At 46.9% G+C, this 57,671-nt stretch carries 52 protein-coding genes, 1 pseudogene and 1 other annotated feature (2 of these 54 cut by a window edge); of the genes and pseudogenes, 28 read left to right on the top strand and 25 right to left on the bottom strand.

Translation table 11 applies throughout. The features are described from left to right. The 10 genes from mraY to htpG form a co-directional block, all read left to right on the top strand. Positions 1 to 79, top strand: the end of a protein-coding gene (gene mraY, locus P9B68_RS03735) for a phospho-N-acetylmuramoyl-pentapeptide-transferase (protein ID WP_135660559.1). The gene continues 929 nt to the left of window position 1, outside the view; 79 of the gene's 1,008 nt are visible here — the last part of the coding sequence; the start codon falls outside the window, past its left edge; the stop codon is at positions 77 to 79. Positions 80 to 345: 266 nt separating this feature from the next. Next, a complete protein-coding gene (ftsW, locus tag P9B68_RS03740) occupies positions 346 to 1,443 on the top strand; it encodes a putative lipid II flippase FtsW (protein WP_167875224.1) in 1,098 nt (365 codons plus the stop codon). A gap of 61 nt (positions 1,444 to 1,504) precedes the next feature. Further along, positions 1,505 to 2,626, top strand: coding sequence for an undecaprenyldiphospho-muramoylpentapeptide beta-N-acetylglucosaminyltransferase (gene murG, locus P9B68_RS03745; RefSeq protein WP_135660555.1), 1,122 nt, complete (start codon positions 1,505 to 1,507; stop codon positions 2,624 to 2,626). A gap of 64 nt (positions 2,627 to 2,690) precedes the next feature. Further along, positions 2,691 to 3,944: a UDP-N-acetylglucosamine 1-carboxyvinyltransferase gene (gene murA, locus P9B68_RS03750; protein WP_277668474.1), complete on the top strand. Its 1,254-nt coding sequence runs from the start codon at positions 2,691 to 2,693 to the stop codon at positions 3,942 to 3,944. 45 nt (positions 3,945 to 3,989) lie between these two features. Next, a complete protein-coding gene (locus P9B68_RS03755) occupies positions 3,990 to 4,946 on the top strand; it encodes a cell division protein FtsQ/DivIB (RefSeq protein ID WP_135660551.1) in 957 nt (318 codons plus the stop codon). Between the two features lie 174 nt (positions 4,947 to 5,120). Then, positions 5,121 to 6,215, top strand: a complete 1,095-nt coding sequence (gene ftsZ, locus P9B68_RS03760; RefSeq protein ID WP_135660549.1) for a cell division protein FtsZ — start codon at positions 5,121 to 5,123, stop codon at positions 6,213 to 6,215. A gap of 308 nt (positions 6,216 to 6,523) precedes the next feature. Continuing rightward, the gene (locus tag P9B68_RS03765; protein WP_277668475.1) at positions 6,524 to 7,447 is read left to right on the top strand and encodes a magnesium transporter CorA family protein; all 924 of its coding nucleotides are present in this window, start codon (positions 6,524 to 6,526) and stop codon (positions 7,445 to 7,447) included. An 83-nt stretch (positions 7,448 to 7,530) separates the two neighbouring features. Next, positions 7,531 to 8,064 carry a FumA C-terminus/TtdB family hydratase beta subunit gene (locus tag P9B68_RS03770; RefSeq protein ID WP_135659869.1) on the top strand — a complete coding sequence of 178 codons (534 nt, stop codon included), beginning with the start codon at positions 7,531 to 7,533 and terminating at the stop codon, positions 8,062 to 8,064. Further along, entirely contained in the window at positions 8,065 to 9,249 is a 1,185-nt protein-coding gene (locus P9B68_RS03775; RefSeq protein WP_277668477.1) for a cation diffusion facilitator family transporter, read from the top strand. A gap of 226 nt (positions 9,250 to 9,475) precedes the next feature. Next, on the top strand, positions 9,476 to 11,365 hold the full coding sequence (gene htpG / locus P9B68_RS03780; RefSeq protein WP_135659865.1) for a molecular chaperone HtpG: 1,890 nt from the start codon (positions 9,476 to 9,478) through the stop codon (positions 11,363 to 11,365). Between the two features lie 99 nt (positions 11,366 to 11,464). On the opposite strand, the gene P9B68_RS03785 is transcribed toward htpG, so the two are convergent. Genes P9B68_RS03785 through P9B68_RS03795 form a run of 3 tightly spaced genes read right to left on the bottom strand, consistent with a single transcriptional unit; the run spans position 11,465 to position 16,193 of the window. After that, positions 11,465 to 14,050: a transglutaminase TgpA family protein gene (locus tag P9B68_RS03785; RefSeq protein WP_277668478.1), complete on the bottom strand. Its 2,586-nt coding sequence runs from the start codon at positions 14,048 to 14,050 to the stop codon at positions 11,465 to 11,467. 16 nt (positions 14,051 to 14,066) lie between these two features. Beyond that, positions 14,067 to 15,248, bottom strand: coding sequence for a DUF58 domain-containing protein (locus P9B68_RS03790; protein ID WP_135659862.1), 1,182 nt, complete (start codon positions 15,246 to 15,248; stop codon positions 14,067 to 14,069). A gap of 9 nt (positions 15,249 to 15,257) precedes the next feature. After that, positions 15,258 to 16,193, bottom strand: a complete 936-nt coding sequence (locus tag P9B68_RS03795) for an AAA family ATPase (RefSeq protein WP_135659860.1) — start codon at positions 16,191 to 16,193, stop codon at positions 15,258 to 15,260. A 173-nt stretch (positions 16,194 to 16,366) separates the two neighbouring features. Here P9B68_RS03795 and P9B68_RS03800 point away from each other — a divergent pair, with 173 nt between their 5' ends. Continuing rightward, positions 16,367 to 17,086: an NAD-dependent protein deacylase gene (locus tag P9B68_RS03800; protein WP_135659858.1), complete on the top strand. Its 720-nt coding sequence runs from the start codon at positions 16,367 to 16,369 to the stop codon at positions 17,084 to 17,086. A gap of 33 nt (positions 17,087 to 17,119) precedes the next feature. Here P9B68_RS03800 and P9B68_RS03805 read toward each other — a convergent pair whose 3' ends face one another. The 8 genes from P9B68_RS03805 to P9B68_RS03840 form a co-directional block, all read right to left on the bottom strand. After that, entirely contained in the window at positions 17,120 to 17,584 is a 465-nt protein-coding gene (locus P9B68_RS03805; RefSeq protein ID WP_135659856.1) for a DUF4358 domain-containing protein, read from the bottom strand. Between the two features lie 12 nt (positions 17,585 to 17,596). Beyond that, positions 17,597 to 18,442 (bottom strand): GDSL-type esterase/lipase family protein, encoded by an 846-nt coding sequence (locus tag P9B68_RS03810; protein ID WP_277668479.1) that lies wholly within the window; start codon positions 18,440 to 18,442, stop codon positions 17,597 to 17,599. A 183-nt stretch (positions 18,443 to 18,625) separates the two neighbouring features. Then, positions 18,626 to 18,949, bottom strand: coding sequence for a DUF1540 domain-containing protein (locus P9B68_RS03815; RefSeq protein WP_135659852.1), 324 nt, complete (start codon positions 18,947 to 18,949; stop codon positions 18,626 to 18,628). A 50-nt stretch (positions 18,950 to 18,999) separates the two neighbouring features. Continuing rightward, positions 19,000 to 19,638 carry an ECF transporter S component gene (locus P9B68_RS03820; RefSeq protein WP_135659851.1) on the bottom strand — a complete coding sequence of 213 codons (639 nt, stop codon included), beginning with the start codon at positions 19,636 to 19,638 and terminating at the stop codon, positions 19,000 to 19,002. 112 nt (positions 19,639 to 19,750) lie between these two features. After that, positions 19,751 to 21,115 carry an MATE family efflux transporter gene (locus P9B68_RS03825; protein ID WP_243113002.1) on the bottom strand — a complete coding sequence of 455 codons (1,365 nt, stop codon included), beginning with the start codon at positions 21,113 to 21,115 and terminating at the stop codon, positions 19,751 to 19,753. A gap of 20 nt (positions 21,116 to 21,135) precedes the next feature. Further along, positions 21,136 to 21,762, bottom strand: coding sequence for a cytidylate kinase-like family protein (locus P9B68_RS03830; protein WP_135659849.1), 627 nt, complete (start codon positions 21,760 to 21,762; stop codon positions 21,136 to 21,138). Between the two features lie 19 nt (positions 21,763 to 21,781). Then, entirely contained in the window at positions 21,782 to 22,696 is a 915-nt protein-coding gene (locus P9B68_RS03835) for an OmpA/MotB family protein (protein ID WP_135659847.1), read from the bottom strand. Between the two features lie 15 nt (positions 22,697 to 22,711). Then, positions 22,712 to 23,515, bottom strand: coding sequence for a motility protein A (locus tag P9B68_RS03840; protein WP_135659845.1), 804 nt, complete (start codon positions 23,513 to 23,515; stop codon positions 22,712 to 22,714). A 258-nt stretch (positions 23,516 to 23,773) separates the two neighbouring features. Then, positions 23,774 to 24,027 (top strand) — a binding site (T-box leader). 140 nt (positions 24,028 to 24,167) lie between these two features. On the opposite strand from P9B68_RS03840, the gene P9B68_RS03845 reads away from it, so the two are divergent. From P9B68_RS03845 to P9B68_RS03865, 5 genes are all read left to right on the top strand, one after another. Continuing rightward, positions 24,168 to 25,178 carry an ABC transporter substrate-binding protein gene (locus P9B68_RS03845; RefSeq protein WP_243113001.1) on the top strand — a complete coding sequence of 337 codons (1,011 nt, stop codon included), beginning with the start codon at positions 24,168 to 24,170 and terminating at the stop codon, positions 25,176 to 25,178. Between the two features lie 21 nt (positions 25,179 to 25,199). Beyond that, entirely contained in the window at positions 25,200 to 26,117 is a 918-nt protein-coding gene (locus P9B68_RS03850; protein ID WP_135659841.1) for an ABC transporter permease, read from the top strand. Continuing rightward, on the top strand, positions 26,095 to 26,904 hold the full coding sequence (locus tag P9B68_RS03855) for an ABC transporter ATP-binding protein (protein WP_135659839.1): 810 nt from the start codon (positions 26,095 to 26,097) through the stop codon (positions 26,902 to 26,904). The genes P9B68_RS03850 and P9B68_RS03855 overlap by 23 nt, the downstream gene beginning before the upstream one ends. Before the next feature lie 446 nt (positions 26,905 to 27,350). Beyond that, on the top strand, positions 27,351 to 28,844 hold the full coding sequence (locus P9B68_RS03860; protein WP_277668480.1) for a DUF1538 domain-containing protein: 1,494 nt from the start codon (positions 27,351 to 27,353) through the stop codon (positions 28,842 to 28,844). 16 nt (positions 28,845 to 28,860) lie between these two features. Beyond that, a complete protein-coding gene (locus P9B68_RS03865) occupies positions 28,861 to 29,568 on the top strand; it encodes a P-II family nitrogen regulator (protein WP_243113000.1) in 708 nt (235 codons plus the stop codon). A 171-nt stretch (positions 29,569 to 29,739) separates the two neighbouring features. On the opposite strand, the gene P9B68_RS03870 is transcribed toward P9B68_RS03865, so the two are convergent. Continuing rightward, positions 29,740 to 30,171 (bottom strand): RrF2 family transcriptional regulator, encoded by a 432-nt coding sequence (locus P9B68_RS03870; RefSeq protein ID WP_277668481.1) that lies wholly within the window; start codon positions 30,169 to 30,171, stop codon positions 29,740 to 29,742. After that, positions 30,155 to 30,604, bottom strand: a complete 450-nt coding sequence (locus P9B68_RS03875) for an RrF2 family transcriptional regulator (RefSeq protein ID WP_135659833.1) — start codon at positions 30,602 to 30,604, stop codon at positions 30,155 to 30,157. The genes P9B68_RS03870 and P9B68_RS03875 overlap by 17 nt, the downstream gene beginning before the upstream one ends. Positions 30,605 to 30,880: 276 nt before the next feature. On the opposite strand from P9B68_RS03875, the gene cysK reads away from it, so the two are divergent. The 6 genes and pseudogenes from cysK to P9B68_RS03905 form a co-directional block, all read left to right on the top strand. After that, on the top strand, positions 30,881 to 31,807 hold the full coding sequence (gene cysK, locus P9B68_RS03880; RefSeq protein ID WP_462675519.1) for a cysteine synthase A: 927 nt from the start codon (positions 30,881 to 30,883) through the stop codon (positions 31,805 to 31,807). A gap of 366 nt (positions 31,808 to 32,173) precedes the next feature. Continuing rightward, positions 32,174 to 32,866, top strand: a complete 693-nt coding sequence (locus tag P9B68_RS03885; RefSeq protein WP_135659831.1) for a response regulator transcription factor — start codon at positions 32,174 to 32,176, stop codon at positions 32,864 to 32,866. Next, complete coding sequence (locus tag P9B68_RS03890) at positions 32,844 to 34,289, top strand: sensor histidine kinase (protein ID WP_243112999.1); 1,446 nt, start codon at positions 32,844 to 32,846, stop codon at positions 34,287 to 34,289. The genes P9B68_RS03885 and P9B68_RS03890 overlap by 23 nt, the downstream gene beginning before the upstream one ends. Before the next feature lie 60 nt (positions 34,290 to 34,349). Further along, a complete protein-coding gene (locus P9B68_RS03895; RefSeq protein ID WP_277668482.1) occupies positions 34,350 to 35,306 on the top strand; it encodes an NAD(P)H-dependent glycerol-3-phosphate dehydrogenase in 957 nt (318 codons plus the stop codon). Positions 35,307 to 35,414: 108 nt separating this feature from the next. Then, positions 35,415 to 36,254 (top strand): Mrp/NBP35 family ATP-binding protein, encoded by an 840-nt coding sequence (locus P9B68_RS03900; protein WP_135659827.1) that lies wholly within the window; start codon positions 35,415 to 35,417, stop codon positions 36,252 to 36,254. Positions 36,255 to 36,758: 504 nt separating this feature from the next. Further along, positions 36,759 to 37,135, top strand: a pseudogene (locus P9B68_RS03905) (ATP-binding cassette domain-containing protein); the annotation flags it as partial. Positions 37,136 to 37,235: 100 nt separating this feature from the next. On the opposite strand, the gene P9B68_RS03910 reads toward P9B68_RS03905, so the two are convergent. From P9B68_RS03910 to P9B68_RS03930, 5 genes are all read right to left on the bottom strand, one after another. Next, complete coding sequence (locus tag P9B68_RS03910; protein WP_135659825.1) at positions 37,236 to 38,225, bottom strand: inorganic phosphate transporter; 990 nt, start codon at positions 38,223 to 38,225, stop codon at positions 37,236 to 37,238. A gap of 266 nt (positions 38,226 to 38,491) precedes the next feature. After that, on the bottom strand, positions 38,492 to 39,178 hold the full coding sequence (gene sigK / locus P9B68_RS03915; protein ID WP_135659823.1) for an RNA polymerase sporulation sigma factor SigK: 687 nt from the start codon (positions 39,176 to 39,178) through the stop codon (positions 38,492 to 38,494). 138 nt (positions 39,179 to 39,316) lie between these two features. Then, positions 39,317 to 41,449, bottom strand: a complete 2,133-nt coding sequence (locus P9B68_RS03920; protein ID WP_277668483.1) for a coiled-coil domain-containing protein — start codon at positions 41,447 to 41,449, stop codon at positions 39,317 to 39,319. A 19-nt stretch (positions 41,450 to 41,468) separates the two neighbouring features. Then, complete coding sequence (locus P9B68_RS03925; protein ID WP_277668484.1) at positions 41,469 to 43,649, bottom strand: efflux RND transporter permease subunit; 2,181 nt, start codon at positions 43,647 to 43,649, stop codon at positions 41,469 to 41,471. Positions 43,650 to 43,722: 73 nt separating this feature from the next. Next, the gene (locus P9B68_RS03930) at positions 43,723 to 44,319 is read right to left on the bottom strand and encodes a TetR/AcrR family transcriptional regulator (protein WP_135659817.1); all 597 of its coding nucleotides are present in this window, start codon (positions 44,317 to 44,319) and stop codon (positions 43,723 to 43,725) included. A 588-nt stretch (positions 44,320 to 44,907) separates the two neighbouring features. Here P9B68_RS03930 and P9B68_RS03935 point away from each other — a divergent pair. Next, the gene (locus P9B68_RS03935) at positions 44,908 to 45,378 is read left to right on the top strand and encodes a hypothetical protein (protein WP_277668485.1); all 471 of its coding nucleotides are present in this window, start codon (positions 44,908 to 44,910) and stop codon (positions 45,376 to 45,378) included. An 87-nt stretch (positions 45,379 to 45,465) separates the two neighbouring features. Here P9B68_RS03935 and P9B68_RS03940 read toward each other — a convergent pair whose 3' ends face one another. Together P9B68_RS03940 and P9B68_RS03945 are read right to left on the bottom strand one after the other, a co-directional pair. After that, positions 45,466 to 46,368 carry a CFI-box-CTERM domain-containing protein gene (locus tag P9B68_RS03940; RefSeq protein WP_135659813.1) on the bottom strand — a complete coding sequence of 301 codons (903 nt, stop codon included), beginning with the start codon at positions 46,366 to 46,368 and terminating at the stop codon, positions 45,466 to 45,468. A 12-nt stretch (positions 46,369 to 46,380) separates the two neighbouring features. Then, positions 46,381 to 46,758, bottom strand: a complete 378-nt coding sequence (locus P9B68_RS03945) for a metal-dependent transcriptional regulator (protein ID WP_135659811.1) — start codon at positions 46,756 to 46,758, stop codon at positions 46,381 to 46,383. A gap of 169 nt (positions 46,759 to 46,927) precedes the next feature. Here P9B68_RS03945 and P9B68_RS03950 point away from each other — a divergent pair, with 169 nt between their 5' ends. Together P9B68_RS03950 and P9B68_RS03955 are read left to right on the top strand one after the other, a co-directional pair. Beyond that, positions 46,928 to 48,526 (top strand): ABC-F family ATP-binding cassette domain-containing protein, encoded by a 1,599-nt coding sequence (locus P9B68_RS03950; RefSeq protein WP_277668486.1) that lies wholly within the window; start codon positions 46,928 to 46,930, stop codon positions 48,524 to 48,526. Positions 48,527 to 48,558: 32 nt separating this feature from the next. After that, the gene (locus tag P9B68_RS03955) at positions 48,559 to 49,425 is read left to right on the top strand and encodes a MurR/RpiR family transcriptional regulator (RefSeq protein ID WP_277668487.1); all 867 of its coding nucleotides are present in this window, start codon (positions 48,559 to 48,561) and stop codon (positions 49,423 to 49,425) included. Positions 49,426 to 49,777: 352 nt separating this feature from the next. Here P9B68_RS03955 and P9B68_RS03960 read toward each other — a convergent pair whose 3' ends face one another. Continuing rightward, on the bottom strand, positions 49,778 to 51,154 hold the full coding sequence (locus tag P9B68_RS03960) for a citrate/2-methylcitrate synthase (protein WP_277668488.1): 1,377 nt from the start codon (positions 51,152 to 51,154) through the stop codon (positions 49,778 to 49,780). A gap of 41 nt (positions 51,155 to 51,195) precedes the next feature. Then, positions 51,196 to 51,597: a MarR family winged helix-turn-helix transcriptional regulator gene (locus P9B68_RS03965; protein ID WP_277668489.1), complete on the bottom strand. Its 402-nt coding sequence runs from the start codon at positions 51,595 to 51,597 to the stop codon at positions 51,196 to 51,198. Positions 51,598 to 52,040: 443 nt separating this feature from the next. Between P9B68_RS03965 and P9B68_RS03970 the strand changes: the two genes are divergently transcribed. Continuing rightward, on the top strand, positions 52,041 to 53,831 hold the full coding sequence (locus tag P9B68_RS03970) for an aminopeptidase P family protein (protein ID WP_277668490.1): 1,791 nt from the start codon (positions 52,041 to 52,043) through the stop codon (positions 53,829 to 53,831). 119 nt (positions 53,832 to 53,950) lie between these two features. Here the strand turns inward: P9B68_RS03970 and P9B68_RS03975 are convergent, their stop codons facing one another. The 3 genes from P9B68_RS03975 to P9B68_RS03985 all read right to left on the bottom strand — a co-directional run bounded on the left by P9B68_RS03975 (position 53,951) and on the right by P9B68_RS03985 (position 56,417). Next, entirely contained in the window at positions 53,951 to 54,715 is a 765-nt protein-coding gene (locus P9B68_RS03975) for an amino acid ABC transporter ATP-binding protein (RefSeq protein ID WP_135659801.1), read from the bottom strand. 12 nt (positions 54,716 to 54,727) lie between these two features. Then, complete coding sequence (locus P9B68_RS03980) at positions 54,728 to 55,369, bottom strand: amino acid ABC transporter permease (protein WP_135659799.1); 642 nt, start codon at positions 55,367 to 55,369, stop codon at positions 54,728 to 54,730. Positions 55,370 to 55,562: 193 nt separating this feature from the next. Then, positions 55,563 to 56,417 carry an amino acid ABC transporter substrate-binding protein gene (locus tag P9B68_RS03985; protein WP_277668491.1) on the bottom strand — a complete coding sequence of 285 codons (855 nt, stop codon included), beginning with the start codon at positions 56,415 to 56,417 and terminating at the stop codon, positions 55,563 to 55,565. Positions 56,418 to 56,718: 301 nt separating this feature from the next. Between P9B68_RS03985 and P9B68_RS03990 the strand changes: the two genes are divergently transcribed. Both P9B68_RS03990 and pstC read left to right on the top strand, forming a co-directional pair. Further along, positions 56,719 to 57,594, top strand: coding sequence for a phosphate ABC transporter substrate-binding protein PstS family protein (locus P9B68_RS03990; protein WP_277668492.1), 876 nt, complete (start codon positions 56,719 to 56,721; stop codon positions 57,592 to 57,594). Between the two features lie 17 nt (positions 57,595 to 57,611). Further along, positions 57,612 to 57,671: the 5' portion of a phosphate ABC transporter permease subunit PstC gene (pstC, locus tag P9B68_RS03995; RefSeq protein ID WP_207669566.1), read on the top strand. It continues 1,278 nt past the right edge of the window; 60 of the gene's 1,338 nt are visible here — the first part of the coding sequence; the start codon lies at positions 57,612 to 57,614; its stop codon lies beyond the right edge, outside the window.

Consider the following 57,671-nt stretch of genomic DNA (forward strand, 5'->3'; position numbering starts at 1 on the left):
CAAAATCTGCAGGGTGTTCGCGCTGGTGACGGTCGTGTTTGGCATTTGTTCCGCATTACTTGTTTATTACGGGTTTTAAGCTTGAATATTTCCACAATATATGCGAAGGATATCCATAGAAAGAGCGCTATATTGTTGCTGCTTCCATTTTTTTATGACAAATTTTTCGCATCCATATGTTTAAATTCGTTTTGACAATTACCCTGATGCACTGAAAGGGGGACAAAAATGGCAGGAAGAAAAACAAAAAACGATACGGCCCCCCGTGTTACAAAGCAAGATGAATCGAAAACAAAGGGAATCCGGAAAAAGTTCAAGGTCTTTTCCGTGCGTTCCGGATTAGATATGCCTTTTCTGTTTTTGGTATTAACCCTGTTGATTATCGGTTTGATTATGCTTTTTTCAGCGAGCTTTGCAAATGCGCTTTACCGCCACGGCAGCAGCTATTTCTTTATCAGCCGCCAAGCGTTCTTCGCGGTCATCGGTGTTGCGGCTATGATTGCGATTTCCTATTTCGATTACCATCATTTGCATAAATTTGCGATTCCCATACTCTTGTTTTCCTATATGATGCTCGTGCTCGTGCTGTTCATGAGACCGATCAGCGGTGTGCACCGTTGGATCAGCCTTGGGCCGCTTGGCCAGTTTCAGCCCTCGGAGCTTGCCAAATTTGCGTTAATCCTGGTGTTCGCCCATTTGATTTCCCTGAACTTTAAACGGATGGATACCTTTCGGTACGGTGTTTTGCCGTACATACTCATTTTGGGTTCCATGACAGGGCTGATGGTGCTCGAGCCGCATGTTTCGGCGACTGTTATTTGTGTTATGCTTGCGGCTGTAATGCTCTTTATCGGCGGGGTGCGGCTTCGCTGGTTCGGTCTTGCCTTTGGCGGGGCGGGAGCGGCGGTTGCTTATCTTGTTCTGTTTACAAAAAAATTCAGCTATGCCAATGACCGTATTGTTGCCTGGCTTGACCCGTTTTCCAATGCGAGCAGGGCGATTATGGAAGACACCTGGCAAACCCGCCAGTCGCTTTACGCCATCGGTTCCGGTGGCCTGCTCGGCCTTGGGCTGGGGCAGTCCAGACAAAAGTATCTTTACCTTCCAGAGCCGCAGAACGATTTTATTTTTGCTATTGTCTGTGAGGAACTGGGCTTTATTGGCGCGCTGATTATCATTATCCTGTTTGCAATGCTTGTCTGGCGCGGAATCAATATTTCGCTAAAGGCAAAGGATAAGTTTGGCATGCTTCTTGGAATCGGCTTGGTTGTACAGGTCGGATTGCAGGTTGTTTTAAACATCGCCGTTGTGACAAATACAATTCCGAATACCGGGATCAGCTTGCCGTTTTTCAGTTACGGGGGTACCTCGCTGGTTCTGCTGTTGGCGGAGATGGGTATAGTGCTTTCCATCTCGCGAACGTCGGCGATCGAAAAAACTTAGCTTCGTTGAAGGGTTTTCAAAATAGCCAAGACCTGGCAGCGGAGGCAAAAGGGGATTTATTATGAGAATTTTATTTGCAGGCGGCGGCACCGCAGGGCATATCAACCCGGCGCTCGCCATCGCGGGCTATGTGTGCGAAAAGGAACCGGATGCACAAATCCTTTTCATCGGGGCAAAGGGCGGTATGGAGGAACGTTTGATTCCCGCCGCGGGCTTCTATTTTAAAAGCATTACCATCTCCGGTTTTCAGCGCAAGCTCAGCCTGAAAAACGTGAAAAGAAATATCGGGACGATTGTCCATATTGTTACTTCCAGCATAGAAGCACGTAAAATGATCCGTGACTTTCAGCCGGATATCTGCATAGGTACTGGCGGCTATGTGGCCGGTCCGGTTCTCCGCGAAGCAATGAAGATGAAGATACCGGCGCTTATCCATGAACAAAACGCCTATCCGGGCATTACCAATAAAATGCTTTCCAAGAATGCGGATAAAACTATGCTCGCCGTTGCGGACGCACAGAAATTCCTTGCCCCTTCAGCGAAATGCGTGTTAACTGGGAATCCGGTGCGCCAGGCGGTTATCCGCGCGGACCGTGAAGCGTGCCGCAAAGCGCTTGGTCTGGACGACCGGCCGCTGATCCTTTCTTTCGGCGGAAGTCAGGGCGCGCGCAAAATCAACGAGGCGATGGCCGAACTGCTGGTGAAAAGCGCCAAAACCGGCCGTTTCCAGCATATTCACGGGTACGGCCAGTGGGGAGGTTGGTTCCCTGATTTGCTGAAGGAGAAAGGCGTGAACCTTTCGGAACGTCCCAATATAGATGTTCGGGAATATATTCATAATATGCCGGAATGCCTTGCCGCAGCCGACTTGGTTATCTGCCGCGCAGGTGCGATTACGCTGAGCGAATTGCAGGCACAGGGAAAGGCTTCGATCTTGATTCCGTCGCCAAATGTTGCGGAAAATCATCAGTATCACAACGCAATGGCAATGGTTGACCGCCATGCGGCGGTAATCCTTGAGGAAAAAGACCTTTCCGGAGCGGCTCTTTGCAAATTGGTCGATGAGCTGTTCGAAAATCCGGACACGATTCGGTCGCTTGGAAAAAACGCCCGCGCAATGGCAATTCTGGATGCCAATCAGCGGATTTATAAAATTATCAAAGAGGTGCTGGCAGGGAACTGACAAAGCAATCACCGCAATGCCAGAAGCCGCATAGTATGGCATTAGACTATGTGGGGGTGTTGCTATGTCAGAACTTTTTATACAGGGACCAAACAAACTCTCAGGGGAAATTTGTATTCACGGTGCAAAAAATAGCACATTACCGCTTATGGCGGCCTCATTGCTCTGTGACAACGAGTGCATACTACATAATTGTCCTGTTTTGTCGGATGTAGACACATCTTTGAAAATTTTGCGCTATCTGGGGTGCAGGGTACAGCGTTTGGGGAACGATGTCGCGATTGATCCCTCGAGCGCGGATCAATGTAAAATCCCGGATAGCCTGATGCGTGAAATGCGATCTTCGATTATTTTTTTGGGTGCGATTGTTAGCCGCATGGGTAAAGCTGAGCTTTCTTTCCCAGGTGGCTGTGAACTGGGGCCGCGGCCGATCGACCTCCATCTTTTGGCTCTAAGGAAGATGGGCGTCATAATTGAGGAGGATCACGGGTGTCTGAAATGCAGCGCGCCGGACGGCGTAAAGGGCACCTGTATCAATCTTTCTTTCCCGAGTGTAGGCGCAACGGAAAATATTATGATCGCAGCCAGCTGCGCAAAGGGAACAACCATCATTACCAATGCGGCGCGTGAGCCTGAAATTTGGGATTTAGCCGATTTCCTCAATTCGTGCGGTGCGAAAATTTATGGGGCGGGCGAAAGCACCGTTGTTATAGAAGGCGTAAAATCCTTGAGTGGCTGCGAACATAGAGTGATTCCGGACCGTATCGCTGCGTCCACTTTTTTAGCCGCCGCCGCAATAACTGGCAGCACGCTTACGGTTTCCCAAATCATACCGGAACACATCGCTCCGGTCATTCCGATCCTGGAGGAATGCGGCTGTCATTTTGACATATCGAAAAGCAGCATGAAAATTACCGCGCCGAAACGGCTCGGAAGAGTCAAGAGCGTTCGCACGATGCCCTATCCTGGTTTTCCAACCGATGCGCAGGCACCAGTTATGGCGATGACCACGCTTTCGGACGGAACAAGCGTTTTTATAGAGACAATTTTTGAAAGCCGATATAAACATGTTGGCGAGTTGCTGCGCCTTGGGGCAAACATTAAGGTCGAGGGACGCGTGGCGATTGTGGAAGGAGTCAGCCGCCTTTCCGGAGCACCGGTGGAGGCTGCCGATCTGCGCGGGGGAGCCGCTCTTGTTGTTGCGGGGCTTGCGGCGCAGGGAGTAACACAGATTAGTGGTTTAAAGCATCTTGACCGTGGATATGAAAGTTTGGAAAAGAGTCTGGCTTCGCTGGGAGCAGATATTAAAAGAATCTAGGCGATATTTATTGGGAAAGGCCTAACCCGTTACCGGAGGTTTTAAATGAGCAGGAAGCGAAACAGCAGGAGGGATCTGACGCCGCGTGTATATGATAAAAAGAGCGGTGAATATCGCCCCGTGGCGGATTTGCGGGAACAAGATCCAGCAGTACGTAACAAATATGCCACACCACAGCGCCGGTCACAGCTGCGCAGGCGCCGGAGACGCCGATTCCTTCTGGTTTTCTATATTCTGCTTTTTTTAACGGTTACCGTGGGGGCTGTGGTGATTTCCTTGACCGTCCTGTTTAAAATAGATGCCATTGAAGTCACGGGTACTTCGCGTTATTCAGCGAATGCGATTGTTGAGGCGGCAGGAATAAAAAAAGGCGAGAACCTTTTTCTTGCCAATACGGAAGGGGCAAGCGCCGCAATACAGCAAAAGTTGCCCTATATCGGAACCGCAAAGGTTTCCCGGGGTCTGCCTGCGAAAATCTATATTAAGGTTGCCGAAGTGCCGGTATCCGGTGTGTTGGAGAACAAGGGAAAATACATTGTGATTGGAACAAACGGAAAAGTCCTTGAGATCGCCAATCGGATGCCGGCCAACTTCCCAGTCATTAAGGGTCTGTCGCTGGCAAAGGCGGAAACAGGGAAAATGATCGTCTACAAGGACAGCGCGCAGCAGGATATATTTAAGGATCTGACGGCGGCGATTACAAACAACAAATTAGACAAAATTACGGAAATTGACCTGAGCAATCCATCAAAGATTCAAATCCTCTATGATTCCCGTATTTTGATGAATCTGGGACTGCCGTCTGATTTTGATTATAAAATCCGTTTTGCAAAAACAATTCTTGACGAGGGGAAAATTAAAGAGAATGAGTACGGAACCCTGAACCTTTCCGTTGCTGCGGAAGATAATAAAAGCTTCTTTGATCCGTCCCATGCGATTTCTTCAGCGCCGTCCAGACAGAGCCCTTCTTCAGCGTCTTCTAGTACAAGCTCTGCCCAATAGCCCGGTATTTGCATGCGAACATATAATTCCGGATTATAATATAGTAATAAGATAGAATTTTATTGAAATTCAATGCAATACGTGATAAATTATTAGTATATAGTTTAAAATTATAATTTTCATGGACGTAAATCATTCATGAATTTTAGACGTATAGTAAAGGGGATGCAGCACATGGCTATCGAAATAGAAAATGACTTTGACAACATCGTGCAAATTAAAGTAATTGGTGTAGGCGGGGGTGGCGGAAACGCAATCGACCGCATGGTCACCATGGGCGTGAAGGGCGTTGAGTTTATTAGTGTAAATACCGATAAACAGGCACTTTATCGTTCCAAGGCTACGCAGAAAATACAGATTGGTGAAAAGGTAACCCATGGCAAGGGTGCCGGTTCGAAGCCGGAAATGGGTCAGAAAGCAGCGGACGAAAGCCGCGAGGCTATCGCAGCCGCCATCCGGGGCAGCGACATGGTGTTCATCACAGCGGGAATGGGCGGCGGCACGGGTACCGGTGCGGCGCCGATTGTTGCTTCCATTGCGCGCGACATGGGTGTACTTACAGTTGGCATTGTCACAAAGCCGTTTGATTTTGAAGGCCGCCGCCGTATGGAACAGGCTGAAAGCGGCATTGCCGCTTTGCGCGAACATGTGGATTCCCTTGTTGTCATCCCGAATGAACGACTGAAGCTGGTAAGTGAACAGCGCATCACCCTTCTTAACGCGTTTTCCATAGCCGACGATGTTCTGCGCCAGGGCGTTCAGAGTATTTCCGATCTGATTAAGCTTCCCGGTTTGGTCAACCTGGATTTTGCGGACGTAACTGCCGTTATGAAGGACGCCGGGTATGCCCATATGGGTGTCGGCAGGGCTTCCGGCAAGGATAAGGCGGAAACAGCTGCCAACATGGCAATTTCCAGCCCGCTTCTTGAAACCGCAATCAACGGTGCAAAGGGTGTCATTATCAACATTACATCATCGCCGGATATCGGTCTTGATGAAATCGAAACCGCTTCCTCCATGATCGCCGAGCAGGCGCATCAGGATGCGAATATCATTTGGGGTGCTGCGTTCGATGAGAACATGGATGACGAAATGAGCGTCACGGTGATCGCGACCGGTTTCTCAACAGCCAACGATACCTCATCTTTAAACGGGGACAAGTCCCAGGAAAGCGTTAAACGCGAGGGCCCTGTAAAAGATACGTCAAAGGAAAGCTCGATTGACGACGAGGACTTTACTGATATCATGTCTATATTCAACCGGAAATAACATATATAATTCTTAAATCAAAGGCGAATACGTTTTGTGTATCCGCCTTTTTTTTGAATACCCACAAAAACTTTTTAAGACGGTGAAGTTCGAATATAAATCCTCTAATTCGTCCAAATATTGCCTTAAACTCCATTTTAGCGCGAATTTATAGAAATATTGCTCAAAATACCCTCCATACTCTTGTAATCTCGTTATTTTGTGTTATAATAACGTTTGGGCAAATTTGAATTATATTGGGGGTGGCATTGTGAAACCTGACCCTTTCAGTCGACGATATCAAAAACATAATAAAGGAGACGAGCGCAATGCTATCCTATTACAAGACGATCGACGGCCATATTACGCCGATTCCTTCCTGTGAACCTGGATGCTGGATTAACTGCGTGGCGCCGGACGATGCGGAGGTTAACAGCCTTATTTCGGATTTCAATATTGAACCGGATTTCTTTCGGGCTGCAATGGACGAAGAAGAATCTTCGCACATTGACCGCGAAGACAGCAGCACATTGATTATTATTGATATTCCGGTTATTGAGAAATCTGGAAAAAACATCACCTATTCGACGATGCCTGTGGGCATTATTATTACGGAGAAAAACGTTATTACCGTTTCTACAAAGGAAAACCCGGTGATTAGTGAGTTTTCCGAGGATGTTGTCAAGGATGTTCAGACTAATATGAAAACCCGCTTCATCCTTCATATCATGCTTCGCGTAGCGACGCGTTATCTACAGTACTTGAAGCAGATTGACAAGATCAGCAGTTTTATTGAAAAAGAGCTTCGGAAATCCATGAAGAATTCCGAGCTGATTCAGCTTTTGGATATTGAAAAATCCCTGGTGTATTTTTCTTCCTCTTTAAAGGCGAACGAAATAACAATTGAGAAGATTATGCGCGGTCGCGTTGTAAAGCTTTACGAAGAAGATCAGGATTTGATTGAAGACGTTCTGATTGAGGTTAAACAGGCGATTGAAATGTCCAGCATTTATCTGAACATTTTGTCCGGCACGATGGATGCGTTTGCTTCGATTATATCAAATAATTTAAATATTGTAATGAAAGCACTTGCTTCTATTACGCTGATGATTTCCATACCGACCGTTATATCCGGTATGTATGGAATGAATGTAAATGGGATGCCGGTTGCAAACTTCTGGTTTCCAGTAAGTCTTTCCGTCATCTGCATGGTGATTTCTTATTTTATTTTGAGAAAGAAAAAAATGTTTTGATTAAGTAGCCAATATAAGGTATAATGGATGAAAATGTCGTAGGGAACTGTAAAACAGTTCCCTACTCTGATTGTGAGGTTAGTATGCAGAGAATACGAATTCATACGAGTGAGATTGCCGAGGCGGCAAAAACACTGCGGGCTGGTGATAAAATTCTGTTGAGCGGAACAGTATATACCGCTCGTGACGCGGCTCACAAACGCATTTTTGCTATGCTCGACAATGGTGAAAAGCTACCATTTGTATTGAAGAATGCCACCGTTTATTACGCAGGGCCGACTCCGACTCCGCCGAATCTGCCGATCGGCGCGTGCGGACCGACTACATCCTCCCGAATGGACGTATTTGCCCCCCGCCTACTGGATTTGGGACTGAAATGTATGATCGGCAAGGGGGGGCGTTCCCCAGAGGTGGTTGACGCCATCAAACGGAATAGTGCGGTTTATCTTTGTGCAATCGGCGGAGCAGGCGCACTCGCGGCAAAATGCGTCCGTTCCTTAAAAATTCTTGCCTTTCCAGATTTAGGCTGTGAATCCGTAAAAGAACTGCAAATTGAGGATTTTCCTTTATTTACGACGATCGATTGCTGCGGAGGAAGCCTGTTTGAGGTGGAGTAATTGTTTGATTTTTTAATCAGAACATTTGTTAAGGATTACAAGAACAAGGATGATGAGAAGGTAAGGGAGTGCTACGGTAAATTTTCCGGTGCGGTTGGCATTGCGACGAATGTTTTGCTGTTTGTCATTAAGATAATTGCTGGCGTTGTATTTCACAGCATTGCAATTACTGCGGATGCAATCAATAACCTTTCCGATTCGGGTTCTGCTGTTGTTACGCTGGTTGGTTTTAAGTTGGCCGGGAAGCCGGCAGATGAAGAACATCCTTACGGTCACGCTCGCATCGAGTATTTATCCGGATTAATCGTATCATTTGTGATACTGATTGTCGGTTTCCAGTTGATTCAAAACTCGATTGACAAGATTTTGAACCCACAGGAAGCTGATTTCAACATGCTGACCTTTGGCGTGCTGATTCTTTCCATACTGATTAAAATTTGGCAGTGCCTGTTTTATAAGAAAGTGGGGAAGATAATTGGGTCCTCTACGATCTCCGCTACGGCTGCAGACAGCTTGAACGACGTTTTTGCAACGTCTGCGGTGCTTCTCGGCCTACTGATCACGTATTTTACCGGATTCAATCTGGATGGCTACCTGGGTGTGATTGTTGCTGTTTTCATTATGGTTACCGGTGTGCGGCTGATCGTCGAAACAAGCAATCCGCTTTTGGGAATGGCTCCTTCGGAAGAACTGGTTGATGAAATATACGAGAAAATCATGAGCTACGACGGAATATTGGGAATTCACGACCTTCATGTGCATAATTACGGGCCTAATCGCCGTTTTGCTTCCGTTCACTGCGAAGTTGCTGCGGAGCAGGATATTATGGTGAGCCATGATATTATTGATAATATTGAGCGGGATTTTCTGGCGGACAACGGGATTCATCTTGTCATCCATCTTGACCCGATTGTTACCAGTGACGAGCGGACAAACAAACTTAAGGAACAGGTAAAAGCTTTGATTCGGAACATTTCGCCGCAAATCGGAATGCATGATTTCCGCGTTGTATGGGGTCCCACGCACGCAAACCTGATTTTTGACATTAACGTATCCTTTGATTTCCCAATGAGCGATGCCCAACTGATGCAACGCATTTCAGATGAGGTTTCCAAGTTGGATCCAAGCTATTACGTTGTGTTAACGGTGGACCATGATTATGTTCCAATGGAAAAAATCCGCTGAATCCTTTGCATTGTTTGTTAGAGCAATTTCTGCATAAAAGACCGGACGGAACCCGTACCGGCAAAATACGAATGGTTAAGGAAGCGCCTATATCCCTTGGCGCTTCCTTTTGTACGATACAAAAAATTAACATTCGAGGACTTGAAATTTTCTGGGGCATGTATTAAAATTACTTTAGCACTTAAAAGATTAGAGTGCTAAAATTCACATGTAGAGGGTTGTAGATATGGCGATGAAACAATTTAAAGCAGAATCCAAACGTCTTTTGGATTTAATGATTAATTCGATTTACACACATCGCGAAATATTTCTCCGCGAATTAATTTCGAATGCGAGCGACGCAATCGATAAGCTTTATTACAGAACGCTCAGCGACGGCGACACCGGCCTGAACCGCGACGATTTCTGCATTAATATTGTGCCGGATAAGGAAAACCGCACACTTACGATTTCTGATAACGGCTGCGGTATGACGAAGGAAGAGCTGGAAAACAACCTCGGCACCATCGCAAAAAGCGGCTCCCTGAATTTCAAACAGGAAATCGAGCAGAAGGAAGATATTGAAATCATTGGCCAGTTCGGCGTCGGTTTTTATTCCGCGTTTATGGTTAGTGAAAAGGTTACGGTGCTGAGCAAAGCCTTTGGCAGCGAAGAGGCTTTCAAATGGGAGAGCACCGGAACGGAGGGGTACACCATTGAACCCTGCGAGAAGGAAGACCGCGGTACAACCATTATTTTGAAATTAAAGCCAAATACCGAAGATAATAATTACGATGAATTCCTAGAAACCTACACGCTTCGGAATCTTGTGAAAAAATATTCGGACTATATCCGCTACCCGATTAAAATGGATGTTGAAAAAACCCGCTTGAAGGAAGGAACCAAGGACGAGTACGAAACCTATACCGAAAATGAAACGCTCAACAGTATGGTTCCGATCTGGCGGAAAAATAAGAACGAAATAAAGGAAGAGGAATACAACGAATTCTATAAAAGTAAATTCATGGATTACACAGACCCCATAAAGGTCATCCATTCCAGCACCGAGGGTACCGCAACTTACAACGCCCTGCTTTTCATCCCCGCCAGAGCGCCGATGAATTTTTACACAAAGGATTATGAAAAGGGTTTGCAGCTTTTCTCCAACGGCGTTCTGATTATGGATAAATGCGCGGATTTGCTTCCGGATTATTTCAGCTTTGTACGCGGCCTGGTGGATTCGCAGGATCTGTCGCTGAATATCTCGCGTGAAATGCTCCAGCACGACCGCCAGCTAAAGATTATTGCCGGCCGCCTTGAAAAGAAGATCAAATCCGAGCTGGAAAACATGCTTGCCAATGAACGGGAAAAATACGAGAAGTTCTTTAAAAACTTCGGTTTGCAGCTGAAATACGGCGTTTATCAGGATTTCGGATTGCATAAGGAAGTTTTGCAGGATTTGCTGTTGTTCTATTCTTCCAGCGAGAAGAAGCTTGTAACCTTGAAAGAATACGTTTCACGCATGAAAGAGGGGCAGAAGTACATTTACTATGCATGCGGCGAAACGGTAGAGCGTGTGGACAGGCTCCCGCAGACAGAGGCGGTTAAGGATAAAGGCTACGAAATTCTGTACCTGACCGACGGCGTTGACGAATTTTCTATCCGCATGCTGATGAAGTACGACGACAAGGAATTCAAGTCCGTTTCCGCGGACGACCTGGGACTGGAAACCGAAGAGGAAAAGCAGGCCGCCGCAAAGCAGGTGGAAGAAAACAAGGACATGCTGAACTTCATGAAGGATGCCTTGGATGGGAAAGTTAAGCAGGTTATTCTGTCGCAGAAACTGAAAACCCACCCGGTTTGCCTGTCGACCGACGGAGCGATTTCCATTGAGATGGAAAAGGTGCTCAATGCCATACCTTCTTCGAATGAAAAGGTAACCGCGCAGCGCGTTTTGGAGATCAACGCCAACCATCCGATTTTCAAAAAGCTCTGTTCGCTCTATGAGAACGACAAGGATACTTTAAAGGAATACGCGTCCCTTCTGTATACGCAGGCCTTGCTGATTGAAGGCGTCACGATTGACGATCCGGTGGAATTCTCCAATCAGGTCTGCAACCTGATGACAAAAGATTAAACCCATATTCTTGGGAATCCCCAAAGCCACATACATGAACAAAACCTCCTGTTGTAGATACAGCAGGAGGTTTTGTTGTGCCGCAAATAATATGGATGTTTATAGAAGGTTATAAATATACTTAAACAAAATCTGCTTCCATTTCGGCAGGCTTCTGTAATTTTCCAAAGCGAGACGATGCGCAAACTCCGTCATGGCTTTTAATTCTTCTTTGGTAACGCCGTTCCGGCTGAACTTTGCTTTCTGAGCAAGATCGTTTATTTCCTCGCTGATTTCCCCGCCGAATTGTGTTAACTGCGTCAGATACGTATAAACGCTGATTGCGGCCTGGCGGAAATCCGGCTGTGCAAAGCATTCTTCCCGCTGGCTTAATATATATTTGCGTTTGAGGATTGTGAATGCAAGCAGAGCGAGAAGAATCGCTGCCCCAATCAAAATCTGGAACCGGGCGGCTTTGGTATCCGAAACCGCCTTTGCGCCGGCCTTCGGTGAAGAATTCGGCGAAGAGGACACGGTGCTGTTCGGGGCTTTGCTTTCCGCCTGCCCTCCCGGCTTGCTTGCCGCTTTGCCCTGGGTGGGGCTGCTGCTTTCAGAGACGCTTTGCTCAGGGAGCTGGTTGACGGGATTGTTTTCCTGCGTCAGATTCCTTTCCACCCTGAAGCCGGGAGTAACCTCCAGGGGTTGCCAGCCAAGCCCGGGATAATATATTTCCACCCAGGCGTGCGCGCGGCTGTCCGGAATATTCGCCCAGCCGTCCGCTAAGGCATTTTTATAGTCCTGGGGAGTAACAATATAGCCTTCCGCGTAACGAGCCGGTACACCCATTGTACGCAGCATAACGGCTGCCGCTGTGGCGAAATGCACGCAGTAGCCTCGGCGGCTTTTCGTCAGAAAGTATTCCGTAAAGTCCTCTCCCTTGGGTATCTTGCCGGGATTCAGGGTATAATAGCAGTTTTTGCTCAAATAATCCTTTACGGCATTCGCCATGCTTTCTACGTCGGAGCCGGAATTGGAATCGGATTGCAGGGCCGTCCGGTTTTTTAAAGTACCCATCAAACCTTCCTGTTTTAACAGCTTCTGCACTTTTTCCCGGGTGCTTTGGGGAAGCTGGGTGTACTTATCATAGAGAAACAGGCGGTACGCCTGTTCTGTTTCCATATAGCTCCTGCTTTTAATATCCATTTCCTGCAGAATATTTTCAGGAATGGTGGTTTTGTAATAGGATTCCACATTCCCGGTATTCAGGTCATTATATTTCTCCTGGCTTTCAAAAAAGCGCATCACATGGTTCGGAATGTTGTACCCCTCCGTGGAGGGAAACATGCGTTTTGTGATCAGGCTGTAGACCAGTCCGCTGATATTGGAAGAGACTTCGCCCGGTCCCAGTCCGTATGCATAGAAAGTATATTCGGAGGTGCCGAAGAGAGAATCCGAGCGGATAAATTCATCGTTTACAAAATGCACGCCGGTAATGGCTTCCGGTGTTGTGGAAAGGTTATAAGGCGCGTAAATGCACTGCTTTGACGCACTCACGCTGCGGATCCGTATTCCGAAGGGATTCAAAAGGGGGTTATCCTGCTGGTGCAGAAGGGATGTAAACCAATAGAGCATGTTCTGGACGTTCCGACCGCCGAGCTGCCGGTTTATGGCGGCGTACTCGGAATCGGGGAGCTTTTCCCAGCGCGATCCGGTAAAAACACTTCCCGCAAAGCTTTTTAAGTAAAGGGGGTACTGTTTGTCCGATTTGATTTGCAAGGCGGTTTTTCCGGTAAACTGGATATTGCCCGCATGGTTTAAATCGACATGATTTGTATTTCCCGCTAGCGCCCTGCTGCCGTTCATCAGCGGGCTGTCCGCCGCCGTTTCAATCAGCTTTGCACGCATTTTATCCAGCTGCGGCGGACGCTGGAAGCTTTGCATGGGGAAAAGGGAGAGGATCAGCGCAAAGCACAGAAGAAGCGCAGGGATGGAAATCAATCCGCTTCTTGCGGCGGTAGCGCCGCTCTTGCACATATACCCGCTTTTGATTTTCAGGAATCCCTTCTTTTTTTCCGCCGGAAGCCGGGTTAAGAGCATTGCAGTCCAACAAGCAAACAAAGAAAGAACCGCTGTAAAGTTTGGCGTAATCAGAAACGCAAGCGCGGAAAACAGGAAGGGAGAGGTTACGAGGAAAGTGAAACACAGGCTTTTTTGTTTAATAACCGCATTGCACACAAGGCCGGTGACAATGAACAGGACAAACACCAGAAACAGCGTACAGGTTTCCGGATACAGATCTTTTTTTACGCTTACCAGATAAATGGGAAAATCCAAATCTGTACGGCTTGCGTAGGTTTTCATTATTTGATTGGTTGTTATTACGAATCCCTGCGCCATTCCCGCCCGGAAATACCAAGCCGCGGCAGCGTAAAGGATGACCAATAGGAAATGAATGTAAATGCGTGCCCGTTTCAGCGAGTAGGACACGGTAAAGACCACAGCGAACAGAAGGGCGTACAGGTTCACCGTCAGGGGTAGGACAGGTAGTGAAAAAGCGGAGATAAAGCACCATGCGGCGCCCAAAACGCCCAGAAGGACTACGGTAAAGGAAAACGCCGCGTTTTCAGCGGCAGATGGTTTCTGCTCCATCAAACTCGGGGCGGCGATTTCCATGCCGGAGTTTGCATTGCGCTTGCCTTCGCTCATTTTTCACACCTGCTTTCTATAACGTAATTCCGGAAAGGGATTCCTGTATGGAATTCGGAAGTATTTCCACAATGCCTGTATGCATGGCTTTCAGATTCTCCGTAAATTCAGCGCCCTGATCGTTTTCCAAATTGCCCGTGTACAGCACGGTTGCTTTTATTCCTTCCATCCTGCCGAAAAAGAGGGGAAGCGCATCCGTCAGCCCGCCGGTAATGTAGATAACGTGCGCGCAGCGCATGCTATCCATGCTTTCCCGGGATTTCAGGGCATAAGGGACATCCCTGTAATAACTGGAAGAAAGCACCGCGTTCAGAAGAACCGCCAGGTCTTCCTCGCTTTCGATGGCCGCGTTTTCCATACGGCTGTTTCTTGCGTCGTACCATTCGATCCGGTGCTGGATTGCATTTTCAGTCAAAAAATTCGAAAGGGAGGCAAACGTTTCAATCAAGGCGTCCGCTGTTTCCATATCCGGAGCGAGCAGTTCGACCAGCAGGAGCACCGTACTATCAGTCGGCAGGCTGAACTCCTTCACCATCAGCTTGTCCAGCTTGGAACTGAGCTTCCAATGGATGCTTCTGAGCCGGTCGCCGCTGCGGTATGGCCGGATGTCGAAGATTTCCGACGGGTCATCGCCGGGTTTTATTTTGGAATAGACGCTGCTCTCCGCTTGTGCTGCCACCGCATGGTCGATTTTTAGATCAATCGGATAAATGCCGGGGGTAACGAATACCTCGGCCTGAGCGGCAGGCGGTTTATGCACGGAAAAAATACCTAAAAAGTCATAATAGGTAATTTTCGTCACTTGAAGCCGGATTCTGCCGCAGTATTGCGAACGCATGCGGTATTCCACGCGCTGTTCCGCTTTGGAATTGATAGGAAGAAGCAAAATTTCCTCCTTTTTCTCGCCGCTGAGTACATTCTTGAATGAGATTTGGATTTTTACGCCGGAAAGCGGCAGAAGCGACGTATTCTTCAGCACAATAAAGGTGGAGAAATCCATTCCTTTATTGGCCGCGAAGCGATCCGTTTCCAACGAAACGGTGGTTTTCCGAACGGCGGCGAGTAAAAAAAGGAGGGGAAACAAGGGCAGGATCAAAAGAAATAGGAATGTAAAAAAGGAAAGGTATTCCTTGAAGAAGATGCAGAACACGAAAGCGGCAAGCAGCAGCAGGCCGTAGGAAAGCCGATAACGAAACATGGGGCACCTCTAACCCGCAATGGAAGGCGCCGGCACTTCCTTGAGAATCCCTTCCAGAAGTGCGCCGGCAGATACATTGCTGATTTTTGCCTGGGAGCTCAAAAGAATGCGGTGTTCAATGACGTCGCGGAAAACAAACTGGACGTCCTTCGGCACGACATAATCCCTGCCGGAAAGGTATGCGGTGGCCTGCGCCATTCTTGCAAGCGCAATGGAACCGCGCGGGCTGGCCCCAAGGCGGATCATGCTGTTTTCACGCGTGGCGCTGACCAGACGCGCGATATAGGCATAGAGATCGTCGGATATGTATACCGCGTCAGTTTCATTCTGCATATTGAGGATGGCCTGTGCGTCCACGACTTTGCGTACGGAATCGAGCGGATCGTCCCCCTGTTTGCGCTTCAAAATTTCAATTTCGTCGCTAATTTTTGGGTAGCCCATTGTCAGACGCACCATAAAGCGATCGAGCTGGGATTCCGGAAGCATCTGTGTCCCCGCCGAGCCGACCGGGTTTTGTGTCGCGATCACTATATAGGGTTTTGGAGTGGAACGGGTTGTCCCGTCCACGGTGATTCTTCCTTCCTCCATTACTTCCAGAAGCGCGGATTGAGTTTTACTGGAGGTTCGGTTGATTTCATCCGCTAGGAACAGATTGCACAGCGCGGCTCCGGGCTTATATTCCAATTTTCCCGTTTCCTTGTTGTATATTGAAAACCCGGTTACGTCGGTCGGCATAACGTCAGGGGTGAATTGTATTCTTTTATAGTCAAGGGACATTGCCTTTGAAAACGCGAGCGCTAGCGTTGTTTTTCCAACGCCGGGGATGTCTTCCAGCAGGATGTGTCCCTGCGCCAGAATGACCATTAATACTTTGCAGACAATCGCGTCTTTTCCGACAACGGCCTTTTTTACTTCGTTCATGATTTGAGAAGCCTTCCCCTGCATCTTAAAACCTCCTGAGAATTATTTATCATTCTAGTATAATAGAAATAACACCGCATTGCAAACAACAATTCTTTACATGGATTTTCTATCCAGAGAAGTTGGAAAAAAGGATTTTGCCCTTGCAATTGTTTTGAACAGGGTTACAATAGAATTACCGGAAGGGAGGAAACGTTATGGAAGAAAAGATTGAAAAACTGCAGGAATGGATTGACAGAAGCAAACGGATTGTATTTTTTGGTGGAGCTGGTGTTTCCACGGAAAGCGGGATTCCCGATTTCCGCAGCGTGGATGGGCTTTACCGTCAGCATTACAAATATCCGCCGGAAACGATGCTGAGCCACAGCTTTTATGTAACGCATACGGCGGAGTTCTTTGACTTTTACCGCACCAAAATGCTCTGCTTGGATGCTAAACCCAATGCCGCGCACAAAAAGCTTGCGGAGCTGGAGAAGGCGGGAAAACTGACCGCCGTAGTAACACAGAATATTGACGGCCTGCATCAGATGGCGGGCAGCAAAGCGGTTTACGAACTGCATGGCTCCGTACACCGCAATTATTGCCAGCGGTGCCATAAGCTGTACGACGCGGAATTTATGCTGCACAGCAAGGGAATTCCCACCTGTTTCTGCGGGGGAACCATAAAGCCAGACGTGGTTTTATACGAGGAAGGGCTGGATCAGCGCACGCTGTATGGAGCCATAGAAGCGATTGAACGCGCCGATATGCTGATCATCGGCGGGACCTCGCTGGCGGTTTATCCTGCCGCGAGCCTGATCGATTACTACCGGGGGGATAGGCTTGTGCTGATCAACCGTGACGCAACGCCCCAAGACGGCAACGCCGACCTTTTAATTCAGGGAAGCATCGGCGAAATTCTGAGCCGGATCCATTAACGGAAAAGAGATGAGGGGGCATCCCTCATCTCTTTATTTCTTAATAGCATCGTTATAAATCTTGTTCAGTTCCTCATATTGTGGGCTGACAATCATGCTGACGTAATTTCCATTTTGATTTACGCTGCATTTTTTTAACACCGCAAATTCCTCTGGAAGATAATCCTTCATTTCCACTTCCTTCTGCTTGTAACGGGCGTCCAGTTTCTCTTTAATCCGTTTTGCAGCCTCGGCGTCCTTGCCTTCCAAAAAGATAATCTCATCGCCCTTGATACCGGTGGAATCAACGTAGGCGGCAAATTGCTTTACGTCGTCGGGGGATATTCCGTAATTCGGCATTAAATCGTCGGACGTTAAATCCATCATTTCCTGATTTTCTATTTTTGCCTTCATATCCGTCATAACCTTTTTCAAGTCGGCCTGTTTGGTTGAGGCGCCGCAGGCGGCAAGCGATAAGACAATTGCTGCGGCTAGCAGCAGGGATAAGAATTTCTTCATTGTTCTTCACTCCTATTTTACGACGTGGGTTAAAATATAATCGATCCAGACCTGGCACGCTTTGTCGGTAAAGTGGATGCCCAGATCGTCCGGGTCGCTGCAGTATTCCTTCGGCAGATTGCCTTCCTTGTCGCGCATTACGGAAGCAACATCGATAAAATAATATCCCCTCTGCTTGCACAGCTCCTTTAATTTATTGTCGTAAGCCACAAGGTTGGAATTGTTCAGGTTCTTCATCTGCCGTTCCTTCAGAATCGGAGTTGCGGACTGTACGAAGATTTTTGTGTCCGGAGATTTTGCTTTGATTTTCTCTAGCAGCTTTGCCATATTCTCCGCGGATTTGTCAACTCCGTACAGGCCTAAATCGTTGGCTCCCAGCATAATATAGACTTTCTTGGCACCCATTGCGGCAACGCTGTCCTCTAAAAGAGCTTTTTTGCCGTTGTAGGACGGATGAATCGAATCGCTTTTCAGCGGTTTGAGGGCGTTCCCGCTACCCATGCTGCCCGCCGCAAGGAACTGGGCCTTGCCAAAATACCCCGGGTTGGATTTCCGTTTTATCGTAACATAATTTTTTAGTTTCAAGGTGACGGAATCACCGATAAATACCGCGTCATCAAGGTAGCTTTCTTCGACTTTTTCGCTTTGCGCTTCAGAGCCGGCGGAATTGTGGAAAGAGGAAGTTTGCTGTGAAATTTCCTGCTCTGAACTTACCGTGGAGGAAACGCTTTGCGGAGCGGAAGAGCTGCCCTCTGGCTTTGCGCCCCCGCTTGTGTTATTCTGCTTACAGCCGCTGAGAAGAAGTGAGCAGACGGCAAGCAGGGCAAGACTGGATTTTGTGATCGTATTCTTATTCATATCGTACCTTCTATCTGCTTTCTCATCGTACAAATTCGCTTATTTAGTATAGCATAGGTTCAATACAATCACAACAATTCTTACAAAATTGAATTCATTTCCTTTCGGCTTCTTTTCTTTTTTTGCATAAGAAAAGAGCGGTAACACCGCTCTCTCCTTGGTTCGGAAATATTCTTTTATACACTATTTGCTTTCAAAGGTTCCGCATTGCGTATAGGATTGCGAATGTGGGATTTCCGATTCGGCATCAATATTGATATGTTCCGCAGAGCATCTTTCCTCATGATTGTATTTGCAATTTTCCGCTTCGCAGTAGATTTCTAGCGAAGTGTTGGGCAATACGGTTCCAACGGCGTTCTGTGCGCTGTCCGTGGCATCCGAAAAAGAGGCGCAGCTGGTTTGCCGGGGATCGTTTGCGCTTCGGCCGCTGACCTGAATATCCGGACGGCAGCAATACCGGTCTTTATTGTTTATACAGTTCATTACATCGCAGGACAGATATGTCATAATAGCACCTTCTTTGTTCGTTTGCACTATTATGCTTCTCTTTCCTGATTTTATTCAAACGTATGGATCATATGCTTTTGAATTGGGCAGCAGATGGCGTAAGCCGCTGCGCCGCCAACGACCGCTTCCGGAATGCCGCTTGTTAAAACCGTAAGCCCGATAATCCCAAGCAGAAGGTGATAGCTTACGTTCAGGGCATCCGCATAGCTTTGGCCAAAGAAGACGTAGATACCGCCCAGTACCAGAAACGTATTCGTCAGGCTGCCGAACACGCCGCTTAATCCGTAGGCAACGATATTCTTCCATTTCAGCTTCGTAAATAGGCGGAAACACGCTCCCGTTACAACACCGACCAGAATACGGGGAATAAAACAGATTGCAAGGCTCCAATAGTTCCGGACGGCTGGCCCGACGCTGTAAAACGGGGTAAACACAAAAGCCAAAGGGCTTGGCGGGGTAAAAGTCCAGACGCAAAAACTGAACAAGCCGGCGAAAAAGCCCATCAACGTTCCTGCACCGGTTCCCAGCAGAATTGCCGTAATAATGACTGGCACCATCCCAAGGGTGGCCACAATCGGTCCGAATGCCGGAAGCGAGCCAAGGGGGGTAAAGCACACAATTGCTTCAATGGCAAGCAGAATTGCGAATTGGGCTAAAAACAAAGTCTTTTTGTTGATTAAAACTTTCATAGCGCCCTCCTGTTAATAATTTAACAATGAAGTTATTTTCTATAATATAAAACAGGAATCAAAATTTATATTTACAATTTGGAATTAAAAGAGGGCTTTTTCTTCTTAAAATTCAATTCTTGTGGTCAGATACAATACTTTTCCTCTTCCATTTCCCGAATCGATAATAGGGATAGGAAATAAGGATCCCTGCGGCCCATCCGATTGCGTAGGAAAAATAGATTTGTTCTTTACCAAAATGGTAGGCAATCAGGTAGGCGGCCGGCACTCTGACGAACCAAAGGGAGACAAAGGTAGAAATCATAGGAATCACCATTTCCCCCGCGCCGCGCAGTACGGCGTTCAGAACGAATAAAATCGCCAACACAAAGAAAAATGGCAGCACGCAGTGCAGATACGCAACACCCGCGCTGATAACCTCTGGTTTAGGGTTAAACATCCGCATAATCGAAGCGCTGAGTGGATAAACGATGGCGCTGATCGCAATGCTGGAACCAACCGCCAGAACGAGACCTGCCTTGGTACCAGACTTTATACGCTCAATCTTAGAAGCGCCGATGTTTTGCCCAACATAGGTTGTAACAGCGGTTGAAAAACTCAGAATAGGCATGAAAGCAAAGGTGTCGACTTTATTTGCGCCGTTAAAGCCCGCCATAAAGGAAGAGCCGTAGGAATTGACCAATGTCTGCATGACCATAATCCCAATGGAAAATAGTGCCTGCTGTATTCCCGAGGGGATGCCGAGCTTAATCGCCTTTTGAAACAGTTCCTTGTGGAATTTGTGTTTCAGCGGGTTGATATGGATGAATGAGAAATGCCGGTTGATAAAGGTAATCCCGAAAACCCAGGAACAGAACTGGGCGATAATCGTGGCCAACGCTACGCCGAATACGCCCCAGCCGAAAACGACGGTGAATGAAAGGTCGAGCACAATATTAATGATGGTTGCGACCAACAAAAACAGCAGGGAAGTCCGGCTGTCGCCGAGTCCCTGTAAAATGCCGGCGTTAATGTTGTATCCCAGGTTACCGATTATGCCGGCAAAGATCACAACCAAATATACTTTGGCCATTGCGAGGGTTCCGTCGTCGGGGACGTTCATTAATCTCAGAAGTGGCTCACTGAATAAAATACCCATGATGGTCAGTGGAACCGTTCCGACCATCATGGCTATATAAATTGTATTGACTGTATTTTGAATGTTTTTAAAGTCCTTCGCTCCGTAATACTGGGAAATCATAATGGTAGAGCCGATTCCAAGCCCAATAAACAGGGAACTCAGCATAAAGATGATCGGGAAGCCGGTGCCGACAGCCGCTAGGGCTTTTTCCCCGACGAAATTGCCGACGACAATGCTGTCGACCATATTGTAAAGCTGCTCGAATATGTTTCCCAACAAAAGCGGGATAGAAAATGCAAATAAAAGCTTATATGGATTTCCGAATGTCATATCCGTAGCGCCGGATAGTTTTTTCACAGAATGATACTCCTTTCGATTTACATACCTTCTTTCATAGCAGCAGCCATGCGAATTAATTCGACTGCCCCGCTGATCCCTGTTGCCGAGGAATCAAGGGTAAGGTGGTAGTTTTCAAGATTTCCCCATTTTTTGTTGGTATAGAAATTATAGTAGTTCGCACGCTGTTTATCCATCTTTGAAAGAATATCGGCTGCTTTTCCCGGATCGGTATGATATTCCTGCACAATTCTTTCCATACGGCTCAGCTTATCCGCATGGATAAACACATTGAATACGTGTTCCATATCTTTCAGCACATAATCGGCACATCGGCCGACGATAACGCAGGGACCGGCTTTTGCTGCCTTTTTCATAATATCCGCTTGAATAAAAAACAGCATGTCGTTTAGTGGCATGCCGCCAATGGGTGAAACAGTACTTGCGAAAGGGAAACTGCCCATCAGGAGGGAATACAATAGACTCCCAGTCGCTTTTTCGTCCGCCTTTTCGAATACGGTTTCACTAATCCCGCATTCTTTTGCGGCCAGAGCGATCAATTCTTTGTCATAAAAAGGAATGTTCAGTTCATTTGCCAGCTTTTGGCCAATTTCACGGCCGCCGCTGCCGTATTGCCGTGCGATTGTGTAAATTGTTCTGGATTCCATTGTAATCCCCCGCTTTCATTTATTTTGTACTGCTTGTGCCGGTGCTGGCCGAAGCCGCGCTGCTTGTTGCTGCGCGGCTGGTACCTGTGTTGGAAACAGCACCGTTTGATGCGCCGGATGCTGCGGAAGAGCTGCTTGGAGCAACCGCATTGCCTGCTGTGGAACTGGTTCCATTTTTGTTGGAAGGATATTTGACGATGGTGATTTCAACACGACGGTTTTTGGCCCGGCCTTCCGGCGTATGATTGGAAGCAATTGGGGAGAAGTGGGCAAATCCCTGAATAGACAGCTTATCTTGCTGAAGCCCGTAGCTGACAAAATAATTCATTACGGTAATGGCGCGTTCTGTCGATAACCTCCAGGACACTTGGTCGCTGGCTACGGTATGCTCGCCTACGTCGGCGGTATGGCCGCTGATCGTGATATAATCCACACGGTCATAAACTTTGGCGATCGCTTTTTCAATCTCCAGCAGGATCGGTTCGCTTGAAGGCAGCATTGTGGGGCTGTCCGGCTTAAACATCAGCGTATCCTTCAAATGAATTTTGACGTATGTATCGGAATTGACAAGCCCTACGGAATTGTCAAGGTTATTTTTATCCACATAATCCTGAAGAATATGGTAAACCTCATCAAGCGCGTCCTCGTTGACTGCGGTGCCTTTACCGGAACCTTGCTTGCCGGTCCCGGTTCCATTTCCGGTGCCGGTGCCCGTCCCCGTGCCTGTTCCCTTTGCGTTGCTTAAACTGCTTGCAGTACCCATGGTGACGCCGAAATTTTCCGCCATCTGCGCTACTTTTTTTGCGTCGATGGTACTCATGGAATAGAGAATAATAAACAAAGCAAGTAGGAGAGTGATCATATCAGAATAAGTAAGGAGCCATCTTTCACTATTTTCTTCAGCTTCGGGCTCTTCTTTTCGTTTTTTAGCCATGAATTCCCCTCCAGATTATTTTTGAATTCCTTCTTTATACAGCTTGTCGCCTTTCGGAAATGCCTGATAGTATGCGGAAAGTTTGTTTTCAATGCCGCGCGATGCTTCGCCGCGGGCGATCATGCAGATTCCCTCCATCATCATTTCCCGGATAATCATCTGGCGCTTCAATGTGTTTTTCAAACGGTTGGCAAACGGCATATAAATCAGGTTCGCGAAAACAACGCCGTATAATGTAGCAATAAACGCAACACCAATTGAGGCAACCAGCTGTTCCGCGTCCGTCATGTGGGACAGAACCTGTACCAGTCCCATAACCGTACCGATAACGCCAAGGGTAGGCGAATAACCGGCTGCGCTGACCCAAACGGAGACCTCGATTTGCTTTTTCGCGTTAAACGTACTGATATTGGATTCTAGTGCTTCGTGGATTTCGTCGGCGTTTTTCATATCCAGCGCAAGAACCATACCTTCTTTTAATACAGTATATTCATCCTTATCCAGATCGGGGTCGTTAATTAATTCCTGCAATTTCAAAATACCGCCCTGGCGGCAAGTATCCGCCATACTCGTAATTTTTTGGATAACCTCGGTTGGATTGCCGGAAGATTTATTTGAAAAGGTTCCAAGAACCGCTTTAAAAGAAGCAGCAAGATCCGAAAGATTGTAGGATAGGATTGTTGCACCCGCTGTTCCGCCGAAAACAATTAAAGCCGGGCTGAGCAAAAACAGGGAAGCCAAAACGCCATGTTCCAATGTATAACCAACAATCAAGCATCCGAAAGCTACGACAAGTCCTAAAATTACTGAAATATCCACAAACATACCTCCGATATTGCATTGAACGTTTTCGTTCGGAATGATTAAATTGGATTTACGTAGTTACATAAATCGACACATTACAAACACCTAATTTTTATATCGACAGGATTGTTTGAATCTGTAGGAATTAATAAAAATTTCTTAAAATATAATATCAATGAAATTAATAAGGGAATGTTACAATATTCTTCATAAAAAACGAGTTTGTCTTGACAATTTTTTTCAAGCAGCATATAATAATTTAAAAATAATACATAGAAACCGATGATTAAGAGTAGTAAACCGGTATTTTGTTCGCAAAGAGAGCCGTAGATGGTGGGATTGCGGCGGAGCATGACCGGTGGAATGGACTTATGAGGGCAAAACGAAAAGCGGTTGAGCCGCCGAGTAGCTTTTGACGGGAACTTCACCCGTTATCAAGGAAGCATACATGATTGTGTATGGAAAAAGCGGGCGTGTTTAACGCCAATTTGGGTGGTACCGCAGGAGTGAATGCTCTTGTCCCTGTTTAGCAGGGGCAAGGGCTTTTTTATTTCCAATTTCAGGTCAAGGAGTGGCGATTATGCGTTTATTTAACAAGCGATGGCGGGGCTGTCATTTTTAAAATCCATTTTCATCAAAATAACTTTACATGCGGGGAGAAATTGATATGAAAAATGCAATGAAAAGAATATTGGCGGTATTTACGGCAGTTTCTGTAATGGCGGCGCTGGCTGCCTGTTCATCCGGTTCGGCAGGTTCTGCCGATGGGAAAACGGATGGCCCGAAAAAATATAAAATCGGCGTGATCCAGTATGCGACGCACCCTTCGCTGGATAACTGCTATACAGGCTTTCAGCAGGGGCTTGAAGAAGCCGGGCTGAAAGACCATACGATTGATTTTCAAAACGCGCAGGGGGACAATGCGAATGGTGACCTGATTGCAAAGAATATGGTTTCTAAGAAGTACGACTTAATCGTGGGCATTGCAACGCCGGCGGCCATGTCCGCATACAGCGCGGCAAGAAGCGCGAATATCCCGGTTGTGTTCACCGCGGTTTCCGATCCGGTTGCGGCTGGTATTGTGAAATCCAACGAAAAGCCCGGAGGAAACTGTACGGGCACATCCGATGTTCTGCCTCTTGAACAGCAGATTAAAATGATCCGTGCGTTTTTGCCCGTCGCAAAGAAAATCGGGATTCTGTACACGACAAGCGAGCCGAATTCCGTTTCCCAGTTAGCGAAGTTTAAAGCGCTTGCACCGAAATACAATTTTGAGGTTGTGGATATCGGTGTGACAAATGCTTCCGAAGTTGCTGCCGCTGCGGCTTCCATTGTTTCAAAGGGGGTTGACTGCATCAATAACTTCACCGACAACAATGTGGTGGATAACCTGTCCACCGTTCTGCAGGTTGCGGACGGCGCGAAAATTCCCGTTTTCGGTTCCGAAGAGGAGCAGGTGAAAAACGGGTGCCTTGCATCGCAGAGCATCGATTATGTTGCGCTTGGAAAGGTAACCGGAAAGATGGCGGCGGATATTCTGACGGGAAGGGCAAAAGCTTCCGATACCCCGGTATATATGGTGAAGGACTGCACCCCGGTATACAACAAAGCGGTTATGGAGAAGCTTCAATTGAAGTTGCCGGAAGAATACGCAACGGCCGCCGCGGTAACGAAATAATAGAAAGCTGGGGAACACAAGATGGATATCCTACTCGGCCTGCTTGTAAATGTGCTGCAGGAAGGCTTTATTTACGGCATTATGGCCATTGGCGTTTATATTACCTATAAGGTGCTGGATTTCCCCGATCTGTCGGTTGACAGTACCTTCCCGCTCGGTTCCTGCATTGCCGCCGTGCTGATTACCGCCGGCGTTGACCCGTGGCTTTCCTGTCTAGCAGCCTTCGGCTGCGGCGCAATCGCGGGCTGTGTCACCGGATTGCTGCATGTAAAGCTGAAAATAACGGATCTGCTTTCGGGTATTCTGGTGATGACCGGACTGCTGAGCGTCAATCTGGTGATTTTGGACGGAAAAGCGGTCATGCCTTTTTATAACAAGGACACCATTTTTAATTCCGGATTTTTCGGTACCGTTGCCGGAAACCTTTCCGCCGATTTCCGGGTATTGGTAATCGTAGCAGGAACCTGCATCCTTGTCAAGCTTCTGCTGGATGTATATTTGAAAACGAAATCCGGCCTTTTACTCCGCGCGGCGGGCGATAATGCGCAGTATGTTATTTCGCTCGGGAAAAATCCCGGTACAATGAAAATTATCGGGTTGGCCATCGGCAATGGCTGCACAGCGCTTGCCGGCTGCATTTTGAGCCAGCAGACAGAGACCGCGAATGTGGCGAGCGGGAAGGGTATGGTCGTTATGGCGCTTGCTTCCGTTATCATTGGCACCAGTCTTCTCCGTAAAGCTAAATTCATCAAAGCGACGACCGCTGTCATAATCGGTTCCATCCTGTATAAAGCCTGCCTGACGATTGCCATGCAGCTTGGAATGCCGACAAACTACCTCAACTTTTTAATGGCGGTCATACTTACGGTTGTGCTGGTTTTCAATAAGGTTTTTGCGGGAAGGGGGAAGAATTCGAATGTCAACCCAACACAAATCTGATACGATGGCGGACTATGTGGCGATGCGCCGAATCTGTAAAACCTTTAACCGCGATTCCCTGAATGAAATCCGGCTGTTCCAAAATTTTAATCTGGAAATCCCCAAGGGGCAGTTTGTGGCTGTTATCGGGAGCAACGGTTCCGGGAAAACAACCATTTTGAATATCCTCTGCGGCAGCGTTCCCATCGACAGCGGCTCCGTATCCGTTAATGGGAAAGAAATCAGCAGATTGCCGGAACATCAGCATTCCGAATTTATCGGGCGCGTGTTTCAGGATCCTTCCAAGGGAACCTGCCCACAGTTAACGATCCTGGAAAATATGGCCCTTGCGGACAATAAAGGGACGCGTTTCGGTTTGCATTTCGGCATTAACAGGAAGCGTATCCCTTACTACCGTTCACAGCTGGAGCTTTTAAAGCTCGGCTTGGAGGATAAACTGAATCTGCCGGTTTCCAGTCTTTCCGGCGGGCAGCGGCAGGCGCTCGCTCTGTTGATTTCCACGATGACGCCGATTGACCTTTTGATTCTGGATGAACACACAGCGGCGCTGGACCCCCGTTCCAGCGAAAATGTTATGGAGCTGACGCAGCGTATTGTCGGCGAGAAAAAATTGACGGTGCTTATGGTTACACATAATCTGAAATACGCCATACGCTATGGCGACAGGCTCATTATGATGCATCGGGGCGGGATTGTTCTTGACGCAGCCGGGGAAGAGAAGGTCGCTTTACAAACGAAGGATTTAACGGAGAAATTTAATGAAATCAGTCTGGAAGACGGAAATTAATAAAGAAGGTTTGCTTTCAGGTTTTTAAATCCGAAAAAATAACGGCATAGCGGATCATCGTTTATTTGTATGAACCGGCTATGCCGTTTTTGGTTCTTGCCGGATGTGGAAGTCAATGGTATTCACGCAAAAATACGGTGTGCGGTGAAAGGTGTTTTATCTTTGTTTACAAATTTTCATCTCAATATGTTATAATATTTGTAATTCCTGTTGGAGGCAGATACAGCCGTTGGCAGCCACCCCTTTGCATAGCTTAAAAAGCAAGCAAAATGTAGTACAAATATTGTCACAGGACTAAAAAAGCAAAGATATCTCATGTTTCCTAGGAACATTGAAAGGATCTGCAACGTTATGCTTGCAGGGCGGATGACTTTTGAAGTTTGTCCAGCGTAAATTTCAGCGAATGGCAGCGTAGTAGAATATTTTAACGTTTAAGAGGTGATGATTTGAACGAGTTAACTGGAAAATTTCGAGAAGTGCTGACGTCCGTATTACCGATTACATGTATTGTTTTGTTACTCCATTTTACTGTAAGCCCATTAGAAGCGAATATGCTATACGCTTTTCTCATTGGTTCCGCTCTGGTAATTATCGGTTTGACGATATTCCTGTTCGGAATTGATCAGGGGCTGGAACCCATTGGGCATGGCATTGGCAATGCCATTACGCAATCCAACAGCTACGCCGTATTGGTTACTGTCAGCTTGATTTTAGGTTTTTTTATTTCCTGTGCAGAGCCGGATATACATATTCTTGCGAAACAGGTGGACAGCGTAACTTCCGGTCAGTTTAAGAAAGACCTGATGGTATTTGCTGTTTCTGTTGGAATTGGGACGATGATGACTCTTGGAATGCTGCGCATCCTTAGGAATATCCGGCTGAAATTTGTGTTTACTTGCGCATATGCCCTAATTTTTCTCCTGTCATTGTTCTCATCGCCGGATTTTCTGGCCATCGCATTTGATGCTTCCGGGGCTACGACGGGCGCGATTACCGTTCCCTTTATGTTGGCATTGGCTGCCGGCGTTTCCGCTATGAAAAAAGACAGTAAACTGAGTGAAGCCGACAGTTTCGGTTTGGTGGGTATTTCTTCGGCAGGCGCAATCTTCGGCGTTTTAATTGCCGGCCTTTTTCTTGAAGGCGAGAAACTGAACGGCTCTTTGCCGGAAGCGGAAATAACGCACGGTAATCTTTTGGAGGCGTATGGTTCCAAACTGTTTCACATTGCATGGGAGTCCTTCTTGACATTGCTGCCGATTATTATTGCATATATCATATTTCAGGTGTTTTTCTTTAAAGACAGAAAACGTGAGGTAATCGATATTTTCCGGGGCTTAGTCTTGACTTTTTTAGGACTTGTGGTATTTTTATTGGGTGTGAATGGCGGGTTTATGGAAGTAGGCACGCAGTTGGGAATACGGCTTGCTTCGATGGACTCAAACATTCCGGTTCTCCTTATAGCTTTGCTGCTCGGGCTTACTACTGTCTTGGCCGAACCGGCTGTCCATGTCTTAACCTATCAGGTGGAGGACGTCACCGGCGGGTCAGTCAAACGCAATTTGGTTCTCATATTCTTGTCTGTGGCAGTAGGCTTGTCAATCTTTATGTCTGCTTTGAGGATTCTCATACCCAGTATCCAGTTATGGATGTATTTGCTTCCTGGATTTGGCCTCGCCGTAATATTGGCTTACTTTATACCTGACTTATTTGTGGGTATGGCATATGATACAGGCGGCGTTGCTTCCGGACCGATGACGGCCACTTTCTCCCTTGCCTTTGTCCAGGGGGTTGCTGCACAAGTTCCGACGGCCGATGTGGTGGTAGATGGCTTTGGTATGATAGCAATTGTTGCAATGATGCCGATTCTAGCAATCGAACTGCTTGGCGCACTTTATCAGGCAAAATCGCGCAAGGCATCTGATTCTGCTTTAAATGAATGATCGACAGGAGGTAATCATGGATAAGCAAATGGAGGAACAGGCTGTCCAACAACCGTTTCTGCTGATGACACTCATCCTAAGTGAACATCAATGCCAGAAATTTGTCCGTATTGCCAAAATGAAAGAGATGCACGACGGGATAATACTGCTTGGCAAAGGCACGGTAAAAAGTCCTACTTTAAATTTGTTTGGCATAAAGAGCCAGAAAAAGGAAATTGTTAATATCCTCATTGTGAAAGAAAAAGCAATAGAGACACTAGATTTTTTTACCAAAGAGCTCCAGCTTGATGAACCCGGTCATGGAATTATCTATACGATGCCTGTAACAGTCGCGAGCCAGATAATTAACAATAAGCAGGGCACTTGGAATATAGTGCAAGGTATGGAGGAAGAGAGTATGTTCAAAAAACTGACGGTAGTTGTCAATCGCGGCATGGCGAACGATGTAATGGATATTGCACGCAAATTAGGTGTCAAGGGCGGTACAATCCTGCATGGTCGGGGAACCGGTTCGAACTTCGCTACCAAATTGCTCGGCATGGAAATAGAACCGGAGAAGGAATTGGTTATAATTCTTATGCCAAGCGAGTTAATCGATAAAGTAGTGGATCATTTGTTTCAAGAGCTTCACATGAACCTTCCCGGAAATGGGATTTTGTTTGTGGAACCGGTTTTGGATGTCCGGGGACTTTTTGATATGCATTGCAACAATAAGGATGGCTAAGGATTCAATTATCTTATTCATAAGTGTAAAAAAATGGAAAGACTGCACCGAAGGTTTTGTCTCTCGGTGCAGTCTTTCCTTTTGTGCCCCTTGCGCCTCCGCTTGAAGCGGGATGGTTAAAACCGTCTTGCTTTCGTAAATCCCCAAGCCCTGCTCATCTGGCGCGTTTTTTTATAATGCGGAGCAGTCTTCGGACAGGCGGCTGTTTTCAATATTTTTGATTACATCCGCCATGGTGGTTCCTGTCAGCACTTCGTTTACATTTTTGTCGATGACGTCCCAGACGTTTTTGTTCAAGAAGCTTCGTATTTTCGTTGTTGGCCCGAATTTGTCGTACACGGACATGTCCCCCTCCAAAACCGTCATGATTTCGTAGAGGGTGATTTCATCCGCCGGTTTTGCAAGCATGTAACCGCCCTGCGCGCCGGCAATGCCGATCACCAGGCCCGCGCGCTTTAAATAGGAAAAGATGCTTTCCAGGTAATTCAGCGATAAATCTTGGCGCTCGGATATGCCGGCAAGCGACGCGCAGCCCCCGTTGCTGTTGACTGCCAAATCGATCATGGCGCGCAGGCCGTATCTTCCTTTAGTGGATATCTTCATTTTCCGCACCGTCGCTTTCCTTCATAAACTGGTCTTTCAGCATTTCCAGCGTCTGTTTGTCCGCTGTTTTTGCAATTGCATCTGAAATCCGGATCCAAACGTACCGGCTTATGCAGTTTGAGCGGGCCTTGCTTTTACAGGAGGACAAATTGGCCACGCAGGAAACCGGTACAAGATCCCCGTCGATTGCGCGGATGATCCTGCCGACCGTAATTTCGTTTTCCGGATACCCCAAAGTGAAGCCGCCCTTTGCACCGCGTACCGTTGATACCAGGCCGGCTTTTTTTAAGGTGAAAAATATTTGTTCCATATATGCCGGGGATACGGCTGTACCGGCGGCTATTTCTTTCACAGTAAGCAGACGGTCCTTTCCGTAAACCGCCATATACAGCATCCCTTCAAGCGCGTAACGACTTTTCGTAGATAACTTCATAGGTTTTCTCTCCTTACAATTCCTTATCTTAGCAGCCTTCCGGAATCCTTGCAATATAAAGTTAAGTTTTCCTATTGACTTTATTATATATAAAGCGTATACTAATTGCAAGATAAATATATTACTAAATTGGTAGGATTTATAATGAATTGGAAGGCGAGCTCGTGAAAAGGCTACATTTCTTAAGAGCCAACCGGAATATTTATTGTTGCGGCTTGTAAAGCTCCATGATGAAATACTATAATAAGAAATAGATTGATTGAAGGAGAGACCATTATGGCTATTGCGAAGAATTTGACGGAACTGATTGGCAATACCCCTCTTTTAGAGCTGACAAATTATGAAAAGGCGGAAAACCTGGAAGCAAACGTTGTGGGAAAGCTGGAATATTTTAATCCCCTTTCCTCCGTTAAGGATCGGGTCGGCTACGCGCTGATTAAAGACGCGGAAGAAAAAGGGGTTATCAATAAGGATACGACCATCATCGAGCCGACCAGCGGCAATACCGGCGTGGGACTTGCGTTTGTCGCGGCGGCGAGAGGGTACCGCATTATTCTGACCATGCCTGAAACGATGAGCCTTGAGCGCCGCAGGCTGGTTTCTGCGCTGGGTGCGGAGCTTGTGCTGACGGAAGGGGCGAAGGGAATGAGGGGCGCGATTGAAAAGGCAAACGAGCTTGCCAAGGAAATCCCGAATTCCTATATTCCCGGCCAGTTTGTGAACCCCGCCAATCCGGCGGTGCACCGCGCAACGACCGGGCAGGAAATCTGGCGCGATACCGACGGGAAGGTCGACATTTTTGTCGCGGGAATCGGTACGGGAGGTACGGTTACCGGCGTTGGTGAGGCGCTCAAAGCGCACAATCCGAATGTGAAGGTCGTCGGCGTTGAGCCGGCCAGCTCTCCGGTTATTACCGAGGGAAAATCCGGCCCGCATAGCATTCAGGGAATTGGCGCGGGTTTTGTCCCGGATATTCTGAACACCGATGTCCTGGACGAAGTGATTCCCGTAGCGAATGAGGACGCGTTTTCCACTACGAAAAAACTTGCGGCACGCGAGGGCCTTTTGGTGGGCATTTCCGCGGGCGCGGCTGTATTTGCCGCAACCCAGCTTGCACAACGTCCGGAAAACAAGGGAAAGCTGATTGTGGCGCTCCTGCCGGATACCGGCGAGCGTTATCTTTCTACCGGTGTGTTCGACTAACAGTATCCTATCCAGCTCGGAGCCCTGGCAGAGAAATCTGCCGGGGCTTTTCCGCATGTTTTAGCAGGTATTCGTCCCTGTACGGTTTCCAGTACAGTATATTATTGCGCAGAAACCCTCCCATACTTCTGTGTGGCGTGATACTTAGTCCGGAATAGTGTAGACTTGTGCGCTTTTCGAATTGAAAAGAATTGATTTATGGGCGCGTAGTTGCGTTTCAGGGCACTTCATAAAAATTATACATTTATATAACATTTAAGCACTATTCCGGAAAGCAGAATGTATGTTAAAATACAATTGCAAAATTATCACAGTACTTTCACTTTGCCGGTTTAAAATAACATTACCATGCAGGGGGAATTGGTCATGTATCATATTCTTATTGTAGACGATGAGGGAAAAATAAGGGAGCTTATTAAAAAATATGCGGTTTTTGAAGGACATTCCGTAGCGGAAGCGAGCAACGGGGAAGAAGCGGTTGCCCTTTGCCGGGAGCGTCCGGAGGTGTATGATATTGTGCTGATGGATATCATGATGCCGGTTTTGGACGGATTTTCCGCGGTAAAAGAAATCCGCGAATTTTCTTCTGTTCCGGTGCTTATGCTGAGTGCGCGCGGTGAGGAATACGATAAGATACGGGGCTTTGAGCTTGGAATAGACGATTATGTCGTAAAGCCCTTTTCCCCGAAGGAGCTGATGCTTCGGATTAACGCGATTATCAAGCGCACCAACCAGGAGAAAAACGGAACGCAGAAGGATATCCGGCGCTTTGGAGGCCTTACCATTGATTTTACAGGGCGCATCGTGACGGTTGATGGGGAAAAGGTGGATCTTTCCCCAAAGGAATACGATTTGCTCTTTTATCTTGTGGACAATAATGGGATTGCCCTGACAAGGGAAAAGCTGATTACAAATGTGTGGGGCTACGATTTTTACGGCGACGACCGCACGTTGGACACTCACATTAAGCTTCTGCGGAAAAGCCTGAAGGATTACAGCCGTTATATTGTGACGCTTAGAGGGGTGGGATACCGATTTGAAGCTGAGGGAACAGTTTAGGCGGATTAGCATTAAATGGCGGATTTTCGCCTGTTTTGCGGGTTTTACACTCATTATGCTGATTCTGCTCTGGGTGTTTCAGGTGGTCTTTCTCGACCGGTTTTATCAGTTTATTAAGATTAACGAGGTGAAATCGACCGCGCAGACCATTGTGAAACATGTTGATTCTGAGGATTTTGAATCAACGCTGCAGTCTATTTCACAGGGAAATCAGGTCGCCATCCTGATCTGCGACGAATACGGGAATATATCTTATTACCAAGATATTATGCCCGCCAGCCTGATCAGCCGCCTGAATCCGCTCAGCCTTTCTCAAATCTTTTCTGCAACAACGGAGGAAGGAGGAATTTTTTTTCGGCAATTTTCAAGGGAAGACATGGCGCCGGACGGTATACACCAGATTGGCCCAAGAGGGGGAATCCAGAATATTATTTACTCCCGGATTGTGGAGAAAGCGAATGGAAGCAGGGTTATGATTCTTCTCAGTACGTCAATTTCCCCGGTCAGCGCCACCGTCAATACACTACGTATCCAATTGTTTTGTATTACGGTTTTCATGCTGGTTTTATCGCTTCTGCTTGCGCTGTTCCTTTCAAAATGGATTTCAAAGCCGATTATCAATATCAATGCGTCCGCCAAGATGCTTGGAAGTGGAAAGTATGATACGGTTTTCGATGAAACCGGATATAAAGAAATTTCCGAGCTCGGGCACACTTTGAATTACGCCGCGAGGGAGCTTTCCCGGACGGAGGAGCTTCGCCGCGATTTGATTGCGAATATTTCCCATGACCTTCGAACGCCGCTGACTATGATTAAGGGCTACGGGGAGGTTATGCGCGATCTGCCGGGCGAAAATACGCCGGAAAATGTACAGATTATTATTGATGAGGCAACCCGCCTTGCTTCTCTGGTCAGCGACGTGTTGGATATTTCGAAGCTGCAGTCCGGCACGGAGCCGCTCAGCCGCGCGGATTTCAACCTGACCGAAAGCATCCGCGTGATTCTTCAGCGGTATTCCAAGCTGACGGATTACCATATTTCCTTCCATGCGGACCGGGACATCTACGTGAACGCGGACGAACTGAAAATTTCACAGGTTGTGTACAATCTGGTAAATAACGCGATTACCTACACCGGGGCGGATAAGATCGTGGAAATTACTCAAACGGTTTCAAACGGCAAAGTACGGATTTCTGTTCGGGATACCGGCGATGGGATACCTCCGGACAAGATTAATGATATATGGGAGCGTTATTACAAGGTCGATAAAGAACATAAGCGCGCGCAGATCGGTACCGGCCTTGGCCTTTCGATTGTAAAGACGATTTTGGACATGCACGGGGGTGCTTATGGCGTACAGAGCGAAGAAGGAAAAGGAAGTCTATTCTGGTTTGAATTGGACGCCATGGAATTGTCCGATTGACGGAAATTTTTCCTATTTTGGCAATCGTATGGTATACTATTGGAAAACGGAGGGGATAACATGAATATAACCGTAATCGGCTGCGGAAGATGGGGCAGCTTTATCGCATGGTATCTTGACAGGTTGAATCATACAATCACGCTTTACGGACATGAAAATTCCAGTAAGCTGCAGGCATTTTTAGAGCAGCGCACAAATGGCATGGTAACCTTGGGCGAAGGAATCCTGCTTACTAGTGATTTGGAAAAAGCAGTTGCATTTGCGGAGATCCTAGTGATATCGATCGGGGCGCAGGGCTTTCGCGGCCTTATGCGGGAACTGGCCGCGATGGACTTAGGTGGAAAAACGATCGTGCTGTGCATGAAGGGGCTGGAAGCGGATACGGGAAAGCGCTTGACGCAGATTGCACAGGAATATGCCCCTAAGGTTCCGTCCGCCATATGGGTAGGGCCGGGGCATGTTCAGAATTTTGTCCGTGGAATCCCGAATTGCATGGTGATCGACAGCGTTAGTATGGAGATTAAGGAATACCTTGTGAAGGCGTTTTCCAGCGACCTGATTCGCTTTTATTACGGTACGGATTTGATCGGCAACGAGGTGGGCGCGGCGGCGAAAAATGTCATTGGAATTGCCGGGGGTATGCTGGACGGCCTGAACCGCACGGCATTGAAGGGCGCTTTGATGTCCCGCGGGACAAGGGAGATTGCCCGTCTGATCCAAGCGATGGGCGGAAACGAAATCACCGCGTACGGTTTAAGTCATCTGGGCGACTATGAAGCGACCGTATTTTCGGAATACAGCCACAACCGGAAATTCGGCGAGCTGTTCGTAAAAGGAAAGGACTACGGCGAATTGGCGGAGGGCGTCGCGACCACAACCGCCCTTTTAAAGCTGGGGCAGGAATACAACGTGGAGCTCCCGATCTGCCGCGCGGTTTATTCCGTCATCCATGAGGGAAGGGAACCGAAAACCGTTCTTTCCGATCTCTTTCTTCGCAGCCTGAAAATGGAGTTTTGATACAGGACCAAACAATAAGTTTGACAAAACAAACATATAAATTTACAATAGGAAGAGTTTGATTAAGAAGTGCTGCGGAAACCGCAGTAATGGAAAAGGACTGATTCGATGAGTGAAGAAAATTGCACGCATAACTGTGATTCCTGCGGCGAAAATTGCCCTTCCCGCAAGGTTAACCCCGCTGATTTTATTGAGAAACCGAATCCGATGAGTAAAATTCACAAAGTAATCGGCGTAGTAAGCGGGAAAGGCGGCGTGGGGAAAAGTATGGTAACCTCCATGCTTGCGGTTTTGCTGAACCGCCGCGGAAACCATACGGCCATTCTTGACGCGGATGTTACCGGACCCTCCATCCCGAAGGCTTTCGGGCTAAAGCAAAAGGCGATGGGCAGCGAATTCGGCCTGCTACCGGTAAAGACCAATACGGGAATCGACGTTATGTCTGTAAACCTGCTTCTGGAGGATGAAACGGCACCGGTTGTCTGGCGCGGCCCGGTGATTGCCAATACCGTCAAGCAGTTCTGGACGGACGTGATCTGGACGGATGTGGATTATCTGTTTGTTGATATGCCCCCGGGAACCGGGGACGTTCCGCTTACCGTGTTCCAGTCCATCCCGCTGGACGGCATTGTCATTGTCACTTCTCCGCAGGAGCTGGTTTCCATGATTGTTGCCAAAGCGGTGAATATGGCGAAAATGATGAACGTGCCGATTATTGGCATCGTTGAAAACATGAGCTATGTAAAGTGCCCGGACTGCGGAAAAGCCATCCCGGTTTTCGGTGAGAGCCATGTTGATGAGATCGCGGCAAAATTCGGGCTGAAAGTGCTTTGCAAATGCCCGATTGACCCGGAACTGGCAAAAAACTGCGATGTGGGACTTGCCGAGCTTGCCAACGCTCCCTGGCTGGAAGCGGCTGCGGACGTAGTGGAAAAACACAATAAGTAATGCTGAAAATAAGGGCTGCCCCGATCATGGCGATCGGGGCAGCCCTTTTGTTGCCCGGATTTTTACCGCTTCCGGGAGCCGGAAATCTCGTTCATAAACCGCTAGGAATTGGAAAAGATGGGGATAGTGATTTTTGGAAAGGAACAACGATATGGCAAAGCTCGCAAAGTATTTGAAGCCTATATTGCCGCCATGCTGCTGTCCATCCTTTTTCTTTCCGTAGAGGCGGTCATCGACCTGAACCTGCCGAACATGTCGAAAATTGTAAACGTCGGTATACAGCAGGGCGGCATTGAACAGTCCGCGCCCGAGGCAGTCAGCACCAAAGGTTTTTCCTTTATGCAGATTTTTATGACGGATGCACAGAAGAAAGCCATGGAGGACGGTTATCAACTTGTTTCGGCAAAGGGTTCCGCGGCGGAAAAAGAAGAGTATATTCAAAAATACCCTCTTCTGAAAACGGATGATATTTATGTTCGCAGCGATTTTGACCCGCAGACGGATCATTTCGTCCGGACACTTTCGGACGGGTATGATATGATTTTAAACGAAGAAATCAGCAATGTATCACAGGGGCAGAAACAGTTGCTGACGATAGCCCGCGTGATACTGGCAAACCCCCAGATTCTGATTTTGGACAAAGCGACCGGCAGCGTGGACACCCGCACAGAAATCCTGATTCAAAAGGCCATGGATAACCTGATGCGGGGTCGCACCAGCTTTGTCATTGTCACCGCCTTTCCGCAATCCGTAATGCGGATTTGATCCTTGTCATGCAAGACGGCGATATTGTAGAACAGGGAAAACATGAGGAGTTGATGCGGAAAAACGGTTTTTACGCCAGGCTGTACAATAGCCAGTTTGATACGGCGGTGCTGTAAAGGTAAATCCGCAGAATCACCCAAAGCGGAGGATACGGCTCGGTTATGGCGGAAAATGAAAAAGGAGCGCTTCGAAAACGAAACGCTCCCGTATATTTTATTATAATAGCCGGAAAAGGAAGGTGAACGCCGCGCCGAGCAGTATGGTTGCGGGGATTGTGATAAACCAGGTGGCGACGATATCCTTCGCCGTTGCCCATCTTACAGCGGAGAAGCGCTTAGAGGAACCCACGCCCATGATGGAGGAAGAAATCACATGGGTTGTGCTTACAGGCGCGCCTAACGAGGTCATCACCTGAATGACAGCCGCCGCCGAGGTTTCGGCTGCAAAGCCTTCTACGGGCTGAAGCTTAATCATATTCATGCCGACGGTTTTAATAATCCGCCAGCCGCCAAGCGACGTCCCAAGGGCCATGGATAGGGCGCAGACCAGTTTTACCGGAAGCGGAATACCGTCGCTTGCTTTAATAAAGCCGCCGCTGACTAACGCCAGCGTAATAATGCCCATTGTTTTCTGCGCGTCATTGCTTCCATGCGAAAAGGCCATCAATGCCGCAGAGCCGATCTGAAGCTTGGAAAACCATTTATTCACAAAACGCTCAGACGAATTCCTCAGAAGAAAATATAATAATTTCATGGCAAAAAATCCGATTACAAAGCCAATGAAAGGGGAAGTGAAGAGCGGGATAATCACTTTGTCCAAAATATTCATCCAGTTCACAACCCGAAGGTCGCCGGTCACCACGACGGCCGAACCGATCAGGCTGCCAATCAGCGCGTGGGAGGAACTGCTCGGTAGTGCGATATACCATGTAATCAGGTTCCAGACAATTGCGCCGCACAGGGCGGAAGCAATGACGTACTGCTCCAAATGCACGTTTACAATACCGGACGCAATGGTGTTTGCGACGTTTACGCTGATCAGCGCGCCAACAAAATTGAGCGAAGCCGACATAAGGGTAGCGGTGCGCGGGGTTAAAACACGCGTAGAAACGGATGTCGCAATCGAATTTGCAGTATCGTGAAACCCGTTAATGAAGTCAAAGACAATTGCGAGAAGAATTACTACAACCAGTATGACACTTACCATTTTTGAACGATCCCTTCAATGTCCAGCACAAAATCGGAAACTCGACAAATTTAGACACCGAATAGTAAGTATACTTTTTTAAAAGGCATATGTCAAGAAAGTGAAGGAATAATGCGATTTATTTCGCAAAATCCTTCAACCTTGCCGAATTTTTCTTACTTGCCGAGACAGCGGCATAAAAATGCATTGCGGGAAAAGCCGCCGGCTGATTCCGCAATGCATCGGGGGAGATATGACTTTATAGAGTGGGTTTTTGCTTTATGTATTTATTTTGTGAACCGTTTGTACAATGCGCAGAGTGATTTTTTTTCAATCCTTGAGACGTATGAGCGCGAAATCCCCAGTCTTTGCGCCACTTCCCTTTGTGTTAAAGGCTTGTGTCCGGTCAGTCCGTAGCGAAGCTCGATAATAAGCCGCTCGCGTGGAGAAAGGACTTCACGTATATAACGTTTTAGCTGTTCGGATTTAATTTTACAGTCCAAGTTTTCAAGAATATTGTCTTCTGTGGCCATAACGTCTATTAAAGTCAGCGTGTTGCCGTCTTTATCTGTATCGATTGGTTCGTTGATAGAAATATCCTGTGCGGTTTTGCGCGAGGAACGAAAAAACATCAGCACTTCGTTTTCAATGCATCTGGCCGCGTAACTGGAAAGCCGGATCCCCTTGCTGCTGTCGAAGGTATTTACAGCCTTAATCAGCCCAATTGTGCCAATCGATATTAAATCGTCCTGGTCATTGAAATTCGCGTAGTATTTTTTAATAATATGGGCGACAAGCCGAAGATTGTGTTCAATCAGCTTGTTTTTGGCTTGCAAGTCCCCGTTTTTCATGCGTTCCAGGCATTCGCGCTCCTCCTGTGCGGTGAGCGGCCGCGGGAAAGAACCGGAACCGGTAACATGAAGAATCAGAAACAACAAGCCGGAAATTGCAAAACCTAGAACGGCACCGAACATACAGCCACTCCTTTATAGTGTTGTTTTGCCATTATATGCCCTTTGCGCCTGTCTGTTGCACGTCCTTAAAGGAACAAAACCCGATAAGGCAGCGGCAAACTACATTTTGTAGTTTGCCGCTGCCCTTCTTGTACAAATCTATTCATCAGAGAATACAGAGGTGAGAGCGTCCCAAAGCTTTATAAACAGATTTTTGATTCGATCCAGTACGCTCATATCATTCTCTGATTTTTCCAGATCCCCGTTCTCTCCATTGTTGTCGTCCAAACTGATTTCTTGCGTCCGTAGAACAATTTGGACGCTGGAGGGCGCCGGGTTTTTTGGAGAGGTAAAGGAAATCGGTTTCGCTTGTGAATCAAGATTCAGGAGATTATTATCATCCTCGAATTTATCAATTTCCTTGTCGATGGCGTCATGAATTTTATTGTTTGCGTCCCGAATGGTCGGGGCGTTCCCAATTCCGTCCAGGCTTTGCTCCAATACACTAATCAGGCCGTTCAAGGTTTTGCGTGTGCCGTCGTCCAGTTTATTTCCGCTTAACCGCACCATGGATTCCAGCGAAGCCAGGAAAGCGTGGGAGTCCGCTATTCCGTTTGTCAGGCTTTGCAACAGGTTTTGTGCGTCTTTTAGTGCGTTCACCGAATCGTCTTTGTACTGGTTCAAGGTGGTGTTTAATGTATTGATATTATCAACTAAGGATTCTGCTATCGCAAGAAGATTTTTCAAATCTGCGCCCGCATTATTCGCATGCTTTAGCAAATCGTCGGCGTCACTAATGCCTTGGTCGACTAAGCTTAAATACGAATTCACCATGTCGACGGTATCATCGCCTGTTTTTAGTAATGCATCCGATTTTCCCAATACCTCGCTGAGTTTATTGACCAAAGGGGTTGTTTCGTCGGAAACTTTTTGCAGGGATTCAAGCGTGCTTTTCGAAGTGCTTAAAACGCTCATTATGCTGGAGTCTCCGTAGTATTTGGAAACGTCTACGTTCCCGAGGGCGTCTTTTAAGCTCAGCGCATTTTTTTGCAGCGTGGCAGCGTCCTTTTGTATGGCGGGAAGAACGGCTTTTAGTTGATCGGCTTGTAATTTTGCAGCTTTTAAGTCGGAGGTCAGATCATTCGTTACTTTATCGCGCTTGCTGGCTGTACCGCTTACGTCATCCAGGTTATCACGAATGTCCTTCACATCGCTCCGAATGGAGCTGATCGAGCTGGACAGGGAACTGAGAGCGGATTTCGAGGAATTCAGCGTCTGGACAAGGGAATTCACATCGTTGTTTACATCCAGTACGAGCTGCTGTCCTTTTTGAAGATGGGGAACGAGCGCGCTGGTATTATTCGCAATCTTGGTTAAGTCCTCAAGGGATTTGTCTGCGTAGTTATAGACGTTTCCTTTGGAGGAACTGATGATGCCGCGGGCGCTGTCCAGCGAGCTTGCACCGGATTGCAGTTGGTTCAGCCCGGTTGTCATGCCTTCCATTGTCCCAAGAATTTCGTTTGTGCTGATATGTATTGCATCTAGTGAGCTTTTAAACGTGTCCTTATCCTCTTTCAGGTCTTTGATATCCTTTAACTGCTCGAGCGTGCCGGGAATCATCAGCATGAAAACGCCCGTTGTTTCAAAGCTGTTTGTGCCAATTCGGATGGTAAAGTCGTTTTCTTCCCCGGGCAGGCCTGCAAATAACACGGCTTTATAGTCGCCAAGGGACTGTAGCTGTGCGCCGGGTGCTTCCACGCTTAGTGTATCCTTCATTTTCACCAGCATGCCTACCTGCAAAAGAAAGTTGTTCTTGTAATAGTCAGCCACATTTTTATTCGGAGTGGCTTTTACATTGATTTCAACCGTTCCGGAGGCACCGGCCAGCTTTTTTGCGTCGGCAGGGACGCCGTTCAGCTTATATGACACATCAAAATTCCAAGGTATGCTAACCGTGCCGTTCTTTGGTGTGCATTGATAATAAAATCTGCCGGTCATGCCCTTCGGAAGATTCCAGCTTACGGAATCCCCGGACAAGGTCGGTTTCGCTTCCGTGGACATATTGACCACATTACTGTAACTGCCGTAGTCAGTAAACTGATTGTTCCCGTTTAAGCTGCATCCTTTCACAATTTCCACATCTTGTGTTTTTCCGTAGTAATCCAAATTTACATAAACTGCCTCATCCGTGGTAACAACTGGGGCTGCTGCCTGAGCGGAAGTAGGCACAATCGGTATTAGGACTGCGACGGAAAGAAAACCTGCTAAAACTCTTTGTAATTTCGTTTTCATGGTGATTCCTCCCTGATTATTATACGGACTGCCCGTTATGGGCGTTCAAAAACGGTATTTTAGAATTGAAATTTTGCCGCAGAACTTTTTGCTTTGCTTCTTTCTTTTCGCGCAGGCGATCCATCCGCTCCATGTGCTTTTTAATCGGTTTGTCAAAGATATAGAGCAATGCCGGAAGCACAGTAATAACCAACGTGAAACCGCACATTGTTCCTCTTCCGATCAGATGGCCGATGTCCCCGATTGCGCTGATGGAGGAAGTAAAATAAAGAATATAACCGACCATCGTAAGGATGGTTGCGGAGGTTAGAAGCGGCGGCGTGGTGGTGGCAATCGCATCAATCGTCGCCTCTTTCCGGCCAAGCCGCTGCCTGCTTTCCAGGAAGTTGTTCGTCATCAGAATAGCGTAGTCGACCGTGGCTCCCAACTGAATACAGCTTACAATGACGTATCCCATAAAGATCAGCCGGTTTCCTGTCAGATAAGGGAACAGCATATTAATGAAGATGGCAATTTCGATTGGAATAAGGATTATGACCGGAAGCAGCAGGGATTTAAAGGTAATCATAACAACGATAGCAACGGACAGCAGGGACAGCGCGTCAACAAAGTCGTAGTCGCTCGTGATCGTTGTTTTGATATCCTGTGTGAATGGCGTGGTACCAACCACATAGGAATCCTTCGGGTAATATTTTTTTACGATGGACTGGATCTGGTCAGAACATTGGAAACCCAGTTTACTTTCATCTTTTGTTTTTATGTACATCAGGATCCTTGCATAGTTCTTTGTGTGAAGCTCGCTGGTGATACTCTCCGGAATAATGCTTTCCGGAAGGCCGTCCGGCAGTTTATCCGCTAAGGAAGTGATGCTCTTTGTATATTTCAGATTATCCAGTTCATTGACAAGCTTTTTTTCCGTTACCCGGGACGTATTGGGAACAATAAGCAGCAGCATGTTGCTTCGGCCGAATTGCTTGTTGATGAGCTGTTCGTCCTCATACACCTTCGTACCCATGCCGGCGCCGACGGCCTGGCTTCCGTAAACGAAGTCGGTCATTCCCTTTCCTACGTAGGCCGGATAAGCGACCAGCAATGCTATCGCAACAAAGACGAAGCGTCCCTTGAATACGCCCTTGGCAAATTTGTCGAATGGAGGGAGGAAGGGGCGGTGCGCGGTTTTTTCAATTAATCCGGCCCAGCGGATAATCAGGGACGGCATGAGAAACAGGACGGTGGCGACGCTGCAGAAAATGCCCTTTGCCAGAACGACGCCCATATCAAAGCCGATCGAGAATTTCATCAGGGCTAGAGCGATAAATCCGAAGAAGGTTGCGACGCCGCAGGCTAAAATGGATTTCGCGGAATGTCGGATAGCAACTGCGATGGCATCTTCCAGGCTCATGCCCTTTTGCCTTTCTGCTGTAAAGGAATGGATTAAGAAGATTGAGTAGTCCATGGCGACGGCCAGTTGCAGAACAGGACCGACGCTGGAGGTAAGGAAGGATATTTCCCCTAGAAAAATATTGGTTCCCATGTTGATAATTATGGCGATCCCCATGATGAGCAGGAACAGAATGGGTTCAAACCAGGATGTGGTTGTTAGAAGCAGCGTGATGAGGATTAGGATTACGCAGATTACGGTAGCCTTTTTTACTTCTATATTCAGGTTTTCACTAAGTGATTTATTTTGTACAGCCGCACCTATGAAATGACCCTTGTCGCCGGTGATAGCCTTGATTTTGTCAATTGCCTTTGAAGTCTTTTTGCTGGTATCGCCCTCGTCAAAGGTAATATCCATAACGGAATAGCCGTTTTTGTAATATTCGTCGATATCCTTGTTATCGATAAATTGGCCGGACTGGTAAATATCCTTTTTTGTATCGGCCCAAACGACCATATCCACACCGTCGACCGCTTCAATGCGGTCCTTGTAGGCCTTTGCCTGATACAGCGTCACATTGTCGATCATGACTCGCGCTGTTCCCGGATACCCGAATTCCTTTTTCATTACGCTGATTCCCTTTTGCGAAGGTGTGGTATCCGGCAGGTATTTTGTTAAGTCATAGTTAATTCCGACAAAACTGTTCAGAAAAGCGCTGATAATTACCAAGACGATGAAAAATCTTTCGATATGTTTCCGCTTGTTAATAATAAAATCGACAATAGAATGCGATTGCTTCTTTGAGTCCTGTAGTTTCATTCGTGCCGCGCTCCTATTTCATATTTTGTGCTGAAATGATCAATGATTTTGAAAATTTCGATTCCCGGGCGGTTCAACAGCTCAGTAATTCCGTAATGGACAGATATAATTCATGCTTGATACTGTCGATTGGATAAGGCATTTCCAGCACGATGGAGTTGTAACAGACGGCCCCCACCATGGAAACAACGATGAAAAGACGCTGTTTTGCCACTTCGCTGTTACTTCCTTTTGTAATAAAGTGCTCGATAAAAACTCGCTTTGCCTCTTCCATTTCTTCACAAGTGAGCGCTTTTTCATAAAGGCCATAGGAAAGGTTTTTGTAGATCAGGGATAACAGCTCCTTGTTCTTTTTAAAATAGTTCAAGAGGTAATCTACAAAAAAAATGACGCTTTCTGTGAAGTCCATTTTGTCAGTCTTATGCTTTTCTGCAACGGCCTTCATAGCGCTGTCAAACAGGGCGGAGCTTTTGTGCAATATAATCTTGTCCACCAGGTCGTATTTGTTTTTACAGTAGAGGTAGAAAGTTCCTTTGGCAACGCCGGCTTTTTTTACAATGTCGTCGATTACCGTGTTGTGCACGCCGTTTGACGTGAACAGTTCATAGGCGGAATCATAAAGCCTGGTCATTTTGATTCTTTTGTTTTCCGTTACTTTTGTCTTTTTCACCCCAGCTTAGTCCTTTCTGTTCTATACTATTGAAATCTATTTTTTATTTACGATAAAATGACTTTTAGTCATTTGTATTATAATCCTTTGAAAAAAGGCTGTCAAGGCACAATTGAACAAATTCAACCTGGGTTTAATGAATGTTATTGTACACAATAGTATATTTTGTGTACAAATTGATTGATGGTGGCATTATGCGCTGCATAACCAGACCTCTCTGGGGTTAAAATCCGCGCTGGTGAAGCGAAGAAACGTTGCCGTCATAACCATTCCATACATCATTAACGAATAATAATGAATAAAGCGTAAAATTTTCATTAATTTGGGTAAATAAGTTGAAATTTTACCACGTATGCACTATAATAATACAGAAGAACAATAGCCTTAAAAACGGACTTTGATGCATTTACTCTAAAATAGACGTAGCGTTTCAAACCGTTGTGTCTATTTTTGAATATAAGAATTTTAGTTTATTATTCTTTTTGAATGAATTGTTAATTTTATTTTTATTCTTACATTGTGACCGGCATGTGACCGGGCAGATTTATAATGTTACTAATGTATAGAATAAAGGTGATGAAATGCATCATGCAAAGAGGAAGATTAACGCCGGCTCAAAGTGTTGTTTACCTTAACTCCGTAAAAAGTGAGACTTTAAAAGGACATATATATAGTGAGCATTATAAAAAAACGATGCAGTTCCAAAGCGAATGGGAATTGCTCAACGGCATGGATAACATGTTTGACAGCATTGGATTTCCGCAGGCAGCATTCCAAAGCCGTAAATTTCGTTATAAGAAAGCAAGAAGAATTGTGAAAAGGGTGGAGGATACCGTGGACGAATCCCTGAACGTTTTTTTAAAAGAGAAACCGACAACCTTCATCGTCAATGTGCAGTACCGGATGAACGGCACCTGGCAAGGGACAATTACTTGGGTTGAGAAAAACCAGACCCAGCATTTTCGTAGCGCGTTTGAAATGCTAAAGCTGATGGAGCAGGCAAACATGCAGGGAAATACGGAAGTCATCCGCTGGGAAGATGAAAAACGAGATAGCTGATAAAAACTTTTTCCTTTTTGTACACCACATAAAAAAGAACTTGAACAGTTTTCGCTGCTTCAAGTTCTTTTTTATGTGGATTGTATTTTAATTTAACCATTTCTGTTCAAGATCCAGAACCATTGCTTCATAGGATTTCGCACATTCCTGTAAACGCCCTTCTTCCAGCTTTCTCAGGCAGGGCTTTAAATAACGGAGCCAGATATCCCGGTAAACGTCCTGCCGGTTGTTTGAACGTTCAATCGCACGCACAATCATCGGCGCAAACAGGTAGTATTCGCTGATTTTTGCCTTTCCCTCGGGCGTTTTTGCATACCAGTCGTCGCGGAAGCTGCGGAAGGCATTCAGTTCATAGCAGTTGTCATCCCTTTGAAGCGAGCGGCATACCGCGGTTGTAATATAGCAGAGTTTTTTCCGGAATCCGCTGCTGATGGATTCGTAATTGGATTTTCCCAACGGATTTTTCGGATAATGGGTATTCCATATTTTCAGAAAGCTGTCTGCGAGCGCTTCCGCCTGCGGCGTTTTGCGGGCTACAATTGCGGGAATGGTAAACGCCACGATCATATAGCGGTATTCGAAAAGGCGCGCGTCGCTTTCTTTTTTAATGCCAATTGCTTTTATCTGCTTTTGAAAACGGTCGAACAGTATACCCGCAAAATAGCCGGCGGCATCGTCGCCTTCCGTCGCCGCCATGCAGTATGCTTTCAACGCGGGAGAAATCATGCTTTCGTATTTTTGAAATGCGGAGGAATACGTACTGGAGCGGATATTTTTAAATTCCTCCGTACAAATAAAAATATCATCCGTCAAAAGGGATTCGGCTTCATCCATTAATCTTTGATAATTCTGGCCGGTTTCCTGTTTTGGATGTAGTAGTTCTTTTACGTTGATCGGCTGGGCGCAGTACATGCATACGATGCTTTCTGCGTTATCCGGAATTTGCAGTTCTTTTTTACAGTGGGGACACACGGCGCTTACGTAGGTCATAGGACACCTCTTTTAATCTGAGTTAGAGTTCTGCGTGTATTTTTTAATTCGTGAGAAACTTTCATCACTAATGACATGCTCAATGCGGCAGGAATCCTGCAAGGCAATTTCGCTACTGACACCAAGGGTCATTTCCAAAAATTTAGCAATTAATGTATGGCGTTCATAAACAGAGTCGGCCTTTTTTTTACCAGCCTCCGTCAGAACGAGGTTGCCGTTCGGCTCCATGGTAAGATAGCCTGCTTCCTTCAAAATCCCCATCGCGCGGCTTACGCTTGCTTTCGAGAAATTCATATAGTTGGCAACGTCGATCGAGCGGACATATCCGTTCTGGTTTTGCAGAATCAATATGGTTTCCAGATAATTTTCACCGGATTCCTGGATCTTCATAGATCATACCTCCTCCCATTGCGGAATGCTGATATTTCTTCATATTGTAGCATTGTTCATCAAAAATAACAAGTACGAGCAGTTTTCCTTCACAAATTTCACATACTTATCTTTTCCGACTTATGGTAGAATGGAATAGATCAAATTTTGAAACAAATTCGGAGGAACTATGATTACTGTATCAGATCTTAGCCTGGCATTCAGCGGCCAAAATCTGTTTTCCCATGTAAATTTGCTTTTTACGGAAGGAAACTGCTATGGCGTAATCGGCGCAAACGGCGCGGGAAAATCCACATTCCTGAAAATCCTGTCCGGGGAGCTTGAGCCTTCGAAGGGTGAGGTGTCGATTGACAAAAACCTTCGCATGTCCGTACTTCAGCAGGATCACCACGCCTATGATTCCTATACCGTGCTGGAAACGATCCTGATGGGGAACGAGCGCCTCTATGAAGTGCTGCAGCAGAAGAATGCAATTTATGAAAAAGAAGACTTCAACGATGAAGACGGTATTCGCGCCGCTGGACTGGAAGCCGAATTTGCCGAACTGAACGGCTGGGAGGCGGAAACAGAGGCAGGAAAGCTTCTGCAGGGCCTTGGTCTTGATAATATGCTGCTCTATGCACAGATGGATACGCTTACCGGCACCGAAAAGGTCCGCGTTCTGCTTGCACGCGCTCTGTTCGGGCAGCCGGATATTATTCTTCTGGATGAGCCTACCAACGACCTTGACAATAAATCCATCGCATGGCTGGAAAGCTTTTTAATGGACTATCCCGGAACCGTTATTGTTGTGTCGCATGACCGCCATTTTTTGAATAACGTCTGTACCCATATCGTCGATATTGATTACAACAAGATCAAAATGTATGTGGGCAACTATGATTTCTGGTATGAATCCAGCCAGATCATGCAACGCATGATGCGCGACCAGAACAAAAAGACGGAGGAAAAAATCAAGGAATTGCAGAGTTTTATCCAGCGGTTCTCCGCCAATAAGTCGAAATCCAGGCAGGCAACCTCCCGCAAAAAGCTGCTAGAAAAAATTACGGTTGAGGAAATGCCCGCTTCCTCCCGGCGCTATCCCTATGTGGGCTTCACAATGGATCGCGAACCCGGCAAGGAAATTTTAGAGGTGGAGGGGCTGACAAAGACGGTGGACGGCGTGAAAGTGCTGAACAACGTCAGCTTCCGCGTTAACAAGGGGGATAAGATTGCCTTTGTCGGTTCCAATGAGACGGCGAATACCACTTTGTTTAAAATCCTTATGGAAGAAATGGAATCGGACACGGGAACCTTTAAATGGGGCGTTTCGACCAGCCGTTCCTATTTCCCGCAGGATAACTCCCCTTATTTTAACGGCTGTGATAAAAGTATTATCCAATGGCTGGAACAGTATTCGAGCGATACGACGGAAACTTATCTGCGCGGCTTTTTGGGCAAGATGCTGTTTTCCGGCGACGATGTTTTAAAGCCGGTAAATGTCCTTTCCGGAGGCGAAAAAGTGCGCTGCATGCTTTCGCGCATGATGATGTTCGGCTCGAATGTCCTTGTATTGGACCAGCCGACCAACCATCTGGATCTGGAATCTATTACTGCGGTAAACAACGGGTTGATGGATTTTAAAGGTGTTGTGCTTTTCGCATCCCACGACCATCAGTTTGTGCAGACGATCGCCAACCGTGTTATTGAGATAACGGAGGACGGGATTATTGATCGTCTTTGCACTTATGACGAGTATCTTGAAGCGCGTGACGGTGTTTTAGCTTAAAAAACAAAGATTCTACGTTAGGAAGTGAAAAAATGGCAAGTGGAGAATTTATCCTTAAAATCAATTCGCGTTATAACCTTTTTACCAAGGCAGAAAGGAAGGTAGCGGATTACGTCCTTCAGAACCCCAAAAAAGTTTTGTTTATGTCGATTACCGACCTGGCGGAAGCGTGCGACGTTGGGGACACTAGTGTGTTCCGCTTTTGTAAAACCATGCAGCTCCAGGGATATCAGGAGTTTAAAATGCAGCTGTCCCTGAGCATTTCCGATGATGACGAAGATGACCGGATTGCCTCCATGCTGTCCAGCGAAATTACGCAGGAGGATTCGATTGAGGAAGTTGCCAGAAAAGTGCTTCAAATCAATCAGAATGCTTTGAACGAGACCTTTGATCTCCTTAATTATGAGGCATTAAGCCAGGCGGTTGACTATATGATTTCCGCGAAACAGATTTATTTCTTTGGCGTAGGTTCCTCCCTGATGACCGCGCAGGATGCCGTGAATAAATTTATCCGGATCACGTCGAAAATCCACAGCGTTCCCGACGCCCATATGCAGGCAATGGCCGCGTCCGTGCTGACGCCGGACGACCTTGCGTTTGTCATATCCTATTCGGGTGCGACAAAGGATACCATTCAGGTTGTCCGCCAGGCGAAGCAGGCGGGGGCAAAAGTGGTCAGCATTACCCGCTTTGAAAAATCCCCCCTTACTGCCTATTCCGATGTAGTAATTCTATGCGGTACCAATGAAGGCCCTCTTCAAGGCGGTTCCACCTCCGCCCGGATCAGCCAGATGATGCTTCTTGACCTGATTTACATGGAGTACTTTAAGAGAACCTATGACGTGAGCAGCCGGAATAAAAAGAAAACGTCGGGTGCAGTTTTGGAAAAGCTCTATTGAATAATTAAAACGGACGCTCCTGTGCAAACGACAGGGTGTCCGTTTTTTGTACGGTATTGAATCCAGAGAACGAAAAGCTTTGCGGCATTACTGGTAAAGCAGTTCACACTTTGTATTCAATAATGTTTATAGACAGGCGTATGGAGTTCGCATAAAGCAAACGATGCCCTGGCAGGATGGCATAGGAAAGGGGAATTACCATCTTGTTAAGGCGTTCTTTTTTAGTGCCCCGCAGCCGTGACCCCAATGTTTGCAATACGGGAAACAGAGGGATTCTACGGTGCGAAGGACGCGAAAAAAGGCAACAAAAAAGTGGCGGTATTCCTAAGCGGAAGTGCCGTCACTACATTGTTTAGCGCTCGTGAAGGGGGACATATTCCCTGTGGGCGGAAATGCTCTTATAAGCCGGACGGATAATCTTACCGACGTTAATTTGTTCCTCCAGCAGATGAGCGCTCCAGCCGGCGATACGCGCCATTGCGAAAACCGGCGTGAAAAGCTCCGGCGGAAGGCCGAGCATGTGGTAAACAAAGCCGCTGTAAAAGTCAATATTTGCGCTGACGCCCTTGTAGGTTTTGCGCCGGCGACCAATAACCTCCGGAGCGAGGCGTTCGACAAGGGAATAGAGCTTGTATTCCTTTGTAAGCCCTTTTTCTTCGGAAAGGCTCTTTACGAATTTTTTAAAGATGTTGGCGCGCGGATCGGAAAGGGAGTAAACAGCATGCCCCATGCCGTAAATCAAGCCGGCGCGGTCGAACGCTTCTTTGTTTAAAAGCTTATTCAGGTAATCGGCTACCTTATCTTCGTCTTCCCAGTCGTCGATATTCTTTTTCATATCTTCGAACATCATCATGACCTTGATATTCGCTCCGCCGTGCTTCGGCCCTTTCAGCGAGCTGAGTGCCGCCGCGATGACCGAATAGGCGTCCGTACCGGAAGAGGCGACCACGTGCGTGGTAAAGCTGGAGTTGTTTCCTCCGCCGTGCTCCGCGTGGAGAACCAGCGCAAGATCCAGGATCCGGGCTTCTAAAGCCGTATATTTGTTATCGATCCGCAGCATGTACAGAATGTTTTCCGCCACGGAAAGCTCCGGCTTCGGCGTGTGGATAAAGAAACTGTAATTCGGGTCCACATTATGGGCATAAGCCTGATAGCCGTATACCGCAAGCTGCGGGAACAGAGCGATCATTTCAAGGCATTGCCGCAGAACATTGGGTAGCGAAGTGTCGTTCGGCCTTTCGTCATAGGCATACAGTGTCAGAACGCTTCTGGCAAGCGTATTCATCATATCGAAAGTCGGCGCTTTCATAATGATATCCCTAACAAAATTGGTCGGGAGGGTTCTGTATTTGGACAGAAGCTGCTTGAATTTTTCCAGCCTTTCCGCGCTCGGTAATTCGCCGAAAAGCAGCAGATAGGTTGTTTCTTCAAAACCAAAGCGGTTTTCCGCGATAAAGCCGCGGACAATATCGACAATGTTAATTCCCCGATAGTAAAGTTCCCCTTCGCAGGGAACGCTTTTCCCATCGACTTCTTTTGAGGAGATAATATCGGAGATTTCGGTCAAACCCGTTAAAACGCCTTTTCCGTTAATATCCCGTAGGCCGCGTTTTACATCATACTTTGCATACAGCTCGGGGTCGATGGTGCTGTGGCTTTTGCAAAGGTCGGTCAGTTCTAGAATTTCAGGTGTTACTGCAAAAAAGTTTTCATCTACGTTTTTGGCCATTTTCCAACTCTCCTTTTTCTAAGTAGTAATAATTATACAATCTACCGTTGGGGAAATTTGGTGAGAATTCGGTTTACTATTCGAATTGCATAGCTAAAATCCTTGTAATCCGCTTCATCCAGCCCTTTCAGGTAGGATTTAATGAATTTATCAAACTTTTTACGACCTTCGTTAATGCATATCGCTGTTTCTTCCGAAATGGCGATCCGTATTTTCCGCCGGTCGTTTTGGTCAAGACTGCGGACAATATAGCCGTCTTCGTACAGCTTCTCAATTAATTTGCTCATTTGCTGGCGCGGTGTGTGTAGGCTTGCGGCCAAATCGCTCATAGTCATGGGGCCGTTCGCACATAGTGTGCACAGCGCGTTCAGCTGTAAAGTGGTAAATTTGCCTTTAAAATATTCTTCAAAAGGTTTTTCTAGCGCTCTGTGTACAAATAACATAAAATGAAAAACATCTTCATCAGCTTGTATGCAAGAATTGTCTGTCATACTAACACCCTTAGCCAATTATAATAAACATTTTATGACTATCATCATTTGATGAATTTAAGTTTAAATTATTTTTTGATTCAGTTCAAGTATCCACTTGTGAACATATTGTGAATTCTTATGTGAGTATGCGGTTAATTATACATTATATTCGTATTTGAAAAAACTTCCCTGTCCGGCAGAACTTGACAACATTTTCGGGAGAGCCTATACTTTTCTTTATACAGCCATTGGATTTTTATTAAAAAATGGCTCAAACCACAGCGGTTTGGGCCATTCTGCAGTATGTATTTATGAAATAAAAAATTGTTGTTTTACAAATGTAAATTATGAAATTACATAGAAGTATGCGATTATCAAATTTCTGCATTTCAGATAAAAAGGAGTAATCAACTATGATCAGCGTAAATGAAAAACTGGCTGCACTTCGCCGCAAAATGAAGGAGAATGGCGTGCAGGCCTGTATCATTCCTTCCTCCGACCCGCATATGAGCGAATACCTTCCCGAACACTGGCAGGCGAGAAGTTATTTTTCGGGCTTTGACGGTTCCGCCGGCACCCTTGTGGTAACTGAAAAGGAAAGCGGCCTTTGGACAGACGGCCGGTATTTTATTCAGGCGGCACACCAGCTTGACGGCAGCGAAATTGAATTGTACCGCATGGCGGTGAAGGGTGTTCCTACTTATACCGAATTTTTGGCCGATAAGCTTAACCAGGGCGAAACCGTCGGATTCGACGGTAAAATGCTTTCCGTTTCTTCAGTAAAGGAAATGGAGGAAAAATTCCAGGAGAAAAAGCTGAAGATCAAGTCGGTTGACCTTATTTGTGATATTTGGCCGGACAGGCCCGCCATACCCGCGTCGGAGGTTTTCATCCATGATGTAAAATACGCTGGTTACACCTGTAAAGAAAAGATTGAGCAGGTGCGTTCCGAACTGAAAAAACAGAAAGCGGACGGGGAAATCATCGCGCGGCTGGATTGTGTCGCATGGCTGATGAATATTCGCGCGGACGATATCGAATACAACCCGCTTGCGGTTTCCTACGCGGCGGTTTATATGGATTCTGCTTACCTGTTCATCAATACGAAGCGGGTTCCCGCCGAAGTTTTGGCGTATCTGAAAGAGAACGGCGTTACGGTTCAGGAGTACGAGGAAATTGATGCGGTACTGAAAAATATCAATACCAAGAAAACCATTTTGATTGACCCCGCAGGCTTTAATTACGAACTGTATCGGATTCTGAAACAGAATCCAAATGTTACCATAAAGGAAGGGGAGGATACGGTAACCGGCCTGAAGGGCGTGAAAAATGAAACGGAAATAAAGAATATTATCGAAGCGCATATAAAGGACGGCTGCGCGATGGTAGAATTCCGCGTAAAGCTCGATGAAATGCTGAAGAACGGCGAAAAGGTGACGGAATGCACGGTCTGCGACATGCTGAAAGAGTGCCGCGCAAAGCAGCCCAACAACAAGGGCGAAAGCTTCAGCACAATCGCCGCTTATAAAGGGAACGCCGCAATGATGCATTATTCGCCGAAACCGGATACCTGCAGTACCATTCAAACCGAAGGCTTCCTGCTTGTGGATTCCGGCGGGCAGTACCTTGAGGGGACAACCGATATCACCCGAACCTTTGTTATGGGCCCACTTACGCAGAAGGAAAAAGAGCATTATACGTATGTTCTGAAAGCACATATTGCCCTGGCTTCCGCCGTGTTTCTGGAAGGCTGCACCGGCGGAAATGTGGATATTCTCAGCCGCGAACAGGTTTGGAAGCATGGCATTGATTACCGTTGCGGCACCGGGCATGGTGTCGGGATGTTCGGCGGCGTGCATGAAGGCCCGCAAAACCTCCGCATCAGCAGCAATGTCGTGCTGAAAAAGGGAATGACTGTTACCAACGAACCCGGCATTTACGAAGAGGGCAAGCACGGTATCCGCACGGAAAATATCATGCTTGTTGTCGAAGACCGGAACAACGAATACGGCCAGTTCTATCGGTTTGATATCATCACGTATTTCCCGATTGATACCGCGGGAATCGTCATGGATCTGATGTCCGACGAGGATATTGCATGGCTGAATAATTATCATAAGCTGGTTTATGAAAAGCTGTCGCCGCGCCTTTCTGGCAAAGAGCTTGCGTGGTTGAAAGAACACACCACGCCGATCAGCAGATAATTACATATTTAAGGGACGTGCTGTGAAAACACAGCGCGTCCTTTTTTGTACGAAAACAGTACGAAAACTCCCGGCACAGCCGGGACGGCTGCCCTTTTGAAGGAAAACTTCTTCTGGAATCAATCTTCGTTAAACCGGGAAAGAAAAGCTTTGGTGCGCTCGTTCTGCGTGTTTTCAAAAATCTGCTCCGGCCTGCCCTGCTCAATAATGGTTCCGTTATCCATAAAAACAACGTAATCCGCAACGTCGCGAGCAAATTTCATTTCATGCGTAACAACCGCCATGGTCATGCGTTCCGAAGCGAGGGAGCGGATGACCTTTAATATTTCCCCGGTAAGCTCCGGGTCGAGTGCGCTTGTTGGCTCGTCGAAAAACAGGATGTCCGGATTCATGGCAAGTGCGCGTGCAATAGAAACACGCTGCTGCTGGCCGCCGGAAAGCTGGCAGGGGTAGGCGTTCGCTTTGTCGGACAGATCCATTTTTTTCAGCAGCGCAAGCGCGGTGATTTCCGCCTCTTCCTTGGACTTGTTGAGTACCCGGATGGGCGCTTCCGTAATATTCTGCAGGACGGAAAAATGCGGGAACAGGTTGAAATTCTGGAAGACAAGTCCAATGTGCAATCCTATCTTAACGCAGGACGCACGATCAGAATAAACAGCCTTGCCGGCTGCGTCATTCTTAACTAGTGTTTCGCCGCAAATGGTAATTTCTCCGGAATCCACCGTTTCAAGCTGGGTGACGCAGCGAAGGAAGGTGCTTTTTCCGGAACCGGAAGGCCCGATGATGGCAAGAACCTCTCCTTTATTTATTTCTATGGAAATTCCGTTCAGCACCTGGGTGCCGTCGTAACTCTTTTTAATATTCTTTGCAGATAAAATTTGCATGGATGGTCCCCCTTAACGGTAATAGTCCAGTCGTTTTTCCGCTATGGTGAAGCAGCGGGTGACAATCCCGTTCATAATCAGGTAGAAAGCGCCTGCGATCACCAGCGGTGTCATTTCTACAGCGGATGAAACCCAGTTGGAGGTTACCTTCAGCAGTTCCACAATTCCGATTACCTGCGCAAGCGAAGTATCCTTTACAAGAGTAATAAATTCGTTGCCCATCGGGGGAATAATGTGCTTTATAACCTGCGGAAGAATAATGCGAAAAAAGGTTTGCTTCCGCGTAAAACCGAGGACCTTTGCCGCTTCGTACTGACCCCTTGGGATCCCTTCAATTCCTCCTCGGAAAATCTCCGCAAAATAAGCCGCGTAATTCAGAACGAACGCGACCTCGGCAGCCAAAACGCGGTCAAGCTGAATGCCGAAAAGGGGCTTGAAAGCGTAGAAGAAAAATAAAAGCTGAAGCATCAGCGGCGTGCCGCGCATCAAAAGTATGTATAGCCTTACCGGCAGGTTAATGACCGCGATTTTGCTCATTCGTCCTTTGGCAACAAGCAGCCCCAGCGGAAGCGAAAAAATCAGCGTGACAAAAAAGATGCGCAGGGACATAAGCGTTGCTTCCAGCATCTGTGTCAGCAGCATTTGATAATTCATGAATGAGAACCTCCAAATATTCAATGCACCAAGGATAAAAAGCCAAAGGCACGGAACCGGACCTTGTCCGATTCCATGCCGCTTGGGAAAAAATGGTGGCTCCAACCGAGTGAAGAGAAAACTTCGGTTGGAGGTCTATACATGGCTTCCTTGGTTACCATCCTCGGAATGCTGTAGTATGGCATTAGAAAGTTTACTTTCCGATGGTCGTAACATCCTTATCGAACCATTTTTTTGAAATTTCGGCCATTGTTCCGTCGGCCGCCATTTCTTTCAAAGCACCTTCAATTTTTGTTTTCAGCGTGTTGTCCGTTTTGCGGAAACCGATTACATAGTCCTCGGTTGCAAGGGAGGAGTCCTTACCGTCCTTTTCCTGAAGAATCCGGTAGGCGTTAGGATTATTCGCCAGGTAATAGCGGGCGACAACCTCGTCGATAGCGATGGCATCGATTGTGCCGTTTTGCAGTTCAAGTACTGCTTTCGAGTAGTCGTCGATCTGCACCACCGATTTTAGGGAATTTTTAAATTTTTCATTGGAATTCAAGGCGGATTCGGCGGAAGAGTCCGACTGCACGCCGATTGTTTTCCCGGCTAAAGAGTCCAAGCCTTGGAAAGAAGAATTCGTTTTCACCAGGATAATCTGCTGGTTCTTCATGTACGGCGTGCTCAGATTGAATTTTTCTTCCCGTTCGGGGGTTTTGCTGAAGCCGTTCCACAGGCAGTCCACGTTGCCGTTGTTCAGCTCAACCGTTTTGTTATCCCAGTCGATTGGCTGGGTTTTCAGCTCGATGTTCAGGCGTTTGCAGGCTTCTTTTGCAAGATCAAGGTCGAAGCCGACCAACTGGCCCGACTTCGTATCAATATATCCCATGGGTGGGAACGCGTCGTCCAAACCAAGCACCAGCTTGCCGGATTTCTGTACTTTGTTCCAGGAATCATCCTCTGCCAGGGCGGAGGAACCGGAGCTGGTGGCGCTGTTGACGATACCGCAGGCGGCGCAGGAAAGAGCGATTCCGGCGGTTAATAACAATGCAATAATCTTTTTCATAATAAACCTCATTTCTTTGATCTTCCGTTAGTATATTACCTTATTAGCACGCTAAAGTAAAGAGGGAAATAAAATTTCGTTGAGTTGCACCACGAACCCTTTTCTTTTTCGGGACTGGACAGCGATATAGACAAAGCCGGAACGTATCATAGAACATAAAGCTGTTTTTGCTCCGCTTAGCTGTCAGATATAGGGTATATTTATTTTAAATACAATCTAAACTAAGCTTAACATGTATTTAACATTACCCCGTTATTATTAAGCCGGACTTAATAAATAGGAATACTTAGGAGGGGCAATAATGAGAAAAATGCTATCCGTCATTTTATCGGCTGCAATTCTGTGTTTTGCTTTTGTGGGGTGCGATTCGGAAATTCAGGGAACCGTTTCCACAAATTCCATGTTGGAAACATCGGCTGAGAGCACTACCACCGACACATCTGCCTTAAGTGGAAAGTTAACCCTGAACGGCTCAACTTCCATGGCGAAGGTCTGTCAAGCTCTTGGCGAAGCTTTTGAGGCAAAGTATCCGGGGGTAACGGTTGAGAAAGCCGGAACGGGTTCCGGCGACGCGGCGAAGGCAGTACGTGCGGGAACAGCTTTCATCGGAGATCTTTCAAGAAATATGAAACCGGAGGAAAATCCGGGTGATTTTGAAATCGTTCCGATCGCCATCGACGGGATTGCCGTTGCTGTCAATACGGACAACAAGGTATCCAATTTATCTAGTGACCAGATTGCAAAAATCTTTACCGGGGAAATTACCAATTGGAAGGACGTTGGGGGAGACGACCGGAAAATTACCGTTCTGGGGCGCGAAGCCGCGAGCGGTACGCGCGACGGGTTTGAAAGCATTTTTAAATGCGAAAAAAAGTGCAAGTATGCCGCGGAGCTTTCTTCTACCGGCGAGGTTGTAAACAAAGTTGGAAGCGACAAGGGAGCCATTGGCTATGTTTCACTCGATTCGCTGAACAACAGCATAAAAGCGGTTGACATTGACCATGTAAAAGCAAATGAAGAAAATATTGTGAACGGAACCTATAAAGCGCAAAGACCGTTTATAGAAATTTACAAAAAAAACACGGACAGCGACCTCGTGAAAGCATGGTTTGCGTTTGTAAAATCAGAAGAGGGGAAGGCTGTAATTAAAAAAGCAGGGTTGGTAACGGTACAATGAGCATGGTATTCAACAGCATGAAGAACACGCGAAAGGATCGAAAAAAGAACCGTGTGAAAAAAGGCATGGCGGTTGCG

Origin of the sequence: Caproiciproducens galactitolivorans, from assembly GCF_029266045.1 — a bacterium.
Classification (GTDB): domain Bacteria; phylum Bacillota; class Clostridia; order Oscillospirales; family Acutalibacteraceae; genus Caproiciproducens; species Caproiciproducens galactitolivorans.

Coding starts and splice junctions, on each gene's coding strand:
- ftsW (WP_167875224.1), top strand. CDS start 346: ATGCCTTTTCTGTTTTTGGTATTAACCCTGTTGATTATCGGTTTGATT.
- murG (WP_135660555.1), top strand. CDS start 1,505: ATGAGAATTTTATTTGCAGGCGGCGGCACCGCAGGGCATATCAACCCG.
- murA (WP_277668474.1), top strand. CDS start 2,691: ATGTCAGAACTTTTTATACAGGGACCAAACAAACTCTCAGGGGAAATT.
- P9B68_RS03755 (WP_135660551.1), top strand. CDS start 3,990: ATGAGCAGGAAGCGAAACAGCAGGAGGGATCTGACGCCGCGTGTATAT.
- ftsZ (WP_135660549.1), top strand. CDS start 5,121: ATGGCTATCGAAATAGAAAATGACTTTGACAACATCGTGCAAATTAAA.
- P9B68_RS03765 (WP_277668475.1), top strand. CDS start 6,524: ATGCTATCCTATTACAAGACGATCGACGGCCATATTACGCCGATTCCT.
- P9B68_RS03770 (WP_135659869.1), top strand. CDS start 7,531: ATGCAGAGAATACGAATTCATACGAGTGAGATTGCCGAGGCGGCAAAA.
- htpG (WP_135659865.1), top strand. CDS start 9,476: ATGGCGATGAAACAATTTAAAGCAGAATCCAAACGTCTTTTGGATTTA.
- P9B68_RS03785 (WP_277668478.1), bottom strand. CDS start 14,050: ATGAGCGAAGGCAAGCGCAATGCAAACTCCGGCATGGAAATCGCCGCC.
- P9B68_RS03790 (WP_135659862.1), bottom strand. CDS start 15,248: ATGTTTCGTTATCGGCTTTCCTACGGCCTGCTGCTGCTTGCCGCTTTC.
- P9B68_RS03795 (WP_135659860.1), bottom strand. CDS start 16,193: ATGCAGGGGAAGGCTTCTCAAATCATGAACGAAGTAAAAAAGGCCGTT.
- P9B68_RS03800 (WP_135659858.1), top strand. CDS start 16,367: ATGGAAGAAAAGATTGAAAAACTGCAGGAATGGATTGACAGAAGCAAA.
- P9B68_RS03805 (WP_135659856.1), bottom strand. CDS start 17,584: ATGAAGAAATTCTTATCCCTGCTGCTAGCCGCAGCAATTGTCTTATCG.
- P9B68_RS03810 (WP_277668479.1), bottom strand. CDS start 18,442: ATGAATAAGAATACGATCACAAAATCCAGTCTTGCCCTGCTTGCCGTC.
- P9B68_RS03815 (WP_135659852.1), bottom strand. CDS start 18,949: ATGACATATCTGTCCTGCGATGTAATGAACTGTATAAACAATAAAGAC.
- P9B68_RS03820 (WP_135659851.1), bottom strand. CDS start 19,638: ATGAAAGTTTTAATCAACAAAAAGACTTTGTTTTTAGCCCAATTCGCA.
- P9B68_RS03830 (WP_135659849.1), bottom strand. CDS start 21,762: ATGGAATCCAGAACAATTTACACAATCGCACGGCAATACGGCAGCGGC.
- P9B68_RS03835 (WP_135659847.1), bottom strand. CDS start 22,696: ATGGCTAAAAAACGAAAAGAAGAGCCCGAAGCTGAAGAAAATAGTGAA.
- P9B68_RS03845 (WP_243113001.1), top strand. CDS start 24,168: ATGAAAAATGCAATGAAAAGAATATTGGCGGTATTTACGGCAGTTTCT.
- P9B68_RS03850 (WP_135659841.1), top strand. CDS start 25,200: ATGGATATCCTACTCGGCCTGCTTGTAAATGTGCTGCAGGAAGGCTTT.
- P9B68_RS03855 (WP_135659839.1), top strand. CDS start 26,095: ATGTCAACCCAACACAAATCTGATACGATGGCGGACTATGTGGCGATG.
- P9B68_RS03865 (WP_243113000.1), top strand. CDS start 28,861: ATGGATAAGCAAATGGAGGAACAGGCTGTCCAACAACCGTTTCTGCTG.
- P9B68_RS03870 (WP_277668481.1), bottom strand. CDS start 30,171: ATGAAGATATCCACTAAAGGAAGATACGGCCTGCGCGCCATGATCGAT.
- P9B68_RS03875 (WP_135659833.1), bottom strand. CDS start 30,604: ATGAAGTTATCTACGAAAAGTCGTTACGCGCTTGAAGGGATGCTGTAT.
- cysK (WP_462675519.1), top strand. CDS start 30,881: ATGGCTATTGCGAAGAATTTGACGGAACTGATTGGCAATACCCCTCTT.
- P9B68_RS03885 (WP_135659831.1), top strand. CDS start 32,174: ATGTATCATATTCTTATTGTAGACGATGAGGGAAAAATAAGGGAGCTT.
- P9B68_RS03895 (WP_277668482.1), top strand. CDS start 34,350: ATGAATATAACCGTAATCGGCTGCGGAAGATGGGGCAGCTTTATCGCA.
- P9B68_RS03900 (WP_135659827.1), top strand. CDS start 35,415: ATGAGTGAAGAAAATTGCACGCATAACTGTGATTCCTGCGGCGAAAAT.
- P9B68_RS03910 (WP_135659825.1), bottom strand. CDS start 38,225: ATGGTAAGTGTCATACTGGTTGTAGTAATTCTTCTCGCAATTGTCTTT.
- sigK (WP_135659823.1), bottom strand. CDS start 39,178: ATGTTCGGTGCCGTTCTAGGTTTTGCAATTTCCGGCTTGTTGTTTCTG.
- P9B68_RS03920 (WP_277668483.1), bottom strand. CDS start 41,449: ATGAAAACGAAATTACAAAGAGTTTTAGCAGGTTTTCTTTCCGTCGCA.
- P9B68_RS03925 (WP_277668484.1), bottom strand. CDS start 43,649: ATGAAACTACAGGACTCAAAGAAGCAATCGCATTCTATTGTCGATTTT.
- P9B68_RS03935 (WP_277668485.1), top strand. CDS start 44,908: ATGCAAAGAGGAAGATTAACGCCGGCTCAAAGTGTTGTTTACCTTAAC.
- P9B68_RS03940 (WP_135659813.1), bottom strand. CDS start 46,368: ATGACCTACGTAAGCGCCGTGTGTCCCCACTGTAAAAAAGAACTGCAA.
- P9B68_RS03945 (WP_135659811.1), bottom strand. CDS start 46,758: ATGAAGATCCAGGAATCCGGTGAAAATTATCTGGAAACCATATTGATT.
- P9B68_RS03950 (WP_277668486.1), top strand. CDS start 46,928: ATGATTACTGTATCAGATCTTAGCCTGGCATTCAGCGGCCAAAATCTG.
- P9B68_RS03955 (WP_277668487.1), top strand. CDS start 48,559: ATGGCAAGTGGAGAATTTATCCTTAAAATCAATTCGCGTTATAACCTT.
- P9B68_RS03960 (WP_277668488.1), bottom strand. CDS start 51,154: ATGGCCAAAAACGTAGATGAAAACTTTTTTGCAGTAACACCTGAAATT.
- P9B68_RS03965 (WP_277668489.1), bottom strand. CDS start 51,597: ATGTTATTTGTACACAGAGCGCTAGAAAAACCTTTTGAAGAATATTTT.
- P9B68_RS03970 (WP_277668490.1), top strand. CDS start 52,041: ATGATCAGCGTAAATGAAAAACTGGCTGCACTTCGCCGCAAAATGAAG.
- P9B68_RS03975 (WP_135659801.1), bottom strand. CDS start 54,715: ATGCAAATTTTATCTGCAAAGAATATTAAAAAGAGTTACGACGGCACC.
- P9B68_RS03980 (WP_135659799.1), bottom strand. CDS start 55,369: ATGAATTATCAAATGCTGCTGACACAGATGCTGGAAGCAACGCTTATG.
- P9B68_RS03985 (WP_277668491.1), bottom strand. CDS start 56,417: ATGAAAAAGATTATTGCATTGTTATTAACCGCCGGAATCGCTCTTTCC.
- P9B68_RS03990 (WP_277668492.1), top strand. CDS start 56,719: ATGAGAAAAATGCTATCCGTCATTTTATCGGCTGCAATTCTGTGTTTT.